Annotated in this window: 50 protein-coding genes and 1 pseudogene (2 of these 51 cut by a window edge); 9 read left to right on the forward strand and 42 right to left on the reverse strand. The window is 61.2% G+C overall.

The window, feature by feature from the left end; all coding sequences use genetic code 11:
• The 12 genes from ACJJU9_RS12320 to ACJJU9_RS12375 form a co-directional block, all read right to left on the reverse strand.
• Positions 1-159, reverse strand: partial view of a MaoC family dehydratase gene (locus ACJJU9_RS12320; protein ID WP_153371980.1) — the start only. Its footprint begins 312 nt before the window's first position; only the first 159 of its 471 coding nucleotides appear in the window; it begins with the start codon at positions 157-159; its stop codon lies beyond the left edge, outside the window.
• Positions 160-169: 10 nt separating this feature from the next.
• Entirely contained in the window at positions 170-955 is a 786-nt protein-coding gene (locus tag ACJJU9_RS12325) for an SDR family oxidoreductase (RefSeq protein ID WP_262125901.1), read from the reverse strand.
• Positions 956-1,073: 118 nt separating this feature from the next.
• A complete protein-coding gene (locus ACJJU9_RS12330; RefSeq protein WP_353231288.1) occupies positions 1,074-1,952 on the reverse strand; it encodes an SDR family oxidoreductase in 879 nt (292 codons plus the stop codon).
• A gap of 56 nt (positions 1,953-2,008) precedes the next feature.
• On the reverse strand, positions 2,009-3,160 hold the full coding sequence (locus tag ACJJU9_RS12335) for an acetyl-CoA C-acetyltransferase (RefSeq protein ID WP_407730898.1): 1,152 nt from the start codon (positions 3,158-3,160) through the stop codon (positions 2,009-2,011).
• A gap of 3 nt (positions 3,161-3,163) precedes the next feature.
• Positions 3,164-4,222: an acyl-CoA dehydrogenase family protein gene (locus ACJJU9_RS12340; protein WP_407730899.1), complete on the reverse strand. Its 1,059-nt coding sequence runs from the start codon at positions 4,220-4,222 to the stop codon at positions 3,164-3,166.
• A gap of 9 nt (positions 4,223-4,231) precedes the next feature.
• Positions 4,232-5,395, reverse strand: a complete 1,164-nt coding sequence (locus ACJJU9_RS12345; protein ID WP_407730900.1) for an acyl-CoA dehydrogenase family protein — start codon at positions 5,393-5,395, stop codon at positions 4,232-4,234.
• Between the two features lie 9 nt (positions 5,396-5,404).
• Positions 5,405-6,157: an enoyl-CoA hydratase family protein gene (locus tag ACJJU9_RS12350; protein ID WP_323370097.1), complete on the reverse strand. Its 753-nt coding sequence runs from the start codon at positions 6,155-6,157 to the stop codon at positions 5,405-5,407.
• Positions 6,154-7,266, reverse strand: a complete 1,113-nt coding sequence (locus ACJJU9_RS12355; protein WP_407730901.1) for an NAD(P)H-dependent flavin oxidoreductase — start codon at positions 7,264-7,266, stop codon at positions 6,154-6,156. The genes ACJJU9_RS12350 and ACJJU9_RS12355 overlap by 4 nt, the downstream gene beginning before the upstream one ends.
• A complete protein-coding gene (locus ACJJU9_RS12360; protein WP_401093522.1) occupies positions 7,263-8,171 on the reverse strand; it encodes an enoyl-CoA hydratase in 909 nt (302 codons plus the stop codon). Before ACJJU9_RS12360 ends, ACJJU9_RS12355 begins: the two co-directional genes overlap by 4 nt.
• Positions 8,172-8,186: 15 nt before the next feature.
• The gene (locus ACJJU9_RS12365) at positions 8,187-8,984 is read right to left on the reverse strand and encodes a CoA-transferase subunit beta (protein WP_407730902.1); all 798 of its coding nucleotides are present in this window, start codon (positions 8,982-8,984) and stop codon (positions 8,187-8,189) included.
• A gap of 12 nt (positions 8,985-8,996) precedes the next feature.
• On the reverse strand, positions 8,997-9,872 hold the full coding sequence (locus tag ACJJU9_RS12370; protein ID WP_262125965.1) for a CoA transferase subunit A: 876 nt from the start codon (positions 9,870-9,872) through the stop codon (positions 8,997-8,999).
• Between the two features lie 12 nt (positions 9,873-9,884).
• Positions 9,885-10,775 (reverse strand): VOC family protein, encoded by an 891-nt coding sequence (locus ACJJU9_RS12375; protein ID WP_407730903.1) that lies wholly within the window; start codon positions 10,773-10,775, stop codon positions 9,885-9,887.
• Positions 10,776-10,995: 220 nt separating this feature from the next.
• On the opposite strand from ACJJU9_RS12375, the gene ACJJU9_RS12380 reads away from it, so the two are divergent.
• Positions 10,996-12,168 (forward strand): acyl-CoA dehydrogenase family protein, encoded by a 1,173-nt coding sequence (locus ACJJU9_RS12380; RefSeq protein ID WP_407730904.1) that lies wholly within the window; start codon positions 10,996-10,998, stop codon positions 12,166-12,168.
• Complete coding sequence (locus ACJJU9_RS12385; RefSeq protein ID WP_407730905.1) at positions 12,165-13,355, forward strand: acyl-CoA dehydrogenase family protein; 1,191 nt, start codon at positions 12,165-12,167, stop codon at positions 13,353-13,355. Before ACJJU9_RS12380 ends, ACJJU9_RS12385 begins: the two co-directional genes overlap by 4 nt.
• 58 nt (positions 13,356-13,413) lie before the next feature.
• Here the strand turns inward: ACJJU9_RS12385 and ACJJU9_RS12390 are convergent, their stop codons facing one another.
• The 3 genes from ACJJU9_RS12390 to ACJJU9_RS12400 are packed head-to-tail and all read right to left on the reverse strand — an operon-like array spanning position 13,414 to position 15,570.
• Entirely contained in the window at positions 13,414-14,049 is a 636-nt protein-coding gene (locus tag ACJJU9_RS12390; protein ID WP_407730906.1) for a nuclear transport factor 2 family protein, read from the reverse strand.
• Positions 14,049-14,822 carry an SDR family NAD(P)-dependent oxidoreductase gene (locus ACJJU9_RS12395; protein ID WP_407730907.1) on the reverse strand — a complete coding sequence of 258 codons (774 nt, stop codon included), beginning with the start codon at positions 14,820-14,822 and terminating at the stop codon, positions 14,049-14,051. The genes ACJJU9_RS12390 and ACJJU9_RS12395 overlap by 1 nt, the downstream gene beginning before the upstream one ends.
• A 13-nt stretch (positions 14,823-14,835) precedes the next feature.
• A complete protein-coding gene (locus tag ACJJU9_RS12400) occupies positions 14,836-15,570 on the reverse strand; it encodes an SDR family NAD(P)-dependent oxidoreductase (RefSeq protein WP_407730908.1) in 735 nt (244 codons plus the stop codon).
• 215 nt (positions 15,571-15,785) lie between these two features.
• On the opposite strand from ACJJU9_RS12400, the gene ACJJU9_RS12405 reads away from it, so the two are divergent.
• Positions 15,786-16,619: an alpha/beta fold hydrolase gene (locus ACJJU9_RS12405; protein WP_407730909.1), complete on the forward strand. Its 834-nt coding sequence runs from the start codon at positions 15,786-15,788 to the stop codon at positions 16,617-16,619.
• Between the two features lie 160 nt (positions 16,620-16,779).
• Here ACJJU9_RS12405 and ACJJU9_RS12410 read toward each other — a convergent pair whose 3' ends face one another.
• The 5 genes from ACJJU9_RS12410 to ACJJU9_RS12430 all read right to left on the reverse strand — a co-directional run bounded on the left by ACJJU9_RS12410 (position 16,780) and on the right by ACJJU9_RS12430 (position 23,690).
• On the reverse strand, positions 16,780-18,012 hold the full coding sequence (locus tag ACJJU9_RS12410; protein WP_407730910.1) for an NADH:flavin oxidoreductase: 1,233 nt from the start codon (positions 18,010-18,012) through the stop codon (positions 16,780-16,782).
• A gap of 73 nt (positions 18,013-18,085) precedes the next feature.
• Complete coding sequence (locus ACJJU9_RS12415) at positions 18,086-19,732, reverse strand: DUF1302 domain-containing protein (protein ID WP_407730911.1); 1,647 nt, start codon at positions 19,730-19,732, stop codon at positions 18,086-18,088.
• Positions 19,733-19,775: 43 nt separating this feature from the next.
• A complete protein-coding gene (locus ACJJU9_RS12420) occupies positions 19,776-21,392 on the reverse strand; it encodes a FadD3 family acyl-CoA ligase (RefSeq protein ID WP_407730912.1) in 1,617 nt (538 codons plus the stop codon).
• 16 nt (positions 21,393-21,408) lie between these two features.
• Entirely contained in the window at positions 21,409-22,428 is a 1,020-nt protein-coding gene (locus ACJJU9_RS12425; protein WP_407730913.1) for a 2Fe-2S iron-sulfur cluster-binding protein, read from the reverse strand.
• A gap of 74 nt (positions 22,429-22,502) precedes the next feature.
• Positions 22,503-23,690, reverse strand: coding sequence for an acyl-CoA dehydrogenase family protein (locus ACJJU9_RS12430; protein ID WP_407730914.1), 1,188 nt, complete (start codon positions 23,688-23,690; stop codon positions 22,503-22,505).
• 207 nt (positions 23,691-23,897) lie between these two features.
• Here ACJJU9_RS12430 and ACJJU9_RS12435 point away from each other — a divergent pair, with 207 nt between their 5' ends.
• The 4 genes from ACJJU9_RS12435 to dmpG all read left to right on the forward strand — a co-directional run bounded on the left by ACJJU9_RS12435 (position 23,898) and on the right by dmpG (position 27,528).
• Positions 23,898-24,671, forward strand: coding sequence for a glucose 1-dehydrogenase (locus tag ACJJU9_RS12435; RefSeq protein ID WP_123749192.1), 774 nt, complete (start codon positions 23,898-23,900; stop codon positions 24,669-24,671).
• A gap of 77 nt (positions 24,672-24,748) precedes the next feature.
• Positions 24,749-25,540: a fumarylacetoacetate hydrolase family protein gene (locus tag ACJJU9_RS12440; RefSeq protein WP_407730915.1), complete on the forward strand. Its 792-nt coding sequence runs from the start codon at positions 24,749-24,751 to the stop codon at positions 25,538-25,540.
• A 31-nt stretch (positions 25,541-25,571) separates the two neighbouring features.
• A complete protein-coding gene (locus ACJJU9_RS12445) occupies positions 25,572-26,498 on the forward strand; it encodes an acetaldehyde dehydrogenase (acetylating) (RefSeq protein WP_407730916.1) in 927 nt (308 codons plus the stop codon).
• Between the two features lie 10 nt (positions 26,499-26,508).
• Positions 26,509-27,528 carry a 4-hydroxy-2-oxovalerate aldolase gene (dmpG, locus tag ACJJU9_RS12450; RefSeq protein ID WP_407730917.1) on the forward strand — a complete coding sequence of 340 codons (1,020 nt, stop codon included), beginning with the start codon at positions 26,509-26,511 and terminating at the stop codon, positions 27,526-27,528.
• A gap of 215 nt (positions 27,529-27,743) precedes the next feature.
• On the opposite strand, the gene ACJJU9_RS12455 is transcribed toward dmpG, so the two are convergent.
• The 11 genes from ACJJU9_RS12455 to ACJJU9_RS12505 form a co-directional block, all read right to left on the reverse strand.
• The gene (locus ACJJU9_RS12455) at positions 27,744-28,577 is read right to left on the reverse strand and encodes an SDR family NAD(P)-dependent oxidoreductase (protein ID WP_407730918.1); all 834 of its coding nucleotides are present in this window, start codon (positions 28,575-28,577) and stop codon (positions 27,744-27,746) included.
• A gap of 11 nt (positions 28,578-28,588) precedes the next feature.
• The gene (locus ACJJU9_RS12460; protein WP_407730919.1) at positions 28,589-29,356 is read right to left on the reverse strand and encodes an SDR family oxidoreductase; all 768 of its coding nucleotides are present in this window, start codon (positions 29,354-29,356) and stop codon (positions 28,589-28,591) included.
• Between the two features lie 87 nt (positions 29,357-29,443).
• Complete coding sequence (locus ACJJU9_RS12465) at positions 29,444-30,679, reverse strand: helix-turn-helix transcriptional regulator (protein WP_407730920.1); 1,236 nt, start codon at positions 30,677-30,679, stop codon at positions 29,444-29,446.
• A 181-nt stretch (positions 30,680-30,860) separates the two neighbouring features.
• Entirely contained in the window at positions 30,861-33,284 is a 2,424-nt protein-coding gene (locus ACJJU9_RS12470) for an efflux RND transporter permease subunit (RefSeq protein ID WP_407730921.1), read from the reverse strand.
• Complete coding sequence (locus ACJJU9_RS12475) at positions 33,281-34,285, reverse strand: WD40/YVTN/BNR-like repeat-containing protein (RefSeq protein WP_407730922.1); 1,005 nt, start codon at positions 34,283-34,285, stop codon at positions 33,281-33,283. The genes ACJJU9_RS12470 and ACJJU9_RS12475 overlap by 4 nt, the downstream gene beginning before the upstream one ends.
• 242 nt (positions 34,286-34,527) lie before the next feature.
• Positions 34,528-35,478, reverse strand: coding sequence for an OB-fold domain-containing protein (locus ACJJU9_RS12480; protein WP_407730923.1), 951 nt, complete (start codon positions 35,476-35,478; stop codon positions 34,528-34,530).
• Between the two features lie 4 nt (positions 35,479-35,482).
• Positions 35,483-36,694, reverse strand: coding sequence for a thiolase family protein (locus ACJJU9_RS12485; RefSeq protein WP_123749202.1), 1,212 nt, complete (start codon positions 36,692-36,694; stop codon positions 35,483-35,485).
• A 92-nt stretch (positions 36,695-36,786) separates the two neighbouring features.
• Complete coding sequence (locus ACJJU9_RS12490; protein WP_323370095.1) at positions 36,787-38,454, reverse strand: DUF1302 family protein; 1,668 nt, start codon at positions 38,452-38,454, stop codon at positions 36,787-36,789.
• 67 nt (positions 38,455-38,521) lie between these two features.
• Positions 38,522-39,607 carry an MBL fold metallo-hydrolase gene (locus ACJJU9_RS12495; RefSeq protein ID WP_407730924.1) on the reverse strand — a complete coding sequence of 362 codons (1,086 nt, stop codon included), beginning with the start codon at positions 39,605-39,607 and terminating at the stop codon, positions 38,522-38,524.
• The gene (locus tag ACJJU9_RS12500) at positions 39,600-41,453 is read right to left on the reverse strand and encodes a long-chain-acyl-CoA synthetase (RefSeq protein WP_407730925.1); all 1,854 of its coding nucleotides are present in this window, start codon (positions 41,451-41,453) and stop codon (positions 39,600-39,602) included. Before ACJJU9_RS12500 ends, ACJJU9_RS12495 begins: the two co-directional genes overlap by 8 nt.
• Positions 41,450-42,535: an alkene reductase gene (locus tag ACJJU9_RS12505; RefSeq protein WP_153372024.1), complete on the reverse strand. Its 1,086-nt coding sequence runs from the start codon at positions 42,533-42,535 to the stop codon at positions 41,450-41,452. Before ACJJU9_RS12505 ends, ACJJU9_RS12500 begins: the two co-directional genes overlap by 4 nt.
• A 277-nt stretch (positions 42,536-42,812) precedes the next feature.
• On the opposite strand from ACJJU9_RS12505, the gene ACJJU9_RS12510 reads away from it, so the two are divergent.
• On the forward strand, positions 42,813-44,141 hold the full coding sequence (locus ACJJU9_RS12510) for an MFS transporter (RefSeq protein WP_185059525.1): 1,329 nt from the start codon (positions 42,813-42,815) through the stop codon (positions 44,139-44,141).
• A gap of 199 nt (positions 44,142-44,340) precedes the next feature.
• Here the strand turns inward: ACJJU9_RS12510 and ACJJU9_RS12515 are convergent, their stop codons facing one another.
• The 10 genes from ACJJU9_RS12515 to ACJJU9_RS12560 all read right to left on the reverse strand — a co-directional run bounded on the left by ACJJU9_RS12515 (position 44,341) and on the right by ACJJU9_RS12560 (position 55,708).
• Complete coding sequence (locus tag ACJJU9_RS12515; protein ID WP_228393691.1) at positions 44,341-45,699, reverse strand: DUF1329 domain-containing protein; 1,359 nt, start codon at positions 45,697-45,699, stop codon at positions 44,341-44,343.
• Between the two features lie 116 nt (positions 45,700-45,815).
• Positions 45,816-47,498: a class I adenylate-forming enzyme family protein gene (locus ACJJU9_RS12520; RefSeq protein WP_407730926.1), complete on the reverse strand. Its 1,683-nt coding sequence runs from the start codon at positions 47,496-47,498 to the stop codon at positions 45,816-45,818.
• Between the two features lie 50 nt (positions 47,499-47,548).
• Positions 47,549-48,691, reverse strand: a complete 1,143-nt coding sequence (locus ACJJU9_RS12525; RefSeq protein ID WP_407730927.1) for an acyl-CoA dehydrogenase family protein — start codon at positions 48,689-48,691, stop codon at positions 47,549-47,551.
• A complete protein-coding gene (locus ACJJU9_RS12530; RefSeq protein ID WP_153355904.1) occupies positions 48,688-49,908 on the reverse strand; it encodes an acyl-CoA dehydrogenase family protein in 1,221 nt (406 codons plus the stop codon). The genes ACJJU9_RS12525 and ACJJU9_RS12530 overlap by 4 nt, the downstream gene beginning before the upstream one ends.
• Positions 49,909-49,973: 65 nt before the next feature.
• A complete protein-coding gene (locus ACJJU9_RS12535; RefSeq protein WP_153437978.1) occupies positions 49,974-51,143 on the reverse strand; it encodes an acyl-CoA dehydrogenase family protein in 1,170 nt (389 codons plus the stop codon).
• A 10-nt stretch (positions 51,144-51,153) separates the two neighbouring features.
• Positions 51,154-52,332: a lipid-transfer protein gene (locus ACJJU9_RS12540; RefSeq protein ID WP_153355899.1), complete on the reverse strand. Its 1,179-nt coding sequence runs from the start codon at positions 52,330-52,332 to the stop codon at positions 51,154-51,156.
• A gap of 17 nt (positions 52,333-52,349) precedes the next feature.
• Positions 52,350-52,769 carry a MaoC family dehydratase gene (locus ACJJU9_RS12545; RefSeq protein ID WP_153355896.1) on the reverse strand — a complete coding sequence of 140 codons (420 nt, stop codon included), beginning with the start codon at positions 52,767-52,769 and terminating at the stop codon, positions 52,350-52,352.
• Entirely contained in the window at positions 52,741-53,874 is a 1,134-nt protein-coding gene (locus ACJJU9_RS12550; protein WP_407730928.1) for an acyl-CoA dehydrogenase family protein, read from the reverse strand. The genes ACJJU9_RS12545 and ACJJU9_RS12550 overlap by 29 nt, the downstream gene beginning before the upstream one ends.
• 8 nt (positions 53,875-53,882) lie before the next feature.
• Positions 53,883-54,866 carry a bifunctional MaoC family dehydratase N-terminal/OB-fold nucleic acid binding domain-containing protein gene (locus tag ACJJU9_RS12555; RefSeq protein WP_407730929.1) on the reverse strand — a complete coding sequence of 328 codons (984 nt, stop codon included), beginning with the start codon at positions 54,864-54,866 and terminating at the stop codon, positions 53,883-53,885.
• A gap of 56 nt (positions 54,867-54,922) precedes the next feature.
• Positions 54,923-55,708, reverse strand: coding sequence for an SDR family oxidoreductase (locus ACJJU9_RS12560; protein WP_153355960.1), 786 nt, complete (start codon positions 55,706-55,708; stop codon positions 54,923-54,925).
• A gap of 139 nt (positions 55,709-55,847) precedes the next feature.
• On the opposite strand from ACJJU9_RS12560, the gene ACJJU9_RS12565 reads away from it, so the two are divergent.
• Positions 55,848-56,633, forward strand: a complete 786-nt coding sequence (locus ACJJU9_RS12565; RefSeq protein ID WP_153355887.1) for an enoyl-CoA hydratase — start codon at positions 55,848-55,850, stop codon at positions 56,631-56,633.
• 590 nt (positions 56,634-57,223) lie between these two features.
• On the opposite strand, the pseudogene ACJJU9_RS12570 reads toward ACJJU9_RS12565, so the two are convergent.
• A pseudogene (locus ACJJU9_RS12570) lies at positions 57,224-57,671 on the reverse strand (FAD-binding protein); it runs 1,211 nt beyond the window's last position.

Genomic DNA, 57,671 nt, shown 5'->3' on the forward strand with positions numbered 1-57,671 from the left:
GGCGGCCCGCACCGGGTCGACATGAATCCATTGGTGGTCACTGGTGGCTTCAGCGAACAGGTCGATGCGCTGCTGGTCAATGGTCAGCCAGTCGCTTTGCCCCAGGTCCAGGCCCTCGGCCGCCAACAGCGCCTGAGCCGAACTGAAAACGTGCGTCATGGGTAAGTCCTCAAGCCTGTTGCGAACTGACGGACAGCACTTCGCCGACCATGTAAGAGGCGTAATCGCTGGCCAAAAACATCATCACGTTGGCCACCTCCCAAACCTCAGCCGCGCGCCCGAACGCTTCGCGTCCTGCCAGGCTGGCCAGCAACTCTTCACTGGAGGCTTTTTTGAGAAAGTCGTGCAAGGCTATTGAGGGCGACACGGCGTTGATACGCACGCCGAATTCGGCAGCTTCCAGAGCGCTGCAGCGGGTCAGCGCCATGACCCCGGCCTTGGCGGCGGCATAATGGGCCTGCTCTTTCTGGGCTCGCCAGCCCAGTACCGAGGCGTTATTGACTATGGCCCCGGCGCCACGCTGCTGCATATGCGGCAACATGGCCCGGGTCATGCGGAACGTTCCGGTCAACGTCACATCCAGCACCCGCTGCCATTCTTCGTCGCTCATCTGCACGACGGTTTTCTGACCGCCGAGGCCGGCGTTGTTGATCAGCACATCGACCCCGCCCAGCGCATCTTCGGCCGCCGCCACCAAGGCCTGGACCTGCGCCTCGACGGTGACATCGCACAGTTGGCCAAAAACCGCCTGTAGCCCGGTCTCGGCCTTCAGCCGCTCGACCGCCTCCTCCAGACGACGCGGGTGCACGTCTGAAATCATCAGCGCCCGGCAACCCTCTTCGGCACTGCGCCGAGCCGCCGAATAACCAATCCCGGCGCCGGCTGCCGCTGTAATCAACACCGACTTGCCGGCCAACAATTGATGACCGGGCACATAAGGGGGGGCTTGCTTCACAGTGTCTACCTCCGAAAATTCGATACCCCGTCTTTGTACGGAGCCGCAGGCACTGCCACATCGTCAAAATGAGGTATCTCAGCGAAACAAAGCCCCTGGCCCACTCGCCATGCAGGTATCAACTGCCCCAGACTTTCTGGGCTTTGGGTGCCTCGGTGAGGATCGCATCGACGGCACCGCCAATTTCGTTCACCGCCCACAACGCGCCTTTGTCACGGGTGACGCCGGTGCGCCAGCCGTCAGCGAGGGATATGCGCCCGCCCTGGCTCTCAAAGACTTGCCCGCTGACATGGGCCGACGCCGGGCTGGCCAGCCACACCACCAGCGGTGCAACGTTTTCTGCGGCCCAGGCATCAAAACTGCCATCTTCAGGTTTTTTCACCACGTCGGGCATGGCGCTTTCGGTCATCGATGTTCGCGCCGCCGGCGCCAGCGCATTGGCTGTCACGCCATAACGCGCGAGTTCCGCCGCTTGCACCAGGGTCAATGACGCGATGCCGCCCTTGGCCGCCGAGTAATTGGACTGCCCCACTGAGCCTTGCAGGCCTGCGCCAGAGCTGGTGTTGATAATCCGCGCATCCACCGGCGTACCGGCCTTGGCCAGGTCGCGCCAGCGCCGTCCGAGGATATTGGCCAGGCAATAGTGGCCCTTGAGATGGACCTGCATCACCCTGTCCCAATCCTCTTCACTGAGGCTGATGAACATGCGGTCACGCAACACACCGGCGTTGTTGATCAGCACATGCACTTCACCAAACGCCGCCATTGCCGCATCGACAATCCGTTGTGCGGTCAACAATGTGGTGATGTCATCGTGGTTGGCGATGGCCTGGCCACCGTTATCGCGAATCTCTTGCGCCACCGCCTGCGCGGCTTCGCTGCGAATATCGTTGACCACCACGTTCGCCCCTTGCGCGGCCAGCGCCAGCGCGTAGGCACGGCCCAACCCGCCGCCAGCCCCGGTGATGATCACGGTGCGGTCTGCACATATAGCCATTTTTTGACTCCTTGACAGGGTAAGCGGCCGCACGCGAATAGGCGGCCGTTGAAACATTACAAACGTTCGATGATGGTGACGTTGGCCTGGCCGCCGCCTTCGCACATGGTTTGCAGGCCATAGCGGCCGCCGCTGCATTCCAGTTCGTTGAGCAGCGTGGTCATCAACCGTGCACCGGTTGCGCCCAAGGGATGCCCCAAGGCAATAGCGCCGCCGTTGACGTTGGTCCGGGCCGGGTCGTAATCCAGCTCCTTAGCCCAGGCCATGACCACCGACGCAAAGGCTTCGTTGATCTCCACCCGGTCGATCTCGGCCATGCTCAGGCCACTTTTGGCCAACGCCCGGCGGGTTGCAGCAATCGGCGCAGTGAGGTGCCAGATCGGGTCATCGCCCAGCACCGTCAAGTGATGAATGCGCGCCCGAGGCGTCAACCCATAGCGCTTGAGCGCGGCCTCTGACACCACCAGCAGCGCCGCCGAGGCATCGCAGGTCTGGCTCGACACCGCGGCGGTAATCGATGGGTACTGCGGGTCCACTGGTTGCAACTCGGCCATTTTCGCCAGGCTGCTGTGACGCGGCGTTTCATCCTGCGTCAAGCCGTGGCAGGCGACGATTTCCCGGTCAAAACGGCCGCTGGCAATGGCCGCAAGGGCGCGTTCGTGGCTGTGCAGGGCAAACGCTTCCATCTGCTCACGACTGATCTGCCAGTGATCGGCAATTCGCTGCGCCGCGTAAAACTGATTGACCGGCTGCTGGCCAAACCGCGCTTGCCAGCCCACGCTGCCGGAAAACGGATCGGCAAACCCCAGCGGCTGGCCCGCGAGCATCGCCGAGGCAATCGGGATCCGGGTCATGGTTTGTACACCGCCCACCGCCACCACATCCTGGGTACCACTCATGACGGCCTGGGCGGCAAAATGCAGCGCCTGTTGTGATGAGCCGCATTGGCGATCCACCGTCGTACCGGGCACCGTCAAGGGCAAACCGGCGGCCAGCCAACTGGTGCGTGCAATATCACCCGCTTGGGCACCAATGGTATCGACGCAACCGAAAATCACGTCGTCGTAGTCCTCGGCGGGGATCGGGTTTCGCTCCACCAGGGCCTTGAGCACATGGGCGCCCAGATCAATGGCATGGATCTCGCTCAGCGCGCCTTTGCGCTTGCCGGTCGGGCTGCGCAACGCATCAACGATATAGGCTTGGGCCATGACTCATTCCTCAAAAGTGTGTCCCGGCCCCAGGCCGGTGGTGTTGGCGAACAGGTAGCCGCTGACCCGGGTTTTATGAAAGCCCCGGTCGCCCCAGTACGCATCCAGCGCCCAGGCGCGCTTCATGAACATCTGCAAATCAACTTCCCAGGTGTACCCCATCGCGCCATGCACCTGGATGCCCTTGCGCGCAGCAATCCAGCTGGCCTCATTGGCCGCCAGCCGCGCTTGAGACACCCAGATACCGGCATTGCTGTCGTTACGGGCCAGGGCGTGGGCGGCGCGGTAAAGCACCGGTTTGGCGTGTTCGATATGGCGGGCGACATCGGCCAGGTGATGCTTGACCGCCTGAAAACTGCCGATTGGCTTGCCGAACTGCTTGCGTTGCGCCACGTAGTCCACCGACAAATCCAGCATGCGCTGGGCCAGCCCCAACAGTTGCCCGGCCACCGACAGCGCGCCGCGATCCAGCATGCGCGCCTGCAAGGCAAGGCCCTGCCCGCCACTGGCGATGCAAGTGGCGGCCGACGGGGTCCAGATCACACCGCCCGGGCGCCGTGAGGCATCGATACTCGAATGGCTCTGCACCTGTACCTCTGAGCGCGGCACCAGGTGAATCTCGTCGCTGCAGCACAGAATCAGCGCGTCGGCCAATTGCGCATCGCTGACCAGCGCATTGATCGGGTGGCTGATCGCCATGCGCAAGCTGCCGTCGGCAATACGCGGCAACAGCTCGGCGCGGGCCGGATGCTGCGCAGGCAGATCGGTCAGCACGCCGCAGGCCACATAGGCGGTGTCGGCCAGTGAATCAGGAATGGCGTAATAGCCCAGCTCCTGGGTCATCAGCGCCCAGGTCACATCGTCCATGCCCAGACCGCCGTCGGCCTCGGGCACAGATAAAGCCGTCAACCCTTGCTCGGCTATCTTGTTGCGCAGATCGCGGGAGCGTCCGACGTCGGTTTCCCAAATTTCCCGGAGCATTTCCGGTGCGGCTTCGGTCATCAGGAAACGACTGATGGCCTCGCGGAACGCCAACTGATCATCGTTAAAAGTGAAGTCCATGGCGGTTCCTTATTTCGGCAAGCCGAGCATGCGTTCGGCAATGATGTTGCGCTGGATCTCGTTGGTTCCGGCATAGATCGGCCCGGACTGGGCAAACAGAAACCCCTCCAGCCAGCCGGCTGCATCACCGGCCTCAGAGCCTTTAGCCGTCAGTTCGCCGCGCATGCCGAGAATGTGCATGGCGGTTTCGTGCATCTTCAGGTCCAGCTCCGACCAGATGATCTTGTTGATGCTCGACTCTGCACCTATCTGCTCGCCCCGGCTCAAGCGCCCCACTGTGTAATAAGCCGACAGCGCATAGGCTTCAGCGCCCATCCAGGTCTCCATTACCGCATCACGCAGGCTTGGGTCGCGGTCGGCACTGGCGCGGTTGGCCTTGTACAGTTCAACCAGTTTTCGCGCGGTGGCCTGAAAGCGTGCCGGGGAGCGCAGCAGCAACCCCCGCTCAAAACCGGCGGTGGCCATTGCCACTTGCCAACCCTGGCCTTCAGCGCCGATGCGGTTACCCACGGGCACGCGCACATTGTCAAAAAACACCTCGGCAAACGCATCCTTGCCGTTGAGTGCCTTGATCGGGCGAATAGTCACTCCCGGTGCATCCAGCGGCACCATGACAAACGACAGGCCGTGATGCCGGGCCGAACCAGCTTCGCTGCGGAACAGGCCAAATAGCCAGTCGGCGTAGATCGCACGGGTCGACCAGGTTTTCTGGCCGTTGATCAGGTAATGATCGCCGTCGAGCACCGCCTTGCTGGTAATTGCCGCCATGTCAGAGCCTGCATTGGGCTCCGACCAGCCTTGCGCCCACATGTCCAGGCTGGCGGCCATGCGTGGCAGGAAGCGCTGCTTCTGTTCGGGGGTACCGAACTCCATCAAGGTTGGCCCCAACAACAACTGGCCGTTCTGGTTGACGCGCATCGGCGCGTCGGCGCCGTAATACTCTTCCTCGAAAATCAGCCACTCGATCAAATCGCAGCCGCGACCGCCCAGTTCGGCCGGCCACATCACCATTGACCAGCGGCTTTCGAACAATTTGGCTTCCCAGCCACGGTGCTGCTCAAAGCCTTCACGGGTGTCATAGCTGGCCAAGGGCTCGGTTGGCAGGTTGGCTGCCAGCCAGGCGCGCACTTCGGCGCGAAAAGCGTTCTGTTTGGGGGTGTAAGTCAGGTCCATGGCGTTACCTCAGAACTTGGCGTCGCGTTTTTCGACGAAGGCCCGACGCGTTTGCGCAGAATCCGGGCTGCTGTAGGCCTGCAGGGTGAAACCCTGCTCCCAGCGGTACTTGTCTTCCAGGTTTCCGTCTTCGATACCGTTCAAGGCTTCCTTGGCGATGCGGATCATGTCGGGGCTCTTCTCGGCAATTCTGGCGGCGATGCCCAAGGCGGTTTCGCGCAGTTGATCCTTACTGACGATGCGCTCGATAAACCCGTATTGCAGGGCCTCGGGGGCGCCGATACTGTCGCCGGTAAAAAACAGGTAACGGACTTTCTGCACCGGGAACAGCCGCTGTAAATGTGCGCCGCCGCCCATGGCGCCACGGTCCACTTCCGGCAAGGCAAAGGTTGCGCACTCTGCGGCAATCACAATGTCTGCAGCACCCGTGATACCAATGCCCCCACCGAGAACAAAACCATGCACCGCGACAATCACCGGCACCGGGTTACGGTGTACGGCCTTGAAGGTCGCGTAGTTGCCGGCATTGACCTCGACGATCCGCTCCGGGTACTTGTCCAGTTCCTTGATATCGACACCGGCACAGAAACCGCGGCCTTGCGCGCGAATCACGATGACCCGCACCTCGGGGTTGGCGCCCAGCGCCTCGATTTGCCGCGCCAGTGCCAGCCATTCCTGGCTGTCCAGCGCATTGACCGGTGGTTTGGCGATCACCAGTTCAGCGATCCCCTGATTGAGTTGGGTAGTAAATGCCTGATTCACAGGGGTTCTCCAATAACGGCTGACGGGATCGTGTAAAGCTGTTGGCTGCGGGCCAGGAGCGCGTCCAGGCATTGCTCGGCCTCGTTGGCAATGCCTTCGATGACCTCACGGCACGACAGCAGCTCGGCGATGGCGGCGGCGACCTGACCGCTGGGTAAAATCCCTTCGTCCGGGGCGCCATCGACCATTGAGCGTTGCAGCAATACCGGTTGATTGGCGGCCATCACCACTTGCGACAACTGCGCCGGGTCTTCACGCAGGGCCCGAACAAACACCGACAGCATGTGCCCCAGGCTCATGCCGGTCTGTTGCTTCCAATGCCAGGCGCTGCTCAGGGCAATGCGCAAGCGGCCAAAGGAACCGGCCCGCTCCAGGTGATTGATAAAGCGGTTTTCGATCATGCGGTGGCGCATACCATCCACCGCCGTGGTCACCCGTACCTGCTGGGGATCATTGACCTTCAGGTAGCGCGCCAGCGTTGCGGCCGGGGTTGGCGATTCGCGGGTCATGAGGAACCGCGTACCCATGGCAATACCGGCCCCGCCTGCGGCCAGTACCGACGCCAGGCCACGCCCGGTGGCATAGCCACCGGCGGCAATGACCGGCACGTTGACCGCCTCCAATACTTGCGGCAACAGAATCGAGCTGGGCACGCCGCCTGTGTGGCCGCCGCCTTCACCGCCCTGCACCGTAATCAGGTCCGCGCCGAGCTCCACAGCTTTGAGCGCGTGCTTTAAAGCCCCCACGGTCGGGATGCACAGCACATGGGCGGCTTTGAAACGGGCGATGGTCTGTTTGTCCGGGCCACGCCCGTAACTGACGGCGCGCAAACGGTATTGAATGGCCAGATCGACACACTGCGCGGCGTTGTCCTGAAACATGTGAAAGTTGAGACCAAAATTGCTACCCCCGGTGGCGTCGATCACCTTGCGGATTTCGCCCTCAAGGGCGTCGGCGGTGATGGTCGCCCCCGCCAGAAAGCCAAAGCCTCCCGCCTGTGTCGTCGCAATCACCAGATTGGCGTCAGCGACCCAGCCCATCGCGGTTTGCACGATCGGGTAACGGCAGTCGAGTGCCTCGGTCAGCGGCGTATGCAGCCAGCGGTTCATTGGCTTTTGTCCTCGGCTTGCTTGTTGGCGCGGGCCATGCCCTTGGCATCGAAGCCCCCCAGCTTGTCACCGGACAGCAGTTCGTTATGCGCGTGGGCAAAGTGGTGCCAGGCAAACACCGCATCCATGGCCGTGCGCTTGCCTTGCAAATCTTCGACGTGGTTGATCGCCTGCTTGGTCAGCGCCAGCCCCATGCGTGGCTGCCTGGCGATGCCAGCGGCCAGGGCGTAGGTCGCCTGCTCCAGCTCTTCACGCGGGACCACGCGGTTGACCATGCCCACCTGCGATGCTCGGGCGGCGCTCATGCGGTCGCCGGTAAACAGAAATTCCTTGGCGATACGCGGGTTCATTTCATAGGGATGAGCAAAATACTCGACCCCCGGAATGCCCATGCGCACCACAGGGTCCTGGAAAAACGCGTCGTCGCTGGCCACGATCAGGTCACACACCCAGGCCAGCATCAGCCCACCGGCGATGCAGGCGCCATGCACCATGGCGATGGTCGGCTTGGGCAACTCTCGCCAGCGCCGGCACATGCCCAGGTACACCTCCTGTTCGCGGGCATACAATTGCTCGCCGCCAGGTTTATTGGTGTGGTCCCACCACAAATGCGCGCGCTCGAAGGGTTTATTGATGTCTCGCCCCGGGGTGCCGATATCGTGCCCCGCAGAGAAGTGTTTGCCGTTGCCGCGCAACACGATGACTTTGACGCTGTCATCGTTCACCGCCTCACGTAACGCCGCATCCAGCGCGTAAGTCATCTGTGAGTTTTGCGCGTTATTAAAACTCGGCCGATTCAGCGTCAGCGTGGCAATACCCTCGGCCACGCTGTACAGCACCGGGGTGTCCGTCTCGTAGACGGCGTTGTCCTCACGGACGATAAATTCACTGTCGCTGCTGTGCATGCTCGCTTCCTTGCCTCAGGCCGTACGAATGCCCGGCGGGTTGCCCTTGATCGCCGCGGCGCGGTAATCGTGGGGATCGAGACGGCGGATCAGCGCCAACTGTTCCGGCGTCGGGTGGACGGTTTCATGCAGCTGCGCTGACTTGAGCAGCGGGAAGCCGGTGTTGTCCTGGACCTGTTCGAAACTCACGCCGGGGTGCAACGAGCGCACCTGCACGGCCCGCTCCGGGCCATCAAAATCAAGCACGCAGAGGTCGCTGACCACACAACAGATATCCATCAGGTCGCGACGCGCGGCTTGCGGCCAGCGATCTGCCTTGAAACCGACACCGGACACCATGTCCACTTCGCCGCTGACAAACACCCGCGTGTTGTGGCTGGCGACAAAAAACGAATTGAGGTGGTTGATGCTGTTGCCGGGTAGGCCGCGCACCCCGAGGATCGCGGTCTTGGGCTTCTGATAATCGCCAATGCAAGACAGGTTGGTCTGCCCCCAACGATCGATCTGGGTCGGCCCGATCATTGCGTGGCGACGCCCGCCCCAGACACATTCAAAAACCCGTTCAAATGACAGGTAACCGGAGTAACGGGGCACGTAGTCGCCACGCGGCCCCAGAGGGATTGGCTCCTCTACCAGGAACGCTTCGCTGTCGGTCATCAACAGTTCGGGGCTGTGAGTGAGTTTGGCCAGGCTTGCGCCCAGGCGCGGAATAACGCCCAGGCCGGAGGCAATCACTTCGCCATTGTCGCGCCAGGCCTCAGAAGCGGCCACAATCATCAGCTCGGCCAGGGTGAAATCGCAGGTTGCAGTCATAGTGGCTACTCCTCAGAACACGGGAAGGGGCAAAGCGCCCATGGAATCAGCACCGCCGTTCTGTGCCTGATAGGCCAACTCACCTGCAGCGACGTAGGTCTTTACGTAATCTTGCCAGCCGTTTTCCGCCTGGCTACTGGCGACATAAGCCTTGAGGTGCTTGATGTCCCAGCCATAATCGGGGCCGCAACTGGTGGGGTGCGCACCCAGCGGGGCATGCACCACACCGGTGACCAGATAACGCTCGAACGTGTTGAAACGCGCCAGATCTGCGCTCAGTTCCAGACGTTCCTCTAAGTGCTCGCACGAGATAAAACACTGGTTTGCGGCGCGAGCGAACAGGTGATCAAAGTACGGGTCCGGACCGATTACCAGGCTGTTGCCCAGCCGGTCGGCAACGTTGACATGCAAGAACGCCACGTCGAGGTTGAGCGCGGGCATCGCCAGCAGCACCTCGCCATCCTCATAGGGGGACTGAACCGTCTTGATGTCCGGGTTCAGACGCGCCACGTCAGTGGCCAAACCACAGCGGGTGGGCAGAAACGGCAGGCGCATGCCGGCCGCACGCAGACCCCACTGGAACATGCCTTCGTCGAGTTCCATCAACTCCAGCTCACCCGCTTCACGGGCCTTGCGGTAGTAGGGTTCAAGCGGGATCGCGTCCAGGGTGACAAAACCGAACACCAGCTTCTTGACCTTGCCCGCCGCGCAGAGCATGCCGACTTCCGGCCCGCCGTAAGCCACCACCGTCAGGTCCTTGACCGGCGAACGAAGAATTTCACGGACAATCGCCATAGGCTTGCGGCGCGGGCCCCAGCCACCGAAACCGATGGTCATGCCATCGCGTAATTGAGCGACCGCATCGGCCGCTGTCAGTTGCTTATTGATCATGACAACTCCTTACTGTTGGCCGACCGAAAAGTCGTGCCCCCAAATGCTCACGCGGGTGAATTCGAAGGCCGAGTGCTCGGCCCAATCGACTTGCAGCCCGCCAAAACCGTATTCCAGGTCGAAACCGGACGGTGTCTTCATGTAAAAACTGGTCATGCGGTCGTTGAGGTGCTGGCCAAGGGTCGCGGACAGATTCACCGCATGGGCCTGGATACGGTCATGGGCGCGCCCGACTTCGGTCATCGAATCGACCTCGACCATGACGTGCACGCAGCCTGACGGCACCGGGTACTCGGCCAGTGCCAGGCTGTGATGGCGGGCATTCTGGCAATGCAAAAAGTGAATACGGATTGCCGGGGCCGCGGGGTCGGGACGGAAGTTGAAAATGTCCGACAGTTCAAACCCCAGCACATCCTTGGCGAAGGCCAGCGTTGCATCAAAATTCGGAGCGGGCAGCACGGTATGGCCCAGGCCCATGTCACCGGTGATAAAACGCGGCACACCTTGGGGCGACACAAACGGCAGGCAGTCAGAGCGGTGCCCCCAACTCAGTTCATGGCAATTGCCCGACGGATCGATGACCTTGATCAGCGCTTGCACCCCGCGCTGATTGACCTCGTCAGCGTTGCCCGCCTGCCACTCGATCCCCGCCGCATTCAGATGCTCGATCGCGGCGAGAAAGGCCGGTTCGCTGGGCAGCTCCCAGCCGGACGCCAGGTAGCGTGGTTCGCTGCCTTCGACAATCAGCATGCGAAAGGGCCGCTCATCCATCTTCACGTACAAACCGCCGCCCGGCGCCGGCAGCACTTGCATGCCCAGCACGTCCTCGGCGTAACGCTGCCAATGGCTGAGATTTTCGATCTGCGAGACGAAATAGCTCAAACCGCGAATGTCGATCATGCCTGGGTCCTCGTTGAGTGAAGGGCTTGCGTGACGAGCATTGTGCTAAGCCCCTCCCGCCCCTTCATCGTCCGTTGAGACTAAGCCCCCGCACGGCCCGAAGAGCGTTACCCCCCGTCCCCAACACCTGCAGGCCTCTAGTCCGTTTTAGTGATTCGTCGCGTGCGGGGGGCACGGCAGACTTCGTGCACCCCTCCGCTATTTACCGAGACCTGTGCCCATGGAGTTTGCTTTTACCGAAGAGCACCTGATGATTCGTGACAGCGCCGGGCGATTTCTCGCCCAGGCCAGCGATTCCCATGCCGTGCGTGCCGCGATGATGCGCCCGGATGGCCACGACCCCGATGTCTGGCAGCGCATCGGCCAGGAGTTGTTCTGGCCTGCGCTGATGGTCCCTGAGCGTTTTGGTGGCATGGGCCTGGGGTTTGTCGAACTGGCCATCCTGATGGAACAAAGCGGCCGCTTTTTGCTTGGCTCGCCGTTGTTCGCTACGGCCTGCCTGGCCACCCCAGCTTTATTACTGGGGCACAACGAGGCGCTGCAGACGCAATGGCTGGAGGCGATTGCCAGCGGCAACACCCGCGCCACTCTGGCTTTTGCCAGTGTTGCCGGGCTGGAAGCTGACAGCGTGCAGGCCGTGGCCGAGCCCCAGGGAGACGGCTGGACAGTTAGCGGCCACTACGCTCAAGTGATCGATGGCGCTTGCGCCGATGTATTGATCATCGCTGCCCGCGCTCCCGGTTCTCATGGGGCACAGGGCATCCGCCTGTTTGCCTTGCCGGGAACTGCACCGGGAGTCATCGCCACTCCTCTGCCGACACTGGACCAAACCCGCCGTCTGGCCCGTATCGACTTGCATCAGGTGCAGGTCAGCGCAGCACAGCAGCTGTGTGGTCCCGATCAAGGGTGGGCGGTGCTGCGCGACACCCTGCTGATTGCTGCCATCGGGCTGGCCGCCGAGCAAACCGGGGGCGCGCAACAGGCGCTGGACCTGACCCTTGCGTACATCGCCGAGCGCCGTCAGTTCAAGCGCACCATCGCCAGTTTTCAGGCGATCAAACACCGCTGCGCCGACATGATGCTGCACGTTGAATGCGCACGCTCGGCGGCCTACTACGCCGCGTGCGTGGCTCAGGAGCGGCTGGCCCCAGACGGGGATGCAAACGTCGCCAAGGAGCTCGAACTGGCCGCCGGGACGGCAAAAATTCATGCCAGCGAGGTGTTCTTTCTCTGCGCCGCCGAGTCCATCCAATTGCATGGCGGCGTCGGCTTTACCTGGGAATACGACCCTCACTTGTACTTCAAACGTGCCCGTGCCAGCGAACAAATGCTCGGCAACCCGGCGCTGCATCGCGAACGTATCGCCGGGCATCTATTAGGAGATTCAGCATGAAAATCGGTTTCAGCCGCGCCGATGAGGCATTCCGGGAAACAGTCGCGCAGTGGATGGCTGAGCACCTGAGCGGTGAATTCTCAACCTTGCGGTTTCGGGGCGGACCGGGAGACGAGCACAGCTTTCCCGAAGAACGCAAAGCCTGGGAGCGTGAACTGGCCAGCGGTGGCTGGATTGGTGTGGGGTGGTCCACCGAACACGGCGGGCGCGGGCTGTCCATCAGCCAGCAGGTGATCTTCCACGAAGAATATGCCCGCGCCGGTGGCCCCGGTCGCATGGGCCATATCGGCGAAGGCCTGGTGGGCCCGACACTCGCCGCATTTGGCACACCAGCCCAACAGCAACGGTTATTACCCGGCATCCTCGATGGCAGCCAGTTCTGGTGCCAGGGCTACTCGGAACCGGGAGCCGGTTCGGACCTGGCCAATGTGCAAACCCGGGCAAAGCTGGATGCCAGCGGCGAGCATTGGCTTATCAGCGGGCAAAAGGTCTGGACGTCGTTGGCCCATGAAGCCGACTGGTGCTTTGTCCTGGCCCGCACCGAGCCCGGCAGCGAGGGGCATCACGGTTTGTCATTTCTGCTGGTACCGATGGCCCAGGCTGGCATTCGCGTGCAACCGATCCAGCAACTGACCGGCACCAGCGAGTTCAACGAAGTCTTTTTCGATCAGGCCGTTACCCAGGCTGACAATCTGATCGGCCGACCAGGTGACGGCTGGAAAATCGCCATGGCGTTGCTGGGGTTCGAACGCGGCGTGTCGACGTTGGGCCAGCAAATGCAGTTCCATAACGAACTCGACGAGATCATCCGCATCGCCCGCAGCAACGGCGCTTCGCGCGACCCGATATTGCGCCAGCGCATCGCTCAGGCCTGGGCCGGGCTCAAGGTATTGCGCTACAACTCCCTGCGCATGCTTTCTGGCCCACAAGGTGGCAGCCTGGGGCGTGAAGCGATGATTTACAAACTGGCCTGGTCAACCTGGCACAGCGATCTGGGCAAGCTGGCCATGGACGTACTGGGTGAGGACGCAGAAATACTCGACGGTGCGCCTTACCAGCTCAGCCGTCTGCAATCGTTGTTCTTATTCACCCGGGCCGACACCCTGTACGGCGGCAGCAACGAAATCCAGCGCAACGTCATCGCCGAACGCGCCCTGTCCATGCCCCGCGAACCCCGGCACGGCTGATCAAGATGATTCACCCGGCATGCTGCCGGGTGAGTCATGTTTGTTCAGGACGAGTTAGCTAACGCACGCGAATTTTCGGCGCGTCGGCGCCACGGCGCAGGGTCTTGAGAAAGCCTTCCAGCGGCGCGGGTTCAGCGATCTGCGGCAACGCGTCTTTATCCGGGCGCTGTGCCCAGAACGCATCCCAGGACGGGAACAGATCATGGAATGTACCGGCGTAAGGCTCGCGGCCCGGCCAGCGCATTTTCAGGCCGCCAATCGGTGGCTTGTTAAGGTCGCTCGCGTACCAGTAGCACGGCAAGCGCCGCCGAAAGCACCAACGCCCATCAATCCGCTCGTAATCGTCCCAGTACAGCATCTGCATGATCACCCACTCAGGGCCGGTCTCATGCTCGTTCTTGGAATAGACCACACCGGTGGCGTGATCGGCATCGCTGAACTCGATGATGTGCTGTCCCAAGTGATGTGAGGTGCCGTGAAACTGATTGCGCATGGTCTCGTCCAGCCACGCCTTGAGGTGCGCGCGCCCGCTTTTATCGCGGCCTACGAGCACGTCCGGGGCAAAGCAGTTGGCCATGGCATCCATGTCGCGCATGTCCAGGGCCAGGGCGTACTTGCCGGCCAGTTGGCGGATCGCGTCCAGCGACTCCAGGCGGTCGATGCGCGCCAGTAATGTGTCTGTGGCCTGGTTCATCAGTCGAGCACCGTGTACAGGTCAGAACCGCGCCCGCCGTCTACCGCCAGGCTGGCGCCCGTCACATACGATGCTTCGTCGCTGGCCAGAAACAGAATCGCGTTGGCCAGCTCCAGCGGCAGGCCGACCCGTTTCATCGGGATGACTTTCTCTGTGTTGCTGCGCGTTTTCGCGTCCCCGAGCATACCGGCGGTGGCCGGAGTGTCGACCACGCCGGGAATAATCACGTTGCAACGGATATTGTGCGGGGCTCCCTCGCTGGCCGCCGCGCGGCTGAAGTTGATCACCGCCGCCTTGGCCGCCGAATAGCCAGCCATCCACGCCGTGCCAAACAGGCCGCAAATAGAGGCGATATTGACGATCGAACCGCCACCCTGGGCTTTCATCAGTTGCATGGCCGTGCGGGTGCCCCAAAAGGTGCCATCTACGGTGGTCGTGAAGTTGGCGTGCCAGTCGGCAGTGGTCATCCCCTCAATCCCGCCCCAGGTGTATGCCATGGCGTTGTTGACCAGGATATCCAGACGGCCATGACGCTGCGCGGTGGCTTGCAGCGCCTCGACATAGGCCTGTTCGTTACTGACATCGGCCACGGCGATATCGGCTTTCCCGCCAAGGGCGTGAATTTTTTCCTGCACGCCTTGCAGCGGCTCGATGCGGCGCCCGCACAGTACCACCGTGGCGCCCTCTTCGGCAAAGCGCAGCGCGGTCGCTTCGCCGATGCCGGAACCGGCGCCAGTGACGAAGGCAATCTTTCCTTGTAGACGAGTGTTCATGCAAACTCCTGGATCAGATAAAAGCCATACCACCGTTCACCGCAATGTTTTGCCCGGTCATGAAACTGGCGTCTTCGCTGGCGAGGAACACCGCGACCTTGGCGATTTCGCTGGTTTCGCACATTCTCCCCAGCGGCACGTTTTTGAGCAGCGCCTGCATGTACTCATCAGGGATCCCGGCCATCATCGGCGTGTTGGTCGGCCCCGGTACCAGGGTGTTGACGCGAATGCCGCTGGGCGCCAGTTCGCGGGTAATCGAGCGGGTCAGGCCCATCACCGCGGCTTTTGAGGCGCAGTAATGGCTTGGGCCGTCGCCGGTCAGCGCGGCCGTGCTGGAAAGATTGATGATCGAGCCCTTGCGACCGCCCTTGAGCATCAGCCTTGCGCCCTCTCGGCAACAGATGAAGGTGCCGCCCAGGTTCACGCCTATTACTCGCGCCCAGCTCTCGTCAGAGGTTTCGAGAAAGCTGTCCAGCCCCCCTACCCCGGCGTTATTGACCAGAATGTCGAGGCCGCCGAAGTGCTGTTCTACCTGGCCCATTGCATCGGCCACGCTGGCGCTGTCAGCCACGTTGCACGCCAGGGCCAGCACCTTGTCGCCCAGGTCTGCGAGGCTTTCGGCCAGCGCTGCCTGGTTCAAATCGACAGCCACTACGCGGGCGCCTTCGTCGACAAACCCGCGCACGATGGCCTGGCCCATGCCCTGCCCGGCGCCGGTCACAAAGGCCACTTTGTTGAGTAACTTCATTCGCAATCTCCGAGTCTGCGAGCTGCTGCCCGTGCAGTAGCGCCGCGCCTTGAATGATTAGCGCCAAGGGCCTGGGCCTACATCGTCCGATGGGACTAGCGCAGCGTGGTCTGAACGGACGATGCCGCCGAGGTCGGGGAGTCCCAGCATGGGCACGTGCGACTCGCGCGCGGTGCGCGACTGCGCTGTCCAATCCGCAGACAATGGAGATCCCCATGAACCAACCCGTAGACCTGCCCTTGCCCGTCGGCCATTACGCAACGCTGCCCAACGGCTTGCGCCTGCACTATCTGGATGAAGGCGCAGGCCCCGTGGTGCTTTGGCTACACGGCAGCGGGCCGGGCGCCAGCGGTTTCAGTAACTTCAAGGGCAACTACCCGCAACTGGTCGCCGCCGGATATCGCAATATCGTCCTCGACCTTCCCGGTTTCGGGCGCTCAGACAAGCCCGAAGACGTTCAGTACAACCTGGAGTTTTTTGTTGAATGCGTGGCCACTTTCCTGGAGTCCATCGGTGTACGCCGTTGCACCTTGCTGGGCAATTCACTGGGCGGGGCGATCGCCCTGGGCCTTGCCCTGCGCCTGCCACAACTGCCGCAAAGCCTGATCCTGCTGGCACCGGGCGGTGTTGAAGAGCGCGAAATCTACTTCAAGATGGAAGGCATCGTGCGTATGGTCTCGCTTTACAATGCCGGGCCCATCGGCATGGACGAAATGCGCAGCATGATGAGCCTGCAACTGTTCGATGCGTCGATACTGCCGCAAAGCCTGCTGCAGGAACGGGTGGCGGTGGCGATCACCCAGCCAAAAAACCTGTTCAGTACGATGATGGTGCCCAACATGGAGGCACGCCTGGCTGAGATCCAATGTCCGATCTTTGGGTTCTGGGGCAGCAACGACCACTTCAACCCCGTCAGCGGCGCCCAGCGCATCATCGACGGCGCGCAGAATGCCCGCTTCATCGTTCTGAACCGGTGTGGGCATTGGGTGCAGGTAGAACACCGCGAACTGTTTAACCGCAGTTGCATCGACTTTCTGCAAAACGGCTAATCCGTTCAGACCAACCCGGCGTCCTGCCGGGTTGGTCCTTGTAGGGGCTGCCGCCCCGCCCAATCGGTTCCCTCTCCTTCGGGAGAGGCGTGGTGAGGGGGCAGTTCAGAGCCCTGGGTTTGATAAGAGCGATCTTTTGCTCCTGAAACGCCAAAAAACGTTAAACCGAAGCAGCAGGTTGTCGGTTGAGCTGCGCATCGCCCGGTTGCCCTAATACGCAGGAGGTTCCGCCCGGGGTATACATCATGGCCACACAGCGATTGCAGGCGGTGCAGATCGAATCACGGCTGGCACCACTGGCCAGCTTGTTCACGTAGTCATTTTCCGCCAGCAGTACCCGGCCCATGGCAACCAGGTCAAAGCCTTCGGTCATGATCTGCTCGATGCTGGCCAGGCTCCTGGCGCCTCCCAAATAGGCCAGAGGCATGTTCACTGCCGCACGGACTTTACGTGCATGTTCCAGCAGATACAGCTCGCGAAATTCCACAGTCGGCTCTTTACGGCGCTGGATGGCCATGGCCAAAGCAATGATTTTGTTTTTCTGCTGCACGCGGTTTTCCTTGGGAAAGGAAGAACCAAACATGGTGGTGATCGACTCGGCGTTCATCCCGGCACTGAGCACCAGCAGGTGCGCGCCCTCGGCTTCCAGCATGCGTGCGATCTGCGCGCCGTCTTCGGCACTGTTACCGGCGCGCACGCCCTCGGTAATGCTGTATTTACAGATGACCGCCATGTCCTGGCCCACTGCATCGAGCACCGCGCGCAGTACCCGTCGCGGGAAACGCAGGCGATTTTCCAGGCTGCCGCCGTATTGGTCGCGGCGTTTGTTGTACAACGGCGAAATGAACTGGCTAAGCAGATAACCGTGGCCCATGTGAATTTCCACGGCATCAAAACCGGCTTGGCGCGCCAGGCGTGCCGCGTGGGCAAAGTCACGGACCACTTGCTGCATGTCGCTTTCATTCATGGCCTGTTTAAGGAACATGCCGCTCATCAAGCCAATTTTGTTAAACCCGCCACTGGCAGACAGCGGGCGTTTGGTCGAGCGTTCGCGAATAAAGGTAAAACAGCCCCCGTGGGTGATCTGCGCACTGGCCAGGCCACCGGCAAGATGCACACCATCGGTCAACGCCTTGAAGTGCGGCAGGCTGGACTCGATGAGGATCAACTGGTTCGGCAAAGTACGGCCATCGCTGCTCACCGCGCAGTAAGCCACGGTGGTCAGTGCCGTGCCGCCATCGGCCAGGGCTGAATGCAGCTTCACCAACTGTTTGGACGGTACCCCCTGGGTACTCATGCCTTCGTTGGTGGCCGCCTTGATAAAGCGATTTTTCAAGGTCAACGGGCCAATCGTGACAGGGCTGAATGGCGATGGGATTGAACGAGGGTTCATGACGGGCCTCTCTTTATTGTTCTCAGGCTACAAAAGATGGCTGCCTCGCCGTGTCGCGACGCAGCCATGCTGGTCAAAAGGCGTATTTGGCATTCAGCGACAGGTAATCGCGGTCGGCCATCAAACGACCTTGGGCAATATCCGGCGAACTCAGGTAGGCCACATAGGTAATGCCGACCTGGAAGTTGCCCAGGTATTTGAAGTCGCCACCTACGGTCAGGCGCTTTTCATCGCGGCCCAAGCCCTGATAAGCGCTGCCGTCGACGTTCTGTGTCCACACGACTTTGGTGTTCAGGTCAACACCGTTGAAAATTGACGGATAGTCCATGTACGCGCCAATACCCAACAGGGTTGAACCCCGGGTCTGGGTCGCCGAGAGGAACTTGTCGAAGGTCCCGTCAACACCCTCCCCGCCGCCGGTGATCGTCAGGCTATCGACGCCGGCGATATGCTGATGCACCACTTCGGCCATGAACGTGGACTGTTGCGCAAGGAAGCTCGGGCCAAGGATGTACGAGGCGTTGAGGTTGCCTTGCCAGATCTGCCCGGTCGTCGGGGCGCCGTTGTTCAGGTACACCGATGCGCCGTCGCGGTAACTCAAGTCACCTGCGTACTGCACCGAGTCACCCACCTTGGAACTGAAGCTGATACCGGTCAGTTTGACGTCTTCGAAGTAACCCAGGCGATAGGTCATCGGGTCGCCGCTATGGCCAATACCCTTGTTCGATGAATATTGGGTGGTGCCGCTAAAGTCGAAGAACAGCGACGCGATGCGCTCGTTGTAGCGGTAGTGGAACAAGCCGATTTCAGTGTTTTCGGTAATCCGATAACGCACACCCAGGCCCCACTGGCCGCTGTTGCTGGGGTCTTTCTCGCCGGCATAGGCGACTGCCGCGCCATTGGGCAAGCTGCTGACCAGGCCGCTTGCCAGCCGATAAAACTCAGCGCCCGGGCCAAAGGTGTCGCTGCCGAAGTAATCCCCGACCGGGTTGAGTTGGGTTTTATCCCATTCGTACTGGTAGTAACCGACCAGGGCCAGGTTTTCATTCAGCGACCACGACGCCGACACCTGGCCTACCGGCAGGTACGAGTCCTTGGCCTCGGTGCCCGGCACGTTGAACTTGGTGGCATCCACCGGGGCCTGGCCCTGGCTGATGTTGGACCAGAACAGGCTTTCGCCCCATGCCACCAAATGCCGGCCAGCCTTGACCGACAAGTACTGGGTTTCACCGACATCGAAGTTGCCGTACACATAAGCATCCAGCAGGCGCGCATTGTTGCCACTGAGTTTACGGGTGCGGTCAGTGAACTCATCGTTGTGCCCGAGCTTGTTCACGGTGTCTGGCGAGTTGTTGGCGTTGCGCTGGTTGTAGACCTCGTCATAAAAGTAACTGCCACGCAACACCGCACCAAGGTTGTCATGCTTGAGTTGCAGCTCGCCAAAAAAGCTCATACGGTTGTTGATCAATGAACCGCGCTTGAAGTTGCGGGTGCCGTCATCGTTGTTCGGGTCGTTGAGGTATTCGTTTGCCTGTTTGGCCGTGCGCATGGAGGCCGTGTAGTTAACCGTCAACGACGAATCCAGTGTGGTGTCTTCCCCCAACTGGAGGGTAGGCGCGGCGTAAGCTGCGGGGCTGCCTATAGTAATGGCGGTCACCAGCAGGTTGCCACCGATAACCCGGTGCCCCCAATGACGTGCAACCGTATTTTGCATGGCCATGCTCTTCTCCTGTTTTTGTTGTTGTTTACGGGTAAGGCGTGCTTTAAGGGCTGACAGGGTCACTGAGCATCGCCCGCAGCTCGTTTTTGGCGACCTTGCTCGACGGGTTAAGCGGCAACGCGCTGAGAAAACACACCCGGCGCGGGACCTTGTAATTAGCCATGTGTTCGCGGCTCCAGGCGATCAATTGCCCTTCGTCGAGTTCTGCGCCTTCGCGCAGCACGACGCAGGCACAACCAACTTCGCCCATGCGCGCATCGGCCAGACCGATCACCGCCACTTGGGCAATTGCCGGGTGGCGGATCAATGCAGCTTCGATTTCTGCCGGATAGCAGTTAAAACCGCCCACGATAAACATGTCTTTCAGGCGGTCAGTGATGATCAGGTTGCCTGCCTCATCCAGACGTCCAACATCGCCGGTGTGCAGCCAGCCATCGGTGTCGATGGCTTCGCGGGTGGCTTCTGGGTTCTGGAAATAGCCCTGCATGACGTGAAAACCCCGCAAGCAGATTTCCCCCGTCTGCCCTGCGTCCAGTGCCTGGTTGTGCGGGTCGCGGATACTCACTTGAGTCCCGGCGATGGGCCGCCCGCTGGTCCCGGCAATGACCTGCGCCGAGTCTTGCGGGTCGCAGATCGTCGCCAGGCCGCCACACTCGGTCAGGCCGTAGGCGGTCGTGACCACGGCAAAACCCAGCTCATTGCGCATGCGTTCGATCAGGCTTGGGGGAATGCTGGCCGAGCCGGTCACGGCAATGCGCAGGCTCGACAGGTCTGTCTGCTTGAGTTGCGGATGGGCCAGCAACGACAGGTAAAGCGTCGGTGCACCGGGCAAAACGCTGATGCGCTCGCGGGCAATGCGCTGGAACACCTGCTCGGGGTCGAACACCGCATGCGGCAGGATGGTTGCCCCGGCAATCAGGCACGTGAGCCACCCGGCCTTATAGCCAAACGCATGGAAAAATGGATTGACGATCAGGTAACGGTCGCCCGGCACCAGGCCAATAATGTTCGCGTACTCCCGGAAGGCCCGCAGGTTTTGCCCATGAGCGCTCATCACCCCTTTCGGTTTGCCGGTGGTGCCGGAGGTAAACAGCAGGTCGCATATCGCATCCGGACCAATTGCCAATGCCCGGCGTCGAGCACTTTGCGCATCAATGATCGCGGCACTGCGCAGAAACTGCGTCACTGTCAGGTCCGCTGGCGACTGAGGGCGGTCGCCCTCCAGCACCACCAGGTGTTCGAGGCTGGCTGGCCGATGGGGCGCGAGCATGTCCGGGTAATCAACCTCGAGAAAACGCTGTTGGATAAACAGCAGGCGGCAGCCGCTGCGCTCCAGCACATCGGCCGCTTCAAGGCCTTTCATGCGGGTATTTATAGGTACCAGCACAGCGCCTGCGCAATGAATGCCCAACGCCGCGAGAATCCAGTCGGTGCTGTTGGGCGCCCAAATGCCGACCCTGTCCCCGACCTGAATGCCCATCGCCATCAAGCCCCGGGTAAAAGCCATGACCCGCTCAGGCAATTGCGCAAAGTCGATGCTTTCGCCGTTTTCCTCGATGGCCGTGCGACCGGCAAACTGTTCAGCGCTGCTAAAAACCAATTGGGCCAGGGTGACAGGCGCGGTATTGCAGGGCGCGGCAAGGTTCAGACTCTGATTCATCGTGGGCTCGTGTTAGTTATTCAGGAAAGCGGATGCGCAATTGCGCGCTGGTGGGGACTGCCTGACAGGCTAGAATCCAGCCTTCGGCCAGCTCGCCCGCATCCAGTGCATCGTTGTGCAACAGTTCGATATCGCCGCTTTCCAGGGTGCACATGCAAGATGCGCAGCCCCCGACACGGCAGGCACTGGGTGGTTTGAGACCGGCGCGTTCCATGGCATTGAGCACGGTTTCGCCACTGTCACAGAGCAACTGGTAATCCTCGCCATCCAGGCGCACAGCCAACTGCGCGGCCACCGCCGCTTCGCTGCTGGCCGCTAACAGCTCGCCCTCACCGGGTAAGGAGACAAACCGCTCAACATGCACATGACGATCAGGCATGCCCAGGCGCTTGAGGGCGTTGACGCTCGCGTCCATAAACAGCCCCGGACCACATATAAAGGCTTGGGCGAGCAGAAACGGCCGCGCCAGTTCGGCCAGTTGCTCAACACTGGGGATGCCTTGAACCGAGTCCAGCCAATGAACGATTTGCAGGCGTTGTGCATAAGCGCTGGCCAGGGCCTTGAGCTCATCCTTGAAAATCACCGAGGCTTCATCGCGGTTGGCATAAATCAGCAGAATGCGTCCCGAACCGGCGAGCAAGGCCGAACGCAGGATCGATAACACCGGTGTCACCCCGCTGCCGCCGCCGAACAACAGCAGGTCGCCGTCGAGGTTGCGAGGCACAAAAACGCCTGCCGGTGGCAGCACGTCAAGGGTCTGACCGACCTGTAATTCACTGCACAACCAGTTCGAGGCGCGACCCTGGTGTACGCGCTTGATCGTCACCCGCAACGGCTCATCCAGCAGCGGCGTGCTCGACAATGAATAACAGCGCGGCAGCCAGCCACCCTCAAAGGGCACACGCAAGGTCAGGAACTGGCCGGGCTTATAAGAAAAAAGTTCGCCCAGATGCGCGGGCACGTCGAACACCACGGAAGACGCATCGGCGGTTTCCTCGATTACACGTGCCACACGCAGGGCCAGATAATTGCTCATAGATCATGTACTCATGACCACCCGCCCCAACGACGGGCAGGTGTAAACCCAAGGTTCATTACGGCGTAACGGCTTCAGACGTAAGGGTCCGGGTTGGGCAGGCCGAGCATCACTGCGCCGTAGCTGCGCCCGTAAGCCATGTAGTTGTTGGCGATATGGCCACGGGCCTGATGCAGATCGCGAAACAGCCGCGCTACCGGGTTGGTGTTGTACAACCCCGAGGCCGCCATGCTGCGCAGCAGGTCGTTGACCCGTTCGGCACAGATATTGGTGACATATGCCGACTGGTAGCGATAAAGCAGGCGCGTCTCGGTGTCCGGGTATTCACCGGCACGGGCCAGGCTCATCAGGTGCTCATAGTTGCGTTCCAGTACCAGACGCAGGCTGTCGACCGTGATCATCGCTTCAGCAATGGCGGTTTGTGCCACCGGGTCATCCGCCGTGCGCGCACCGTGCTTGCCGATGTGCCGGGCGGCGTTGTCGCGAAACTCATTGATGGCGCCTTGCAGCGCGCCAATGGCCGAAGTCGAGACCGCGCGGGAGAACACCTGGGCAAACGGAATGGCGTAGATCGGGTTTTTGTTGACCTCGCGCCCCGGCGTCGCTTCAAGGGTCCAGTCATTGGTGCGTTGCACGCGATGAGCTGGCACAAAAGCATCTTCGACCACAATGTCGTGGCTGCCGGTGCCCCGCAGGCCCAGCACATCCCAGTTGCGTTCGATCTGATAGTCGCTGCGCGGCAGCAGGAAGGTGCCGTGCTCGGCGGCGTATTCGCCATCGGCCGGCAGAATGCCGCCCAGGAATACCCACTGGCAATGCTCGCTGCCACTGGAAAAACCCCAGCGGCCACTGATGCGATAACCACCTTCTACCACCGTGACCTTGGCCGCAGGCATGTACGTCGAGCAGATCAACGCGTTGTGGTCATCGGCCCAGACTTCGCGCTGTGCTTCAACCGGGTAACGGGCCAACTGCCAGGGGTGAACCCCCATCACGCCGTAAACCCAGGCGGTCGACATGCAGCCTTGGGCAAGGATGGTCTGAATTTCAAAAAACGTCCGCGGATCAACTTCGTAGCCACCAAATGCCCGTGGCTGCAAAGCCCGCAGCAAACCGGAGTTTTGCAGTTCGACGATGTTTTCCACCGGCACCTTCAAATCCTGGTCGGCCTGCGCCGTACGCGCCTTGAGAGCAGGCACCAGGCGCTGCGCACATTCAAGCAGATCACACTCGTCCTGGGTCTTTTCACGCATGCTGTGCATCACTCAATTCTCCCGATCTCACTGCGCCACTGCGCGAGGTGTGATGGATCATCGGATTGAGCCGGGCATTGTTCATCGTCAAAGCGGACTAGGGGCTGCAAACCCTCAGCCCGTGCCGACGGGCGCTAGTCCGATAAGACGATGCTGCTTATGGGGGCGACTGCAATAGTGGCGCTATTAACAGTCGACCCCATGGAGCAAGTGGTCATGAGTATTTTGCAGCGTTTCCAGATGCACGGCAGTGTCGCCATCGTCACGGGCAGCGGCCGGGGCATCGGTCGGGCGATTGCCCTGGCGTTTGCCGAGGCCGGCGCCGATGTGGTGTGTACGGCACGTTCGCTGGCCGAGGTTGAGGCTGTCGCCGACGAAGTCCGTGGCCTTGGTCGGCGCGCCCTGGCGTTGACCTGTGACGTCAATGACAGCGAGCAACGCCAGGCGCTGGTGCGCCACAGCGTCGAACACATGGGCCGTATCACCCACTTGGTAAATAACGTGGGCGGCGGCGGCCCCAACGACCCCTTGGGCATGACGCCTGAAGCGTTTGCCCAGGTGCTGAATTTCAACGTTGCCACCACCTATGCGTTCTGCCAGTTGTGTGTGCCGCTGATGCGCGAAGCCGGTGGCGGCAACATTCTTAATATCAGCTCGGTAGCGGCGCGTTATGCGCAGCGCCATTTCAGTGCCTATGGCACGGCCAAGGCCGCGCTCAGCCACTTGACCCGCCTGCTGGCCCAGGACTTCGCTCCGCACATCCGGGTCAACGCAGTGGCGCCCGGCCCGACCCTGACCGAAGCACTCAGCGGCGTGATGCCCAGCGCCATGCGTGAGGTCATGGAAGCCAACACCCCGCTCAAATGCCTGGGCACCCCTCAGGATATCGCCGCCGCTGCGCTGTACCTGGCCAGCCCTGCCTCGGCCTGGGTAACCGGCAAGATCATTGATGTCGATGGCGGCGCCGACTCCACCGTCTGGCCAGGTTAAACACCCTTCAAGGCCAGCCCTGAAGCGCTGGGCCGGCCTTTTCTCTCCCGCTTTGCAATCCATCCGGAGTCCTCACCATGGACACAGACTTGATCAAAGCGCTCGGTGACGAACTGTTCAACGCCCTGCGCAACCGCCAGACACTGGCCCCGCTGACCCGCCGTTATCCGCAGATCACCCTAGAGCAGGCCTACCAGATTTCCCTGCAATTTCTAAAACGCCGTGAAGCCCTGGGAGAAAGGGTCATTGGCAAAAAAATCGGTGTCACCAGCCTCGCTGTCCAGCAAATGCTCGATGTTCACCAACCGGACTTCGGCTTTCTCACAGACGCGATGCAGGTTGCCGATGGCAGCGATGTCAGCCTGGCCCGCTACAACCTGATCCAGCCACGTGCTGAAGGCGAGATTGCCTTTATTCTCGGTGAAGACCTGCACGGGCCGGGCATCAGCCGCGAAGACGTGCTGGCCGCCAGCCAGTGGGTCGTGCCCTGTTTTGAAATAGTCGATTCGCGCATCCACGACTGGCAGATCCGCATCCAGGACACCGTGGCCGACAACGCCTCCTGCGGTGTATTTGCCCTTGGGCCGCAACGCATCGACCCGCGCTCGCTGGACCTGGCCGCCGTGCACATGCAACTGCTGAAAAACCACAACCCGGCAGGCTCAGGCCTGGGCTCGGCGGTACAGGGCCACCCTTGTGCGGCTGTCGCCTGGCTGGCCAATACCCTGGGCGAACTGGGCATCCCGTTCCGCCGGGGCGAAATCATTCTCTCCGGGGCACTGGCACCGCTGGTACCGGTGGTCGCCGGTGACCATATCAGCCTGTCCATGAGCGGGCTTGGCGACATCAGCCTGCGTTTTGTCCTTTGACGCCCCCTTCCCTCCCCAAGAGCCAAAAAACATGAGAAGCAAAATCAAATGTGCGCTGATCGGGCCGGGCAACATCGGCACCGACCTGCTTTACAAACTCATGCGCAGCGATGTGCTGGAACCGGTATGGATGGTCGGTATCGACAGAGCATCCGAAGGGTTGCTGCGCGCGCGCGAACTGGGCCTGAAAACCACCGCCGAGGGGGTTGACGGCTTGTTGCCTTACGTTCTGGAAGACAACATCCAGATCGCCTTCGATGCCACTTCGGCCTACGTGCATGCGCAGAACTCGCAAAAGCTCAACGCCCTGGGTGTGTTGATGATCGACCTGACGCCGGCGGCAATCGGTCCGTATTGCGTGCCCCCGGTCAACCTTAAGGCTCAATTGGGCCTGGGCATCATGAACGTCAACATGGTCACGTGCGGCGGTCAGGCGACCATTCCGCTGGTTGCGGCGGTGTCCAGCGTGCAGCCGGTGGACTACGCCGAAATCATTGCCACGGCGGCGTCCAAATCAGTCGGCCCCGGCACCCGGAAAAACATCGACGAGTTCACCCGCACCACTTCAAGTGCCGTCGAAAAAGTCGGCGGGGCAAAAAAAGGCAAGGCAATCATCATCATTAACCCGGCCGAGCCGCCGTTGATCATGCGTGACACCGTGCATTGCCTGACCGCTACAGAGCCCGACCAGGAAGCCATTACCGCTGCCATCGAGGCCATGATTGAGCAAGTGCAGCGCTATGTGCCCGGCTACAAACTGGTCAACGGCCCGGTATTCGATGGGAATCGGGTGTCGATTTTCATGGAGGTCGAGGGCCTCGGTGACTACCTGCCCAAGTACGCCGGTAACCTCGACATCATGACCGCTGCTGCAGCGCGCACTGCCGAAATGTTTGCCGAAGAAATCCTCAAGGGCGAACTCGTGTTGCCCGTCATCGCTCAAACCGCCCACGCTTAAGGAGCCGACCATGGATCTTCGCGGCAAAAGCATCACCGTTCATGACATGTGCCTGCGTGACGGCATGCATCCCAAGCGGCACCAGATCAGCCTGCAGCAGATGAAAGACATCGCCTGTGGTCTCGATGCCGCGGGTGTGCCACTGATCGAAGTCACCCACGGCGACGGCCTGGGCGGCAGCTCGGTGAACTACGGCTTCCCGGCCCACACGGACGAGCAATACCTGTCTGCCGTCATCCCTCTGATGAAAAAAGCCAAGGTATCGGCCTTGCTGCTACCGGGCATCGGAACCGTCGACCACCTGAAAATGGCCCATGAACTGGGGGTCAATACCATTCGGGTTGCCACCCACTGCACAGAGGCTGATGTCAGCGAACAGCACATTTCCCACGCGCGCGGGCTGGGCATGGACACCGTCGGTTTTCTGATGATGGCCCACATGAACAGCCCGCAAGGTTTGGTCCAGCAAGGCCTGCTAATGGAAAGCTACGGCGCCAATTGCATCTACCTGACCGACTCGGCGGGTTACCTGTTGCCCCATGAGGTGAGCGCGCGTGTGGCCGCGATGCGGGCGGCACTGAAACCGGGCACCGAGATCGGTTTTCACGGCCATCACAACCTGTCGATGGGCGTATCCAACTCGATTGCCGCCATTGCCGCTGGCGCCAACCGTATTGACGCCGCTTGCGCGGGCCTCGGTGCCGGTGCGGGCAACACGCCCATGGAAGTGCTGGTTGCTGTGTGCGACCGGATGGGCATCGACACAGGCGTTAGCGTGTTTGGTATTCAGGACGTGGCCGAAGACCTGGTCGTGCCGATCATGGACTTCCCGATCCGCAGTGACCGTGACGCCCTGACCATGGGTTACGCCGGGGTATATGGCTCATTCCTGCTGTTTGCCAAGCGCGCCGAGAAAAAATACGGCGTATCCGCTCGGGAAATTCTCGTAGAAATGGGCCGTCGTGGCATGGTCGGTGGCCAGGAAGACATGATCGAAGACACCGCCATGACCCTCGCTCGCAACAGATAACCGTTCTACGCCGCCGCGCTGTCGCGCAGCAAACAGGACAGCGAGAATCTTCAGCATCCCCCAATCGGTTCCCTCTCCTTCGGGAGAGGGCTAGGGTGAGGGGGCTTTTGAGCTGAGTACATAAGACGTGCGTTCGGCCAGCGTGGTTTAACGGAGCTTTTTGGATCTAAAGCCAGATCGCGAGACAAGCTCGCTCCTACACGCTGGTGTTAGTTTTATCGCCAGTCAGCGACGATGTTGTGTTCTAGCGCGAAGGGTTGCGCCGCTATGGTTCGGCGTTGGAACGCCGGGGCTTGTTCCGCGGTGGCCAGCCACAACATGACAGCTGCCGGAACCTGCGGCGGTGCGCTGCCGGCGCGCAGGGCTATCAGGCCTTTGTCGCCGATGGTGGCTTTGAGCGCTTCGGTGGTGACGACCCCAGGGTTAAGCGTGTAGGCGCACACGCCAGCCGCGCCCAGTTCGGTGCTCAACACCCCGGACAACCGCGACACCGCCGCCTTGCCCGCACCGTAGGCATAGCCCCAGCCGCCCTTGGCTGCTGCCACGGGCGGGTCGCTCTCTCCGGCACCAGAGGTGACATTGATCACCACCCCGCCACCACGTGCCACCATGTGTTCGGTCACGGCCCGGGTCAACAGGAACGGCGTCAGAATATAGCCCTGGAACATCCGCTCCAGCGTCTGCGCTTGCAGGTCCATGAAGCCGGCGTTGAGGTCGCTGCCCTGGTAGATCGCGTTATTGATCAACACATCGATACGCCCGTACTCAGCCATCACTGCGTCGCAGGCAACGAGGGCCGAGTCACTGTCGAGCAGGTCCATCGGCACCACGAGTACCCGGCAGCCCAGCTCACGCAGCGTGTGCGCGGTGCCATTAAGGCTGCCTGTCAGCGGTGCTCCGTCGGCGTCGTGCAACGCGTGCTCATGCCGTTCACCCTCGTTGAGCGTGCGGGCGCTGATTGCTACGTCAAACCCGGCGCGGGCAAATGCCAGCGCCGCCTCACGGCCAATACCCCGGCTGGCGCCAGTGATGAATGCCACCTTATTCATGCTCAATCCTTTTAAAAGCGTGCGGGGCGAACCATGGCGTCCATGCCGCCATCAACAAACACCACGCTGCCATGAACAAACGATGCCTGGGGCGATTGCAGGAACGCCACCACGGCGGCGATTTCAACCGGGCGACCGGAACGGCCCAGCGGCGCAACAAAATCGCGGGTTGCCTGACCAAACCGGGCATCGTTCAGGGATGCCTGGTGTAACGGTGTTTCTACCGCGCCCGGTGCAACCACGTTAAGTCGCAACCCCTGCTTGCCCCAGCTCACCGCCAGGCTGCGGGCATGATGGCTGATGGCGTATTTGGAGGCGGCATAGGCTACGTGAGATTGCCCGCTGTCGTTGGCCAACGCCAAGGCCCCGGCTTCATCGCCGCCGAGCATGGCATCAATCATCGGCTGGTCCGCCGGGCCTGAATGAGTCGCCGCCACTGAGCCGATCACCAGCGCCGCGCCCTGATGCCCGCGGCTCAATGCGCCTTGCAGGCCTTCGAGCAACTGGCTGACGCCAAAATAGTTGACCGCCAGGATAAGGCCGCAGGTGGGCGCCGTAACCCCTACCCCGGCACAGCAGATCAGCCCGTCGAGGGCACCGCCGCTGAGTTCGAGTACCTGTGTGATGGCGGCGTCACGCCCCTGTGGCGTCGATAGATCGGCGTTTACATCCGCGTTGCTGCGATCGATCCCGATCACCTGGTGCCCTGCAGCACGCATGGCCGCGCTGACGGCGGCACCGATTCCCGAGGCGCTTCCTGTAATAGCAGTTATAGGCATGTGTATTCTCCGTAATGATCCAGGCAGTATCGGCACGCGCATCCCGCCCCGGCATCGTCTGAGCAGACTAAAAAACTCGAGCCTGACTCAGGCGTGGTTGTAGATCGGTGCAGACAGTCGGGGCGGTGGGACTTTGATTTTTTCCGCGACTTTCATGGTCGGCTTGGGTTTACCCAGCGCGACCACGCTGTTGAGCATGATGCGCACCAGTTCGGTCTGACGCCGCACACCGGTCTTGGAGAAGATCGAGCGCAAATGCGCGCGTGCCGTGTTACGGCGAATATTCAAGGCTTCGGCGGCCTCCTCCAGTGACAACCCGTTGGCCAGTTCCATCGCCAGGGCGGTTTCTGCACGGGTGAGGTTGAACAACTGCTTAGTCACCACTTCGCTGGCCAGGGACTTGCTCGACGCATCGCGAATGTACACCAGCGCCGCCGGTTGGCCTTTTTCCTCGGCCCAATCCAGGGATGGAATCGATTCGACCACCACCCCCAGATTGACCAGCCCCGAAGGCCGGGTCACAGACATAGCTTCGGCGCTTTTTGGGGCATCCGGGTCAAACGCACTGCGAATCAGCTGTTGCAGCACCCGGTTGTCACTTGGATAAGTGGCTTCGAGGCGGCCGCCCACCAGCTTCAGGCCATCAGAACGGGCGAGGATCTCATCGGCCACCGGGTTGCTCTGCAACACGCTGCCACTCTCGTCCAGCACCAGCGTCGCGACCGACAAGCGGCTGATGGCCTGGGAGTACAGGTCGCTCAACGATTCGCTGCGATCAATAAGGTTGTGCAACTGCGACGCACGGCGCAGATGCGGCAGAAAGCTGGCGCACAACGCCCGTTCATTGGCCGAAAAGTTGGGTTTGTGCTTGGGCCGTGTCACACGAAAACGCAGTTTGCCGCCATCCGGGGTGGAAATGTCGGCGCCCATCAGGTGGTATACGTCATGGGGCCCGCAGAACATCTTGAAGTAGACGTTTTGCTCCCACTCGGTGGACGACATGATGTCGTCCACGGTGAACACATGGTCCAGCGGCTGGTTTGCGAACGGTGTGCTGGTTTGCGGGTAGGTCATGTAGCAGACATCACCGGCGCCCTCAATGTCCCCCGCGAGAATCATCACCCCGGTATCGGTTTGTTCGGGCACACGCAGGATCAGGGTGGCGAAGTTGGCATCGTAGAGTTTGAGAAAGCTTTTAAGGGCGCGGGCCATCAGTTTCGGGTCCAGTGCGCCTTCATAGATTTCGCCCACCAATTCGTTGTAACGCGCCAGTTCCAGACCAAGACTCACCAGACCTTCATGGGTCAAGACGCTACTTTGCATAGTCTTCTCCTCGCTCGGGTAAGGACACATTCCTTCCCTTATTATTTTTATAATTTCGGCTTGGGAGAGCTCTGGGCTCCCCCTTTGAACGCTGCTTGCAGCGTGGCCTCATGCGGCGCGACCGGGATCAGTGTCACGATCGCTTATTGACTCCACAATAGGTCCGGCACCTTTATTTTTGTTACTGAATATCACGCGATGCCGGGCTGTTTTTCAGGCGAAACTGGCCCTGTGCCATGGCCGGTTGCCTCACTCGCTGACGCACCAGCGGGCGCCCGAGATTGAACCAGGCCGCCAGTGCTGGCAGAAGAAAAATCGCCCCCAGCACGTTGACCAGGAACATGAACGACAACAGCACGCCCATGTCCGCCTGAAACTTCAGCGGGGCAAATGCCCAGGTACAGACACCAATCGACATGGTTACGGCGGTAAACACTGCTGCCGTACCGCGTTGACACATCGCCTCGTAGAAAGCCTCGCGCAGGTTCGCCCCCCGAAGCATTTCGTGCTGGATACGCTCGTAGAGGTAAATCCCGTAGTCGACACCGACGCCCACACCCAGCGCCATTACGGGCAGGGTCGCGACTTTCAGGCCGATGCCGAGCATCGTCATCAGGGCATTACAGAGGATCGCTACGATCGCCAGCGGCACCAGAATGCACAGCACTGCACGAATCGACAGGAAGGTCAGCCAGCAAAACAGCGCCACCGAGCCGAACAGTGCCCCGAGCATGATCACTTCGGCATGCTTGACCGCCTCGTTGGAGGCCGCCATGACACCGACGTTGCCACCGGCGAGGAGGAACTCGACCTGCGGCGAACTGACCTCGGCGATGATGCGCCTGGCTTGCTCGATGGCATGGCTGACGGTGCTGCCTTCATGGTCGGCCAAAAACACCAGGATCTGCATCTGCTGGCAGCCGTCGGTGACCAGCCCGTCATCCGGCATGTAGGCCCGTGCCCCCTGACTCAAACCCCGTGAAGACCCAGGTATTGCGGCCCAGCGCGGGTTGCCTTCGTTGTTACCGGCAATCACCCGCTTGCCCATGTCCACTACGCTCTGGATCGACTGCACGCCCGGAACGGTGCGCATGCGAAAATCAAATGCCTCAACCGCGCGCATCACGGTGGGTGACAGGCAACCTTCCTCGACCCCTTTGACCTGGACAAACACCGACATCACATCCAGCCCGATCGAGTAGCTGCTGATGATCTTGGCATTGTCCTGGTTGTAGCGAGAATCGACGCGCAGTTCCGGTGCACCGGCGCCAATGTCGCCCACCGCCAGATCGCGGGCTTTATAGGCACCGGCCAGCAACAGCAGCAGGCTGATAGCAAATACCCCGAGCGCCGGGCCAGGTTCGGCCAGCGCTGACAGTCGCCACCACAGGCGGTGTTTGCCCGCGGGCTGCGCTTGGGCCCGACGCAACAAGGCGGGTTCAAGACGCAGGTAAGAAATGATGATTGGCAACATCAATTTGTTGGTGATGATCATCAGCATCACACCGATACAGGCCGTCACCCCCAGCTCGTGAACGATGGGAATATCGATCAGCATGATCACTGCAAACCCCAAGGCGTTCATCAACAAGGCCAAAGAGCCGGGGATGAATATCTTGCAGAACGCCGAGCGCGCGGCGTCTTTTGCAGAATGGCCTGCCAGCACTTCCTGCTTCCAGGCGTTGGTCATCTGCACCGCATGGGACACGCCAATGGAGAAGATCAGAAAGGGCACCAGAATCGACATCGGGTCGATGCCCAGGCCCAGCAGCGGCAATAAGCCCAGCAACCAGACCACCGGAAGCAACGCCACCACCAGCGCCACCACGGTCAGACGCAGCGAGCGGGAATACACCCAAAGCAATAAACCGGTGATGACAAAGGCAACGATAAAGAAGCCGATCACCGTGTTGAGCCCCTCAACCACATCCCCCACCAGCTTGGCGAACCCGACAATATTGATTTCGATATCGGGGCTGTTGTACTGGTTGCGAATGTCCTCCAGGCGCTTGGCGATCTCCACATAAGACACCGGTTTACCAGTCTTGGGGTCGATATCCTGCAAGTCTGCACGGACCATGGCCGATTTCAGGTCGTTGGCCACCAGCCGCCCGACCTGACCCGAGGCCGCCGTGTTGCTGCGCACCTGCGCCAGGTCTTCGGGGGTGCCGCTGAAACGCGGTGGCACCACCACGTCACCGAAAAAACCTTCCTCGGTGATTTCGATATAGCGCACATTGGCGGTGAACAGCGATGTCACGCTGGGGCGGCTGACCCCGGAGATGAAAAACACGTCGTCAGTGACTTTACTCAGCGTCTCCAGGTACTCGGGGTTATAAATATCACCCTCACCTTTCCAGCGCACATTGACCAGAAAGCGGTTGGCCCCTGTGAAGTAATTGCTGAACTTGAGGAAGTTGATCATGTACGGGTGGCTCACCGGGATCTGTTTGTTGAACCCCGGGTCCAGTTGCGTATGGGTGGCGCTGTAGCCCAGGCCCACTGTCACCAGCACAAACAGCGCCAACAGCTGTTTGCGCCAGGCCATCAGGTAGTCTGCGCACGTTTCGACGCAACGCGTCACCCAGTGTTTGCCTTGATTCATTGCATGACTCCCTTGGACTCGCTGGCCTGAGGGGTCACCAGGGCAGCGACGCTGCCGGCAGAACCCTGCAATACCCCACGCTCGCCACCCACCAGCAGGCGCGAGCCAATCAACGTTGCCGAAGTCAACGTGCCCAGCCCGGCCAGACGCCCCACGCCGACCAGTTCTCCCTGTTCATTGAGTCGCACAACGGAACTGCCCGCGCCGACAATCACCAGCCCGGTGTGATCGGGCAGCACGGCATGGCCATACAGGGGCAACTGGTTACCGGTTTTGATCTGCGTCCAGTTGTTGCCAAAATCGTGAGTGACGAAGACATGCCCGCGCATGCCATAAGCCACCCAGTTATCGGCACTCAGGCGCACGATGCCGAACAACGAACCGTTGTAAAAAGGCGTCAAGCTGCGCCAGTGCCGACCCGCGTCATCGGTGCGCAAGACCAGCCCTTGCTCACCCACCAACATGCGCCGTCCATCGTTGCCACCGGCCATGCTGTTCAAATGGGCCTTGTCGATATCCAGCGCCTTTGGCGCCCAGGTCTTGCCGCCATCAAGGGATTGATAGAACTTGCCGAAACTGCCAAACGTCATGACGCTGTCACCGCCAGCAGTCCACACCCCCAGCAGCGGTTCACCCAACTCGCTGTCGTAGCGCACTTCCTGCCAGGTGCTGCCGGCATCGTCGGAGCGCAGGATCCAGCTGTCATGCCCGACAGCCAGCAACCGTTTGGCGTCCAGCGCGACGACAGCGGTCAAGGTGGCGTTGCGTTGAGTGCTGACACTGGCCTGCTGCCAACTGACGCCCTGATCATCGCTGAGCAAAATGCTGCCGCGCTCGCCCACTGCGACCACTCGCGAGCCCAGATTAAGCAAGCCGTTGATCTGCACCCGATCCGGCCGCGTGGCCAAAGGTTCTGCTTGCGCAGGGGATTTGGGCGAGAAGGTGTAGCCAATGGTCAACGCGACCATCAGGCAAACCGCGTAACCGATCAGAGAACGCATACACAACGCTCCTGTTCCAGGCACACGTGCATAGGGCAAGTCATAGGGCCAATCCTCTTGTTCTTATCAGGTGCGAGGGCAGCAGAAGCACGCCAGACCTGCGCGGCTTCCTAAGTGATACTCCGTGCAAGCCCTGGCCGTTACATCGTCCAAATGGCTTATGTCGCCGGGCTGCTGAGCCAGGCTGGCGGCGAAAAGTGTGTGTATTGATTTCGCCGCCAGATCTGGCGCCTGCAGAGGGGTCAAGCGATGTAGAGAATGACCAAGTCATTGATGACGGATGGGCGGTCCTGGCCTACCACATGGGTATTGAGCTCCAGGGTCAATTGGGTGCCACGGGGCAGCCGCTCAACTTTTTTCACCCGGGCCCGGGAGTGGATGCGTGAGCCTGCAGGTACGGGCGCCGGGAAGCGCAGACGGTCGGAGCCGTAGTTGATCTGGGTGCTAAAACCGCTGATCTCAAAACCCAGCGCCAGTTTCATTCGCGATTGTAAAACCTGCACCAGCGCGCCATGGGCGATGGTGCCGCCGAACGGGCTTTGCAGTCGCGCCCGCTCAGGGTCGGTGTGGATCCAGTAATCGTCGCCCGACAACTGGGCAAAGGCATCGATCAGTGCCTGGTCGACGACGACTACGTTGCTCCAGTCGCTGTACTGCTCGCTGACCAACGCCTGCAAAGCCGGTTCATCGTTCAGGTCGATCTGCCGGGCCAGTGGCTGTTCGCACGCTACAGGCTGCGGAACGCGAGCCTGTTCTGGCAGCGATTCCAGTGGCGCGACGGCCTTGTCAACGCCGGTGAAGCGCAGCAGGCGGTTACCTTTGCCATCCACTTGGGCAAAGACAGGCTGCAACGCCATGCCGATTTTGATTTCGCTTTCATCAAGACCGACCAGGTTGGTGTTGATGCGCACCCCTTGCGCCAATTCAACCACCGCCAGTTTTTGCGGCATTTCATCGATAAAGTCGGGCAAGGTGGCGATACGCGTCACGGTATAGCTGTACAGCGTTGCAGCGCCATCGACTTCATGCCAGGTCAGGTCATGCTCCAGGCAGACCGGGCAATGCCGACGCGGGTAAAAGTTCCAGTGTGTACATGCGTTGCATTGCTGGATCAGCAGGCGACGCGCCTTGAGCCCTTCCCAAAATGGCATGGATATCTGCGTGGGGACCGGCATGGGTTTGTTATTAGACATGTGCTTATGCTCCCTGAAGTATCAATGCGCCCTGCTCGCTCATCACGCCGCCGGTACCGGACACGTACACGTTGTCGCAGCGCCCCAGTTGGCGTTCTCCGGCCGTGCCGGCGATTTGCGTAACGGCCTCGATCACCTGGCTCATGCCGCCCGCCGAAGCTGACTGGCCGAAGCTCAGTTGCCCGCCGTGGGTGTTCATCGGGAAGTCACCACGCCAGGTCAGGTCATGTTCACGGACAAACGCCATGCCTTCACCCTTGCCGCAAAAACCGGCATCTTCCAGGGTCAGCAAGGTGGTGATGGTGTAGCAGTCATAGATTTGCGCGGCGTCGATGTCCGCAGGCTTAAGCCCGGCCATGCCAAAGGCGCGCCGAGAAGCCGGGCCAATCGGCGTGTTGAGCATGTCTTCAGCATAAGACGGCGACTTGAACGCCAGGTGCTCACCAAACCCGGTAATAAAGGCTGGTCGCTTGCGCGAGCGTGCCGCGACTTCCTTGTTGGTGATGATCATGGCTGCGCCCCCGGCCACCGGCATCACAATCTCCAGAACGTGCAGCGGGTCGGCGACCATCTTGCTAGCCAGCACTTGTTCGATGGTCAAGGGCTGGCCGTAAAACATTGCCTGCGGGTTGGCCAGAGCGTTGGTGCGCTGGTCGACGGCAATCTTGGCCATCGCGCGCTGGTCATAGTCGTATTGCGCGGCATAACGCTGGGCAATCATCGCGTAGCCAGTGTTCTGGCCCATGTGCCCATAAGGCAGGTCGAACTCGGCTTCAGGTGCGCCAAAGGCCGTGCTGTGCCCACCGAAGCGCATGGAGCGCGCCATCCAGGACGGGTCCTCATCCGGGCCAAATGGCGCCATGCGTGCAGGGATGACGCACAGCACCGCCTGGCACAGGCCCAACTCGATCGCCGCCGCAGCGCGCCAGACCATGCCCACCGAGGTGCAACCGCCCAGGTCCACTACTTCAGCGAAGTTCAAACGCAGGCCCAGGTATTCGGCGGCCATGGCCGGAACAAATACCGAGGCTTCGTGAAAGTGCGGGCCGTTGATTACCAGCCCGTCGAGGTCCGAAGCCTTGAGCCCGGCATCGCGTAACGCCTGAGCTGCGAGGTCGGCAACCTGCTCAAGGTGAAACATCTTGGGCGCCGTCGCGTATTTTTCCGGTTTGTATTGTGCAGTGCCAACAATGGCTGCATGCCCTTTGAGCCCCATGACGCCTCCCTGCCGAAGCACAGGCTTCGGCCGTTTTAAAGTGATGGTGATTGCCCGGCGCCGTGGTTAAAGGCCCGGACATGAGCTAGTGATCAGAAGGTGTATTTCATTGAGAACGTGGCGTAGTCACGGTCGGCAAACGGACGCTTGATCGGGTCCGGCTCACCCAGGTAAGCGATGTATTTCAAACCGACTTCCAGGTTGCCCAGGTACTTGAACGTGGAGCCCACGCTCAGGCGCCGGTCGCCAGCGACACCGGAGATGCTCCCGGCCATGGGCGTAGAGCCACTGAACACGTTGGAAAAGCTCAAGGGAACGTCCAGGTCCCAGCCCTGGAAAACCCCCGGATAACTGAATGACGCGCCCACGGTGTAGGCACTGGAGGCTTTGGTACGCCAGCCAGCGCTGGTGTTGTAGGTGTAGTCATTGGACGGCCCGACCAGCGCCCCCACTGTCGGTAACAGGTTCACCCCCAGCAGGTTCGGCGCTGCCGAGGTGGATTCGACGCTATCAACCTGCACGCGAATGACCTCGGCGGTCAGCGTGGTCTGGCTGGCCCAGGGGCGATCGCCAAGGATGCGCATGGCAGACAACTGCATTTGCTGGCCTTTGCCCTTGGCCGGTACTGCGCCCAGAGCGGTATTGACCATGACCGGCGCGCCATCGCGGTACGACCATTCAGCCCCGACCTGGGTTTCGCCGATTTTGGTAGAGGCGCTGATACCGGTCAGTTTGATGTCTTCGAAGTACTTGACCCGATAGCCGTTGATCGTAAACGCGTTAAGGCCACCGCCGACTGGCAGGGCGTCATAACCGAGCAAGGCGGTGGCCGGGTTCTTGTCGTGGTAATTGACGTGAAACAGCGACAGCTCGACTGCCTGCACTGGCCGGTAACGCACTTGCACACCCCATTGGCCGCCATCACGCGGCTCGTCGGTGCCCCGGTAAGCGACCTTCTGGCCGTTGGCGTAAATGAACTCGCGGCCTGGACCGATCACATCGCTGCTCGACAGGTAGCTCCCCACGGGTGGCAGTTCGGTGCCCTTCCACTCGTACTGCACATAGGCGCCAAAGGTCACTTGCGGGTTGAGGCGAAATGAACCGGAGACCTGGCCCACCGGCAGCAGTACTTCCTTGACTTCAACCCCCGGCTGGGCGGCCTTAACTGCGTCTGACGGGTTTTGCACGCCGTTGACGCCGGGGTAGTACAAACTTTCGCCCCAGGACTCGATGTGTCGCCCGGCCTTGAGGTCGAGCATGGTGTCATTGTCAAAACGCCAGCCGCCAAACACATAGGCATCCAGCAGGCGTGTACGACCGCCGCTGTAATAACGGGTGTCACTGGTGAACTCATCGTTGCTGCCGTACTTGTTTACCGTGTCGGGCGAGTTGTTATCGTTGCCACGGTGGTAAACGTCGTCATAAAACGTGCTGCCACGCACCACGGCACCGTAGTTGTCCTTGCGCAATATCAGTTCGCCCAGCGCACCCACGCGGTTTGTGGTCAGGCTGCCCCGGTCGAAGTTGCGGTTGGCATCGTCGGCGTTGATGGTCATCAGGCGGCTGCTTTGCTTGCCGGTCCGCACCCCGATGCCATAGCTGGTGGTCACCGACCAGTCCATGGTCATGCCGTTATCGAACTCGATCGTGTCACCGGCCCAGGCGGGTGTTGACGCCAGGGCCAGCGCCGCTGTCAAACCGCTGACCTGCAACGCGCCTGAAGCCATGACCGTAGAGTTATTTTTATTTTTCTTGATCACACTGACTCTCCTGAAGGGCAACCGGCTGGTCGCCTGGAATGTTCAACACTGCTGGCGTGCCCTTCGCTCAAAACACTTTGAGTGAAGTTGCCGGGCACGCGCCCTTTACTGCGCACCGGTAGCGATAGCGCCCCCGGTCCACATCCCGTTCCAGCGATCCATTGGCCACCAAGTAATTGGCATGGGCCAAGGTCTCGCCAAGCGCCATCAGTTCGTCGAAACGCCCCGACAGTCTGGGAAACAACGCAGACATCAGCTCGAGCGCGGTGCGCGGCTCGTCACAGTTGGCCAGCATCAACGCCAGTTGCCCTTGGTGATGGGCGTCGAGTTGATCCAGGCGGTGATGCAAATTGAAAAACGGCCGCTCGTGGGCAGGCAGCACCAGCACGGTGTCCGGCAGACTGCGCAGGTGGGTAATCGAGTCGAGCCAGTCAAGCAGCGGGTTGGCCAGCGGTTCGGTGGCATGCACGCCGACCGTCGAGGTGATGCGCGGCAGCACCTGGTCGCCGGAAATCAGCAGGCCGTCTTCAGCGGCATACAGGCAGGCGTGCTCTGGCGAGTGGCCTTTGCCTGTCACGACCTGCCAGGTGCGACCGCCGATCTCCAGGCAGCTGCCTTCACGCAGGCGCCGAAAATGGTTCAACGGCACGGGCAGAAAGTGCGCGTTGCTCATCACCGTAAACAACTCGGCGCTGTGCTCGTCGCTCACACCGGCCTTGCGGTAGAAATCGAGAAAGTCCCACCCGGGCGGTTGATCTGCCGGGAACCTGACGTGCAACGCCTGAAACTCGCTGGCCGTCATGTACACCGGGCACTGGAAACGCTCGCTGAGCCAGGCGGCAACCCCGGCATGGTCGGAGTGAAAGTGAGTGCAGACCACTGCAAGCACGGGCAGGCCCGCGCACACCTCATCCAGCACCCGGCCCCAGACCTCGCGGGTTTGTTCGGTGTTCATGCCGGTGTCGACCACGACCCAACCGTGGGTATCGCGCAGCAGATACAGGTTGATGTGATCGAGGCGAAACGGCAGAGGCATGCGCAGCCACCACACGCCCGGCGCCACTTCGCGAACCTGCCCGGATTCGGGTGCCTGCACCCAGGGATAACGCAGCCCGGCGCGCAGCTCATGACCGTTGTGATCCAGATCAGCCATGGTCGGCCACCGCGAATGCCGCGAGCCCTGCCCGCTCCAGGGCGCGCAGCGAATACGGCACATACGTACGAGCCGATTCGTCGCGGATATACAGCGGGTCGCTGCAACGTGCCGGGCAATAGCCCTGACGTTGCAGGTCAACCTTGCGCAGCTTGAAACTCGCGGTCAAATCGGCCGACCGGGTGACACGGACAAACACCGGGGCCGCATACCGGGGTAAACGGGCCTCGGTCAGGTGATACAACGCTTGCGGGTCAAAGTCGCAACCTGGCTGCATCAACACAGCCGCCATCCCTGCCCGGCCCTCGTGCCCCGACACCTGCACGCCGTACACGTTAATCAGCTCAAGGCCGGCAAGGTCGCTCAGTGCGTCGGCCACTTCGGCGGTTGACACGTTCTCGCTTTTCCAGCGATAGGTGTCGCCAATGCGGTCGACGAAGTAGCAGTAGCCGTCAGCGTCCTGGCGCAATAAATCACCGGAACTCCAGTAAGCGTCCCCTTCGCGGAACACATTGCGGCGGATTTTGCTCTCAGTCGCCTCGGCCGAGGTGTAGCCCTCAAAGCGCCCGCCACCAATTTCGGGGTGATCGACGATAAAGCCCATGGCTTCACCGGCTTCACCTACCTCACAAATCTGGTAAAAGCCGTTTTCATCGCGCGGGTGGCAGTCGTTTTCAATGTCGTAACGCACCAGCCGAACATTGGTTTTGTTCCAGTCCGGCACACGGCCGCAGGAACCAAAATAGTTGTCAACGTTGATGATCGCGGCGTTGGCTTCAGTGGCTCCCCAGCCTTCGAACACCTGGATCGGGCCAAATCGCTCCAGCCAGCGTTGCCAGGAATCGGGCGACAGCCCGGCGCCGAGCATGCAGCGCAAACTGTGCTGGCGTTCGCCTTCGCGCACAGGCTGGTTAAGCAGGTAGCGGCAGATTTCCCCGATGTACTGGAAGATGCTGATGCGATGACTCGCCACATCGCTCCAGAACTCACGCACGCTGAACTTGCGCCGGATCACAATGGCAGCACCGGCGCGCAGCGCGGTTGACGTCACCGAAGTGGCGGCAGCGCCGTGGTACAGCGGCAGACAGCAATAAAACACGTCGTCGCGGGTTGCGTGCAGGGTGACTTCCATCACATCCCCCGATGACAACCAGCGCATATGGCTGTAGCGCGCTGCCTTGGGCAAACCAGTGGTGCCCGAGGTGAAAATCAACAGGGTCGGCGTCTGCGCATCAATGTGCGCGCGAATATCGCGCGGGAACAGTGTGCGCGGGGCGTTCTCGATGCGCGAATCAAAATGCCCGTCTACTCCTTTATGCAGCGGCCCCGACCAAGGGGTTTCAGGGTCGTGGATCAACCAGCAAGGCACGTCCGGCAAACCCTCGGTGGCCTGCATATTGGCCAGGCACTCTTCGCCAACCACCAGAGCTTTGGCCTCGGTGGTCTGCAGCGCATGCAGCAGCGGTTTGCCGCTGACCTGGGTGTTGACAAAGGCCACCACCACACCGAGTTTGACCAGGCCAAACCACGTGCAGAAAAACGCCGGGCGATTCTCCATGATCAACGCGCACACGTCGCCAGCGCGCAGGCCATTGGCGTAAAAGGTGTGGGCCATCTGATTGGCCCGTGCGTCGACTTCGCGATAACTCAGGCGCTGCTCGCGGTAGATCAGGAACGGTCGTTCGCCCTGCTCTTGCGCCTGCTGCTCAAGGCGGTCGGCCAGGGTGTAAAGGTCACGGGGCTTGATCAACCCGGCAGCGGCAGAACGCAGATCCAGCAGCGCCTGGGTCTGCTCCCGTGGCACCGGGCAGGTTGGTATCACACCGGACAGGGTATTCAGGCTCATTGCACCACCTCCTGCGCAACGGCTTGCCAAGTGGGGTAATCCGTATAGCCCGCCTTGCCCGGTGTATACAGCGTCTTGCGATCAAAACGACTCAGCGCCCGGCCGTGCCGGAGGCGTTCAACAAGGTCCGGGTTGGCAATAAAGTGACGGCCAAACGACACGGCAGCCCCCTCGCCCGACGCGAGAGCGGCATTGGCCGAGGGGCCGTCGAAACTGTCATTGAGAATCAGTGCATGAGGGCTGTGCTGACGCGCCAGTTCAAAGGCATCCAGCCCTTGCAGCGGCGAACGCATGATATGCAGGTAAGCCAGCGACAGCGGCGCGACCGCAGCACACAAGGCCGCAGCGGTGTGTGCAGGCTCCAGATCGTCAATGTCGTTGTACGGGTTGCCGGGGCACAGGCGAAAACCGACACGGCCCGCACCAATGGCCCCAGCCATGGCCTCGATCACTTCCTTGGCAAACCGCACACGGGCCGTAGCGTCCCCGCCGTAGGCATCGTTGCGCCGGTTACTGCCGGTGGCCATAAATTGCATCGGCAGATAACCGCTGGTGCAGTGCAGCTCAACACCGTCAAAGCCTGCTTGACGCGCATTCAAGGCCGCCTGGCGGTAGTGCTCGATGACCTCTTGAATACCTTGCTCGGTCAGTTCTTGAGGCTCGTCAGTGTCTACCAGACCGTGGCTGTCGCTGAACACCTGAGTGTTTGCGCGCAATGCCGAAGGCGCCACCGTGGCTGCGCCTGCAGGTTTATTGTGCTGGCTGGCCGCGCGGCCAACGTGCATCAGTTGCAGCACAATGCGTCCGCCCTCGGCATGCACCGCCTCGGTCACCCGCTGCCAACCGGCCATCTGCTCGGCACTGTAGATTGCGGGCGTCCGGCAATAGCCCAGGCCGCTGGCTGAAGGTGCAGTGCCTTCGGCGATGATCAACCCGGCACCGGCGCGCTGACGGTAATACTCGACCATCTCGCTGCCAGGGATCGCATCTGCCAGGGCTCGACTGCGGGTCATCGGCGCCATGACAATTCGGTTGGCCAGCTTCAGCTCGCCCAGGGTGACCGGCTCGAACAAGACGCTCATTTCAATTCCTCAGCTTCTTATTGTTTTCAGGCTGCCCGCAGGCTTGCCACAGCGTGGGCAAGTGCTGACCTGCCAGCGAATATGAGCTGAATGATTAATCGTCAACGCCAGACAAACATCGTCCGACAAGACTAGGTGGGAGATCTGTGCGGCCTGACCGATCAAACGGGACTGCACTCGACCAAAGATGGCAAGAACATGGTCTGAACAGACGATGAGAAAATCCCGTGACAGACTGAGCATCACGCACACCCTAATAAAACCGGGAGCACCCGCAGTGAACCATTCCCCCCCCGTGACCTGGCGAACGCACTACGCACTGTTTGTGCTCGCCACGATTTATGTCTTCAACTACATCGACCGCCAGTTAATGGCGATTCTGATTGAGCCGGTGAAGCTCGAGTTCGGCATTTCGGATACCCAGATCGGCCTGTTGTCAGGGGTGACCTTCGCGGTGTTTTACACCGTGTTCGGTTTTCCCTTGGGGCGCCTCTCCGACCGTGTCGGACGCAAGCCGGTGATCGCCTTCAGCTGCATGGCCTGGAGCTTGATGACCATGCTTTGCGGCATGGCCGGCAACTTCCTGACGTTGGTGCTCGCGCGCATTGGCGTGGCGGTGGGCGAAGCCGGCGGTACAGCGCCCTCAGTGGCCATGGTGTCGGATTTATACCCGCCCGAGCGCCGATCCACCGCCCTGGCCTGCCTGATGCTGGGTTCAAGCCTGGGCGCCATTGTCGGTCTGGGCCTGGGCGGCTGGGTCGCCCAGCACCACGGCTGGCGGTACGCCTTTATCTTGATTGGCGCGCCCGGAATCTTGCTCGGCCTGGTGCTGCTGTTGACGGTGCGTACCCCCAAGCGAGTTGTGCCGTTAAGCAGTACGGCGCTGCAAACGGAAGGCTGGATGCAGACCCTCGTCGAGCTGTTTCGCATGCCGTCTTTCCTCTGGCTGGTCCTTACCGGCGGCGCAGCGGCGATTGCCGGATATGCCGTCGGCACCTGGAGCCCGAGCTTCCTGATCCGCTCCCACGGCCTCAACATGCAACAGGCCGGGTTTCTGGTGGGCGTAGTCGGCGGTGGCGGCGCAACCATTGGCACACTGGTCTGCGGCGTGCTCACCGATCGCCTGGCGCGACGTGATGCGGGCTGGCAAATAGGCGTACCGCTGCTGGGCACACTGATCAGCATCCCCTTCGTCCTCGCCTACTTTCTATGGCCGCAAGGCACGGCGTTTTACGTTGGTAGTACGGCAGTGCCACAGGCCTTTTTGTTCTACAGTGTTTTCGCGTTTTTTGGCGTGTGGTGGGCGACTCCCTGCCTGAGCGCCATCACCCATTTGTTCCCGGCAACCCGACTGGCGCAGGCGACTGCGATTTTTGTGATGGCCATGACCCTGCTTGGCGTCGGCGTCGGGCCCTTGTTTGTCGGCATGCTCAGTGACTTTTTTGTGCCGAGCCTGGGCAATGAATCCTTGCGTTATGCGCTGGCCTGCTCAGTGTCGATGCTGGTGTTGGCCAGCGTCTTTCTGATCCTTGCTTTGCCGCGCTACCGCCAACACATGCAACACCCTGCCCGCCTGGCCACACCCTTGCGGGCTGTCACGGCCTGATCTTTATCCCGCACCACCAAGCCGCTGCAACCTCACTGGTTGCAGCGGCTTTTTCATGCCAGCACCAGCACCTCAGGTGACGTTGCCCCCCTTCCCTTGTGAACTCTGACTTACCTGCACCACGAAGGCAGCGCGAACCCATTGGCCGGACAAAAAAAAGCCCCGGCGGTTGCCGGGGCTTTTGCTTCAGGGCTTGGTTTTAGCGACCGGAAGCGCGTGCTGCATCGGCGGTGTACTGGTCAGGGGTGTATTTACCCTCATTGAGAATCGGACCTTTTTTCGATTCGTTGGTCATGCCGTAGCCGGTGTACTGACCGGAGTTAAGGTCCATGAAAAACTGCGACCCGGCCTGCCAGCCGCTCATGTCAGGGTGGTAGTAGTAATTGACCATGGCGTGTTTCCACAGCTGCCCACGGGCGTCGTAGTTGTCGGCCAGGACCGAGTTCCAGGTGTCTTCGTCAATAAACAGCACGCGTTTGCCATACACGTGACGAAAGCCCTCTTTCAAGTCAGCTTGCAGGACCCAGACGCGCCGCAGCTCATAGCGCATGACGTCAGGATTTGGGTGGTTGGGCGTGAGGATGTCGGCATATTTGAGGGTGCCGGCGTTGGCTTTAAAAGCGTTGGCCGGGGTGTAGATTTCACGTTTGCCGATGAGTTTCCAGGTGTAGCGTTCCGGGGAGCCGTTGTACAAGCGATCTTCGTCGACGGTCATGGTGCCGTTGGTGCCAATCATCGGCTGGTCGTAGCCGTAACCCGGCAATTGCCTGACGCGTCGGGTCGAGGGGCTGTAGGTCCAGGCCTGACGCGCGTCGGTGGCAAAGTTGTAAGGCTCGTGGGCGATGTTCAGGGTGCCGTTGTCACGCGCGGGTTTCAGGGTCATGTTGTTACTGAGCGACTGGATCTTGCCGTCTGTGCTGGGGTCGACGACCGGCGAGTTGGCGGGTGACAGGTTGCGCGCCAGAGCACGGCCCCAGCCGATGCTGCCGTTGGGCAGGACCGAAGCCAGGTCGCTGGTTTTTTCTTCAGTCCAGGCCCGTGCCGGCAGTTGGTGGTTCCACAGCAGTTCCATGCCGTTCTTGGGAATCGGGAACGGCACCTGGCCCAGCCCGGTGAAACCTGCGCCGTCATTGACCAGCTTGGCGTGCAAGGCGTTGTCCATCGCGCGTCGGCAAACGTAATCGGGGTAACGGAAATCCCGATGGCCGGGGTAAATGTTCATTTTGTAGGTGGTGGGGTACTTCTTCAGAAGCGCCTTTTGGCCTTCGGTCAAATGCGCTTCGTACTGGCTCATGTTCTGCGCCGTGATGACCGCAATCGGTTTTTCGGCGGCATAAGGGTCAACCGGATGGTCGCCCGAGAATTTCACATGCTGCCAGCCCGGCACCTCTCCCAGATACTTGCCGGTGTAGGGCGGGATGGTGCCTTCGGCGTTACCGGCCTGTTCGGCGCCGACGCAGGTCAGCTCCTTGCCCAGTTTGGCAGCTTCCTGGGCTGAGACCTCGGCGCTGGCATACGTCGACAACCCGCACTGGGCTGTGACTGCGACCGCAAGCATGAGACCTGTTCTTGTTATTGTCATGTTGTGCCTCCTTCGCTGATAAGGCTTTTGGGTATGGCCCCATTGTTAGTGTTCTGCCGGCCGCAACATCGTCCGGAAAGACTAAAAAAGGGCTATGCATCGAGGTTTTCTTGCATGTGCGACTTGAGCACCTTGCCGGTGGCATTGCGCGGCAACGGCTCAAGCAGGCGATACACCCGTGCAGGCACTTTGTAAGCCGCCAGGCGCTCGGCGATGAACGCGCACACTTGCGGCTCCTGGGGCAGCGACGAGGCCTGACCATGCACGGCCAGCCCCACCACTTCGCCCAGCAACGGGTCGGCAATGGCAAACGCCGCCGCCTCAAGAACGCCGGGCATATCGAGGATGCAAGTTTCGATTTCCGCCGCTGAGATCTTCTCGCCGCCACGGTTGATCAATTCCTTGACCCGGCCGGTGATAGTCAAAAAACCTTCATCGTCGAGGTAACCGATATCCCCGGTATCGAGCCACCCGTCACGCAGGCAGTGAGAGGTGGCTTCGGGCAGGTTCCAGTAAGCGCTCATCAGCGTCGGTGAGCGCAGCCAGATCAGCCCGCGTGCACCTGCTGATTGCGCTTGGTGCGGGTCGTCGCCAATACGGATATCCACGATGGGCAAGGCCCAACCGGCCGATGCGGGCTTGTACACAAACGGATCACCGCCAATCGCCGCGCCGATACCGTTGCTTTCGGTCAGGCCATAACCGGCGCCGCCGATGACCTCGGGCTTGAGCCTGAGCATGTTATCCAGCACCCCGGCGGACGATGCTCCGCCGCCCAGGCCCAGCCCGAACAGACTGGCAGTGTGTTCACTGGCAAAGCGCGGAGACGCCAGCAGTTGCTGCATCATCACCGGCGCCCCGTTGAACTGCGTACAGCGCTCGTCGCGAATCAAGTCCAGCGCGTGCTCAACATCCCATTTGTACATCAGCAGGAGCCTGCGCCCGCCGCGCAGCGCCGAGAGAAACTGCGCATGCAGGCCGCTGACGTGAAACATCGGCACCGCAGCTAGAATCGTCGGCGAGTAACCGCTGTTGATCACTACACCGATGCGTTCAGGCGAACTCATGGCGCAGAACGCCCCCTGGAAATCCAGGGCATAAAGTGCCTGGCTAATAGCCCGGTGGCTGGACACCACACCCTTGGCCCGGCTGGTGGTGCCGGAGGTATAGAGGATCAGGGCCGCTTGCTCTGGCTCGATGGGCCGGGCCGGAAACGGCGCAGCCGGGGCGCTGATCAGGTCTTCGAAACGCAGGCAGTATTCGGGCAACACGCCCTCACGGGCGCCCACGACGATGGTCGCCCGTTGTTCACGGCGCAGGTCTTCAGCCAAGGTGTTGAAGCGCGCTTCGTCACACAACAGCAAACGTGAACCGCTGTCCTGTAACCCATGCTGCAGCTCGTCGCGCAGGCCCCAGCTATTGAGCGGCACACACACACCGCCACACTGCTGGATCGCGGCAAAGGCCACCAGCCAGGCGGGCTGGTTGCGCATGGCGATTGCCACGCGTTCACCGGGTTGCAGGTCAAACTGCGCCACCATTTGTTCTGCGAGGCGATCAACCTGGGCGAAAAATTGGTTGAACGTCAGGCGTTGCGCCTGCCAAATCAGGAACTCACGGTCGCCATGGACCCGCCCGGCGTCAATCACCTGCAACAGATTGCGCGGCGCATGGCGAAAATAGCGTGGCGCGCCGTCGTCCGGGGTCACTACTTCAAACGGCGCACCGGGGGCGATCAATTGCCGCCACGCGGTTTGCCAGCGTTCTATGCTCATCGATGTATTCTCCAAAACATATGTCCCACAGCGTTGGCACCCGTTCGCGGCTAGGTGTTGCTTGCGTAGCGTTGGCAATGGAAGTCGCGATCACCGAGGCAACTTTGGGCGACGCGGACGCGTTTGAGGTACAGGCCGACGTCCAGCTCATCGGTGACGCCAATGCCGCCGTGCATCTGCACGGCTTCGTTGGCAACCTTGATGGCGGTGTCACCGGCTTTCCATTTCGCCAGGCTCACCAATCGGGCGCGGGTGCGCGTATCCAGGCTGTCGTCATCCAGACTCGCCAGTGCGGCCATCAAGGCGCTGCGGCTCAGTGCCAGGTCGATGTACATCTGGGCGGCGCGGTGTTGCAGGACTTGAAAAGTGCCAATCCGGGTGTCGAACTGCACACGGGTCTTGAGGTATTCCAGGGTGGTGTCGAACAATTGCCCGGCCATCCCTAGCAACTCTGCGGCCAGGCACACGCGACCACGATCGAGTGCGCTGTCGAGGGCGTGCCAGCCCTCGCCCTCATTGCCCAGCAGCGCTCCATGGCTGACCTGCACCTGGTCCATTTGCAGGCGTGCGCTATTGCGTGAGTCGATCATCGGCAAGGCGCTGACGGTCAAACCCGGCGCATCGGCCGGCACCAGAAACAGGCTGATGCCCGAACTATCGCCCGGCTGCCCGGCTGTACGCGCAGCCACCACATAGGCGTCTGCCCCCAAACCATCAACCACCCAGAACTTCTCGCCCTGCAAGCGATAACCCTGCTCGTTTGGTAACGCTTGCACGGCGATACGCTGCGGTTCGTGCCGCGAGTGTTCCTCCAACGCCAGGGCCAGGCGCTGTTTACCGCCAATCAGCGCGTGCAACCAGCGTGTTTGCTGCGCCGTGTTACCGGCCAGATGCACCAGCGAGCCGGCCAGTACCACGCTGGACAACAGCGGCATGGCTGACAGGTTGCGGCCCATGGCTTCGAAGAGTGGGCCCAGCCCCTTGCAACCAAATTCCAGGCCGCCAAACGCCTCGGGGAATGGCACCGCGCTCCAGCCCAACGCCACCGCGTCGCTCCACAGCTGGGCTGAAAAACCCAGGGCCGACGCTTCATCGCGCAGACGCCGCTGGGCACTGACGGGGCTGCAATCAGCCAGAAAATCCCGGGCACTGTCGGCCAGCAAACGCTGTTCATCGCTGTAACGCAGGCTCATTGCGTGGCTCCTTGTCTGGCGTCGGTTTTTTTAGCGTCGGGCAAGCCCAGCACGCGTTTGGCAATGACATTCAACTGGATCTCCGAAGCGCCGCCGGAGATGGTCAAGGCGTAGCTGTTCAACCACGAACGGGTGACCGCCAGTTGTTGTTCGCTATAACGGCTGTTTTCCCATCCCAGGGCGTGCCCGCCCATGGCGTCGAGCAGCACTTCGAACTTGTCGCGTTCCTGTTCGGTGTGGACGAGCTTCATGATCGACATCAGGCCACTGATGTCTTCGCCTGCCCGCGCCTCCTCGCCCATACGCTGGACGGTCAGGTTGTAGGCGTGCTCGCTCATCGCACAGGCGCTGGCCCGTGCGTGCAAGGCATGCTCGCTCTGGCTCTGCGGCGCCGGGACGTACTCGCGCAGCAAGGCCAGCAGGTCGACGTGGGATGGCAGGCTGAATTCGCCGAATTTCGACATGGCCTTGCGTTCGTGCTGCAACAGGTACTTGGCCAGGTTCCAGCCACCGTTCAACGGCCCGATCAATTGGCTCTTGGGCACTTTCACAGCATCGAAGAACACTTGGCAGAACGCCGATTTGCCGCTGATCAAGTCGATCGGTTGCGGCTTGACGCCCGGGCTGCGCATGTCCAGCACGATCAGGCTGATACCTTCATGCTTGGGCGCGCTGAAATCAGTGCGCACCAAGGCATACATCCAGTCGGATTTGTCACCGTAGGAGGTCCAGATTTTGCTGCCGTCGACGACAAAATGATCACCGGCATCACGCGCGGCCATTTTCAGGTTGGCCAGGTCAGAACCGGCGTTCGGCTCGGAAAAGCCCTGACACCAGCGCACTTCCCCACGGGCAATGGGCGGCAGCAGGTCACGTTTTTGTTGCTCACTGCCGTAGGCCAACAACACCGGGCCGAGCATCCAGATGCCCAGGTTAATCTGCGGCGGCCGGCATTTGAGTCGGCGCATCTCACTTTCGAGCACGGCCACTTGCTCATCACTTAACCCGGCACCGCCATATTCCTCGGGCCACTCCGGGCAGAACCAGCGCTTGTCGCGCATGCGTTCGAACCACAGGCGTGCGTCTTCACAGGGAAACTGCGGGTGCTGGCTGCCCCACACCACATCGCCTTCTGCCATGCCTGTACGCATCGACGGCGGGCAGTTGGCTTCCAGCCAGGCACGGGTCTGCGCCCGAAATTGCTCGATAGTGCTCATGAATGTCCCCTTCGACCCGCTCCGGTAAGGGGCGGGTACGGTTTTTTGTTTTGAATGGACGAACGTCAGCGTTGGGTGCGCGGCATGCCGAGGCCAAACTGGGCGATCAGCTCGCGCTGGATTTCATTGGTGCCACCCCCAAAGGTCAGGGTCACCGAACCCCGCAGCTCGAACTCCAGCTCTCCGTGCAGCATCGTCGCCGCCGAGCCGCTGCGCATCGAGCCATTGGCGCCAACGATGGCCGCCAGCTTGCGCAAGATGTCGATGGCGGACTCCGAGCCAAATACCTTGGTGGTCGAACTCAGCGCCACGTCCATGCGGTCGCGTTCCAGGTCTGCGGCAATGCGCATATTGATCAGGCGCATGGCTTCCAGACGCGCATAACATTCGGCCAGTGAACTGCGCACCCAGGCTTTATCCATCGCCCGATGCCCCTGCTCATCACGCGCTCGCGCCCACAGGTAAACCCTGCGAAACAGCGCCACGACTTTGTCCGACCAGGTGCCCAGGCCCAGACGCTCGTGGTTCAGTTGCGAGGTGATCAGCTTCCAGCCACCGTGCAACTCACCCACCAGCATGTCGTTGGGCACCCGGACGTTGTCGTAGTAGGTCGCGGTGGTGGGAATACTGGTGGTGGGAATCAACGTGTGCGAAAACCCCGGCGTCGTGGTGTCGACAATCAATAACGAAATGCCTTTGTGCCGCGCCTGGCTTGGGTCTGTACGCGCTGCCAGCCAGACAAAGTCGGCAGATTCAGCGCCCGAGGTCCAGAGTTTATTGCCATTGACCACAAACCCTTCGGCGTCCTGACGGGCGCTGGTCTTAAGTACGGCCAGGTCGCTGCCAGCCTCGGGTTCGGAATAGCCGATGGCGAACATGATCTCGCCAGCGGCGATACCCGGCAGAAAGCGTTCCTTTTGCCATTCACTGCCGTGCGCCATCAGGGCCGGACCTACGGTGCTGATCGTCACAAAGGGCAGCGGCGCCCCGGCGATATTCGCCTCTTCGAAGAAGATCAACTGCTCGGTTGCGGCGTAACCCTGGCCGCCGTGGGCTTTGGGCCAGCCGACTGCGAGCCAGCCGTCGCGACCCATTTGGCGGATGGTCTGGCGGTACAACTCACCGCCTTCCTTGCCGCGCAACTGGTCACGCATGTGCGGGGTCATCAGGGCCTGGAAATAGTCCCGCACCTTGTGGCGCAGGGCATGTTGTTCGGGTGTGAGGTCAACGAACATGTGCTGCTCCTTAGGCTGCGCCGAGAATCAGGCCGCTGGTAGGCACGCCGGTACCGGCGGTGACCAGCACGTTCTGCACATCCGCCACCTGGTTGGCAGCCGTACCGCGCACCTGGCGCACGGCTTCAGCTATACCGTTCATGCCGTGGATATAGGCCTCGCCCAGTTGCCCGCCATGGGTATTGATCGGCAGTTTGCCGCCACGGGCATGGTGCCCGGCGCGGATAAATTCCTTGGCTTCGCCGCGTTTGGCAAAACCGAATTCTTCCAGTTGTGGCAAAACAAACGGTGTGAAGTGGTCGTAGATCACGGCGGTCTGAAATGACTCCGGGCCAAGGCCCGACTGGCGATACAGTTCGCGGGCAACCACGCCCATTTCCGGCAGCCCGGTAATGTCCTCGCGATAAAACGAGGTCATGCTCTGCTGGCCCTGGCTGATGCCCTGGGCGCCAGCCTTGATGCTCACCGGCTTCTGGCGCAGGTCACGGGCGCGCTCGGCCGAGGTGATGACCATTGCCACCGCGCCATCGGATTCCTGGCAGCAATCAAGCAGGTGCAGCGGCTCGCAGATCCAGCGCGAAGCCTGGTGCTCTTCGAGGGTGATCGGCTTGCCATGGAAAAACGCCTGGGGGTTGCTCGCGGCAAAATCCCGCGCAGCTACGGCGATTCGCCCGAAGTCTTCACTGGTCGCTCCGTAGGTGTGCATGTAGCGCTGGGCAAACATTCCGACCCAGGCGGCCGGGGTGTGGAACCCGTGGGGCATGTACCAGCCATAGTTGACGTTGTCGAAAGTCGGCGCCGCGGCGAAACCATAGTTGCCCGTGCCGAAGCGATACCACGAGCGCTCGTTCATGGCCCGATACACCACCACAACCTTGGCCATGCCGGTGGCCACGGCCATTGCCGCGTGCATCACCGGCCCGCAGGCTGCGCCGCCGCCATGGGGCACCTGGGAGAAGAACTTGACGTCCTTGCAGCCCAGCAGCCGGGCAATTTCATATTCCGGCACTTTGTCTACCGAGTAGGAGCTAAACCCTTCAACCTCGCCAGGATCGATCCCGGCATCCTCAAGCGCGCTCAAGGTAGCCTCCAGGGCCAGGCGCAATTCGGTGCGTCCGGAGTTTTTGGAAAATTCGGTCGCGCCGAGGCCGACGATGGCAGCGCGCCCGGAAATCGATGAGTCAATCATCTGCGTTTCTCCGGCTGTCAGGGCAGAACCAACGAGACCGTGCCGGTCACGTGGTTACCCATGGAATTTTTGCCGCTCAAGGTGACGTCCACCGAACGGGTGTGGGCATCAACAGCGCTGACGCTGCCGCTGAAGGTCATGCAGTCGCCGGGGTAGTTCGGCGCGCCGAGCTTGATTTTCAGCGCAGTGAACTGCGCCAGCGGTCCGGCCCACTGTTCGATGAACCGCTGCACCAGGCCGTTGGTGGTGAGGATGTTCATAAACACATGCGGCGAGCCCAGGGCACGGGCTGCCTCCGCGTCGTGATGACCGGGGAAATAGTCACGGGTGGCAATTGCCCCGCCGTTAATCAGGGTCACCGTGATCGGCACGGCCAGCTCCGGCAGCGCTTCGCCGGGGCGCACGTCGTCAAAGCGCTTGGTGTTCTTCGAGGTCATATTTCCATCCCAGCTTGTCGTTATCGTTGAGCCAGTCACCCAGGCGTTCCAGGTTGGCCGCCGAGCCGCCAAAGGCCAGGCAGAGGCCGCGGCTCCAATAGAGAAAACGGTGGATCGGGTACGTCAGGTCGACACCTATGCCGCCATGCACGTGTTGCGCGACATGGCCGATACTGTGCCCGGCTTCACAGGCCAACCAGGCCGTAGCCAGTGCTTCAGAAGGGGCCGGCAACCCGGCATCGATGCGGTACACCAGTTGCCACAGCGCCGTGCGCAAGGCTTCAACAGCGATGTGCGTGTCGGCCATGCTCATCTGCACCGCCTGAAAGCTGCCGATGCTGCGCTCGAACTGCCGACGCTCGCTGACATAGGCCACGGTGCGGCGGATCTGCTCTTCGCTGACCCCCAGTTGCAGTGCCGCCAAGGCAGCCACGCTGCGCAGTTCCAGCCAGGCCACGGCCTCGGCAGGCAACAGGGCACCGGCCTCGACCGTCAAGCCGTGGATATGCAAGTCGGCGACCGACTCACCGTGGGTCAGTACCGCCGGGACTTTCTGGATTTCAGCAGCCGACAGGTCGAGCAACAGCAGGCGCGGTTGCTTTTCGACCTCGACCAGCACCAGGGCCGCGCTGGCCTGAGCCCCGAGGGACAAGGCGGCGACCCGGCCATTGATTGACCAGCCTGCGCCGGTGGCTTGCCCGTGCAACTCGATCCCCAGCGCGTGGTTCAAGCCATCTATCGACAGGCTCAGCAGCGCCTCACCGCTGGCCGCCTTGTCGACCCAGGCCCCGCACAGGCTGGCGGCGAACTGCGCAAGCGTCGCGGCGGCCAGTTGATGCCGCCATAACGGCACCTGAGCCAGCGCCTTGCCCTGGGCCTGCAATACCACCATCAACTCGGTCATGCCCAAGCCGCTGCCACCGTGTTCTTCTGGGATGGCCAGTGCGTGCAGCCCGGTTTCGATGCTCAGCGCCCATAACGGCGCCATTATCGGTTCCCCGCTGTCGTCCCATTGACGCATGTAATCGTCATGGCAATGGTCGACAAACAGGCTGTCGGCCATTTGCGCAATCGCGCGCTGCTCTTCGCTCAATTCAAAATCCATGCTGGCTCCTATGCCTCTACCGGCCGGAACAACGGCAGGGTCAGTTGCTCATCGAACGTCTGGAGTTCAACCTGCAAGTGCTGGCCGATCTGCAGTTGTTCGCGTTCAATCCCGACCAGGCCGGCGATCAGACGCACGCCTTCCGCCAGCTCGATCAGACCGATGGGGTTGGGGTAATCGAACGGCGGCACTTCGGGGTAGTGCATCACCACAAACGAATACAGAGTGGCGCGACCACTGGCCTGCACGCTGTCCCAGTCGAAGCTGTGACACTCGATGCACACCGGTGCAGGGGGATGGCGCAAGGTCTGGCACGCGGTGCAGCGCTGGATCAGCAACTGGCCTTTTTCGCAGCCCTCCCAGAAGAACCGCGTATCGTCGCTGATGCCGGGTAACGGGCGCTTGATCGTGGGTGAGGCAACCTCGGCCTTGGCCGGTGCCTGGACATTGGCCGGGCGGAACTTGAAGACCCGAAACAACAGTACGCCAACGGCTTCGTCGCCGCTGCTGTGTTTTGCTCCCGGCCCCTCAACGAAATGGCTCATGACCAGGGTGACGAAAAAGCCGACACCCAATGCGGTGGTTTTTTCGTCGCTGATTGAATCCAGCCGGGTGGTGTAGTAAAGCTTTTCACCCAGGCGAACCGGCCGTCGAAAGCTCAACTCGGAGTTCACCGCCACGGTCGAGGCATACCCGTACGCTTCCATTTCCTTGAGCACTTCGTAAGGGTTTTCATCCGTGGAGCCCGGCGGATAGTTGTTGGCGTGCAGGCCTTCCATGGTCCACACCTGCAGCATCGCAGGCGGAGCAATCAACCCTTCATGTTGAGTGCCCAAGGCAAAACCCGCGTCGGTATAAAGCGGGTTGTCAACGCCCATGACTTCGCACCACTGGCGAATCATCGGCGCATTCACCTCGTCCCAGGCATACACGCGGCCGTACTGGCGCCCCACCAGGGCACGCACATTGGATAGCAATTGTGGATCAGCCAAAGTCGTCTCCTTCACATTGAAGGCGGCGACCAGACCCGGCCACCGCCATGGATCGATCAGGTCGGCAGTGCCTGCGCGGCCCCTAAAAATGCCGGGCGCTCACCGCCACCATGCAACAACAGGTTGCAACCACTGGCGTAACTGGCCAGCGGGGACGCGAGGTACAGGCAGGCGTTGGCGATGTCGTCGGGCGCGCCCATACGGGCTGCCGGGATACCGGCAGCGACCGCCGCGATACCGGTATCGGAGCCGTAATGCAGGTGCGCCTGTTCGGTCAGCACCAGCCCGGGGCTGACCGTAACGACGCGCACTTTAGGCCCCCACTCCACCGCCAGCGATTGCACCAGGGCCAGTACTCCGGCCTTGGCTGCGCCATAGGCAGCGGTACCTGGTGAGGCACGCAAGGCGCTGATGCTGCCAATAAAGACAATGCAACCGCCCTGCGTTTGTGCCTGCATCAAGCGATTGGCGTGCTGAGCGACATTGAGGGGCGCGATCAGGTTCAGGCCAATGATGCTGTCGTGAAAACGTGGCGAAGCCGTCGCTGCCTCGGCGGCTGGGCTGCCACCGGCATTGTTGACGACCACGTCGAGGCGGCCGAAGTCGCGCTCGATGGCAGAAAACAGGCGTTGCAGGGAATCAGGGTCACGCACATCGGCGGCGATGAAAGTGGCCTGCCGGGCGCCGAATGCCGGCATCTGTTCTGGCTCACGCCGGGCGCACACAATCACCCTCGCGTTGGCTGCCAGAAATCCCGAGACAATACCCGCGCCGATCCCTTTGGTCCCCCCGGTGACCAGTACCACCTTGCCGCTGTAATCAAGACCCGAATGCAGCTCCATCATGTGCTCCTTCTCTGCTGACAAGGTTCACTCTAGGGCCGAAAACCTGGCCAAACTACGTCTGAACGGACGATGAAAATCTGGCCTTGAGAACAGGACACTGGCACTCATTTACGTTGTCTGGTTTTCGAGGATGCACATGTCCGACTTGCCCGCTGCACCGGTTTTACTTGAACACCCGCTGCCCGGCGTGGCCCTGCTGCGGCTTAACCGCCCCCATGCGACTAATGCCTTGAGCCTGGAATTGCAGGCGCTGTTGTCGCAGTACTTCAGTGAGTTGGCGCTTGATCCCGAGGTGCGCTGCATCGTGCTGACCGGCGGTGACAAGGTGTTCGCCGCCGGGGGCGACATCAATAGCATGGCCGAGGTCGGTGCCATCGATATCTATAAACGTCACACCGAGAGAGTCTGGGGGCCGATCCAGCACTGCCCTAAACCTGTGATTGCAGCCGTCTGCGGTTATGCCTATGGCGGCGGTTGTGAGCTGGCGATGCACGCCGATTTGATCGTCGCCGGGCGCAGTGCGCGGTTTTGCCAGCCAGAGATCCGCATCGGCATCATGCCCGGCATCGGCGGGACCCAGCGCCTGGTGCGTGCGGTGGGCAAGGTCAAGGCCATGCGCATGGCGCTGACCGGGCAACCCATCAGCGCCGAAGACGCCTGGGTTGCCGGGCTGGTCAGTGATCTGGTGGAGGATGACCAGGTGCAGGCGCACGCGCTGGAACTGGCACGGGTAATTGCAAGCATGCCGGCATTGGCTGCTGAACAGATCAAGGAGGTTATCCTTGCCGGCATGGACGCACCACTGGAAGCCGGCCTGGCCCTGGAACGCAAAGCCAACGCCCTGCTCTTCGCCTCACGGGACCAGAAAGAAGGCATGCAAGCCTTTATCGAAAAACGCCCGGCACAGTTTGAAGGTCATTGACTGATACGACGCCGCGCTGTCGCGCAGCAAACAGGCCACTGTAGTCGCTGACGAGTTACGAAAAACCATGCACCTCGGGATTCTTGGGTACATATCCATTGCTGCGACAACGGCCACTTAGGGTTCCGGCCTTACGCCGCGTCACTTTGAAAGCGCAAAGTAACCAAACGCTTTTTGCCCCAACCCCTCTGCGCAACACCTGCGTTCGGCCAGCGTGGTTTAACGGAGCCTCTTAGATCAAGATCACAAGCCAGATCAAGATCAAAAGATCGCGAGCAAGCTCGCTCCTACAGGGCCTTTAGAATCAATCATTTATTTTGTGTTTGATAAGAGGGGCCGCCCCGTCTACGACGCCACGCTGTCGCGCAGCAAACAGAACAGCGAGTATCTTCAGTATCCCCCAATCGGTTCCCTCTCCTTCGGGAGAGGGCTAGGGTGAGGGGGGGCTCTTAGATAAAGATCAAAAGATCGCGAGCAAGCTCGCTCCTATAGGGCCTTTAGATTCAATCACTTATTTTGTGTTTGATAGGAGCTGCCGAAGGCTGCGATCTTGTACCCATCAACATCAAAACATCGCAGCCTTCAGCAACTCAGCAAACATCGCCAGCAGCGGCTCCCGCACGGCGGCCGGAAAACACACAGTCGGCCAGTGACAAACCGCTGATGTATAAGTGTGAAGGGATGCCCAGGGCACTACGCCCGGCGGCGTACAGGCCTTCGATTGGCTGGCCCTGCCCGCCCAGCACCGCGCCGCTGCGTTCATCAACACGCAAGCCACCCAGGGTCAGGGCTCCCAGCGGAAAGAGCGGGTTATTCACCGAGATATCGCACGCATAAAAAGGCCCTTGTTCGAGCACTTGTCGCCCGCCCGCGGACTTGCCGAACGGTTCCGGGCCCTAACCACGGGCGGCGGCATTGGCAGCCAGCACCGAAGCGCTCAGTGCAGCAGGGTCCATGCCGGTGGTGGCGGCCAGTTCACCCAGGCTTTTGCCCTTGCGCACCTTCAACAGCATCAGCGCCAACGCCGGAAAGCTCTGA

The sequence above is a fragment of the Pseudomonas helleri genome (assembly GCF_045830615.1).
Classification (GTDB): Bacteria; Pseudomonadota; Gammaproteobacteria; order Pseudomonadales; family Pseudomonadaceae; genus Aquipseudomonas; species Aquipseudomonas helleri.

Coding starts and splice junctions, on each gene's coding strand:
- ACJJU9_RS12460 (WP_407730919.1), bottom strand. CDS start 29,356: ATGCCTATAACTGCTATTACAGGAAGCGCCTCGGGAATCGGTGCCGCC.
- ACJJU9_RS12335 (WP_407730898.1), bottom strand. CDS start 3,160: ATGGCCCAAGCCTATATCGTTGATGCGTTGCGCAGCCCGACCGGCAAG.
- ACJJU9_RS12550 (WP_407730928.1), bottom strand. CDS start 53,874: ATGGATTTTGAATTGAGCGAAGAGCAGCGCGCGATTGCGCAAATGGCC.
- ACJJU9_RS12400 (WP_407730908.1), bottom strand. CDS start 15,570: ATGAAGTTACTCAACAAAGTGGCCTTTGTGACCGGCGCCGGGCAGGGC.
- ACJJU9_RS12545 (WP_153355896.1), bottom strand. CDS start 52,769: ATGACCTCGAAGAACACCAAGCGCTTTGACGACGTGCGCCCCGGCGAA.
- ACJJU9_RS12420 (WP_407730912.1), bottom strand. CDS start 21,392: ATGAATCAGAGTCTGAACCTTGCCGCGCCCTGCAATACCGCGCCTGTC.
- ACJJU9_RS12465 (WP_407730920.1), bottom strand. CDS start 30,679: ATGCAAAGTAGCGTCTTGACCCATGAAGGTCTGGTGAGTCTTGGTCTG.
- ACJJU9_RS12385 (WP_407730905.1), top strand. CDS start 12,165: ATGAAAATCGGTTTCAGCCGCGCCGATGAGGCATTCCGGGAAACAGTC.
- ACJJU9_RS12430 (WP_407730914.1), bottom strand. CDS start 23,690: ATGCACAGCATGCGTGAAAAGACCCAGGACGAGTGTGATCTGCTTGAA.
- ACJJU9_RS12360 (WP_401093522.1), bottom strand. CDS start 8,171: ATGCACAGCAGCGACAGTGAATTTATCGTCCGTGAGGACAACGCCGTC.
- ACJJU9_RS12565 (WP_153355887.1), top strand. CDS start 55,848: ATGTCCGACTTGCCCGCTGCACCGGTTTTACTTGAACACCCGCTGCCC.
- ACJJU9_RS12345 (WP_407730900.1), bottom strand. CDS start 5,395: ATGGACCTGACTTACACCCCCAAACAGAACGCTTTTCGCGCCGAAGTG.
- ACJJU9_RS12525 (WP_407730927.1), bottom strand. CDS start 48,691: ATGAGCCTGCGTTACAGCGATGAACAGCGTTTGCTGGCCGACAGTGCC.
- ACJJU9_RS12365 (WP_407730902.1), bottom strand. CDS start 8,984: ATGACTGCAACCTGCGATTTCACCCTGGCCGAGCTGATGATTGTGGCC.
- ACJJU9_RS12520 (WP_407730926.1), bottom strand. CDS start 47,498: ATGAGCATAGAACGCTGGCAAACCGCGTGGCGGCAATTGATCGCCCCC.
- ACJJU9_RS12425 (WP_407730913.1), bottom strand. CDS start 22,428: ATGAGCAATTATCTGGCCCTGCGTGTGGCACGTGTAATCGAGGAAACC.
- ACJJU9_RS12330 (WP_353231288.1), bottom strand. CDS start 1,952: ATGGCTATATGTGCAGACCGCACCGTGATCATCACCGGGGCTGGCGGC.
- ACJJU9_RS12405 (WP_407730909.1), top strand. CDS start 15,786: ATGAACCAACCCGTAGACCTGCCCTTGCCCGTCGGCCATTACGCAACG.
- ACJJU9_RS12340 (WP_407730899.1), bottom strand. CDS start 4,222: ATGGACTTCACTTTTAACGATGATCAGTTGGCGTTCCGCGAGGCCATC.
- ACJJU9_RS12485 (WP_123749202.1), bottom strand. CDS start 36,694: ATGGGGCTCAAAGGGCATGCAGCCATTGTTGGCACTGCACAATACAAA.
- ACJJU9_RS12560 (WP_153355960.1), bottom strand. CDS start 55,708: ATGGAGCTGCATTCGGGTCTTGATTACAGCGGCAAGGTGGTACTGGTC.
- ACJJU9_RS12475 (WP_407730922.1), bottom strand. CDS start 34,285: ATGCGTTCTCTGATCGGTTACGCGGTTTGCCTGATGGTCGCGTTGACC.
- ACJJU9_RS12410 (WP_407730910.1), bottom strand. CDS start 18,012: ATGAACCCTCGTTCAATCCCATCGCCATTCAGCCCTGTCACGATTGGC.
- ACJJU9_RS12380 (WP_407730904.1), top strand. CDS start 10,996: ATGGAGTTTGCTTTTACCGAAGAGCACCTGATGATTCGTGACAGCGCC.
- ACJJU9_RS12535 (WP_153437978.1), bottom strand. CDS start 51,143: ATGTTCGTTGACCTCACACCCGAACAACATGCCCTGCGCCACAAGGTG.
- ACJJU9_RS12530 (WP_153355904.1), bottom strand. CDS start 49,908: ATGAGCACTATCGAGCAATTTCGGGCGCAGACCCGTGCCTGGCTGGAA.
- ACJJU9_RS12395 (WP_407730907.1), bottom strand. CDS start 14,822: ATGAACACTCGTCTACAAGGAAAGATTGCCTTCGTCACTGGCGCCGGT.
- ACJJU9_RS12495 (WP_407730924.1), bottom strand. CDS start 39,607: ATGGCTGATCTGGATCACAACGGTCATGAGCTGCGCGCCGGGCTGCGT.
- ACJJU9_RS12440 (WP_407730915.1), top strand. CDS start 24,749: ATGGACACAGACTTGATCAAAGCGCTCGGTGACGAACTGTTCAACGCC.
- ACJJU9_RS12415 (WP_407730911.1), bottom strand. CDS start 19,732: ATGGCCATGCAAAATACGGTTGCACGTCATTGGGGGCACCGGGTTATC.
- ACJJU9_RS12390 (WP_407730906.1), bottom strand. CDS start 14,049: ATGAACCAGGCCACAGACACATTACTGGCGCGCATCGACCGCCTGGAG.
- ACJJU9_RS12445 (WP_407730916.1), top strand. CDS start 25,572: ATGAGAAGCAAAATCAAATGTGCGCTGATCGGGCCGGGCAACATCGGC.
- ACJJU9_RS12455 (WP_407730918.1), bottom strand. CDS start 28,577: ATGAATAAGGTGGCATTCATCACTGGCGCCAGCCGGGGTATTGGCCGT.
- ACJJU9_RS12435 (WP_123749192.1), top strand. CDS start 23,898: ATGAGTATTTTGCAGCGTTTCCAGATGCACGGCAGTGTCGCCATCGTC.
- ACJJU9_RS12375 (WP_407730903.1), bottom strand. CDS start 10,775: ATGATCGACATTCGCGGTTTGAGCTATTTCGTCTCGCAGATCGAAAAT.
- dmpG (WP_407730917.1), top strand. CDS start 26,509: ATGGATCTTCGCGGCAAAAGCATCACCGTTCATGACATGTGCCTGCGT.
- ACJJU9_RS12480 (WP_407730923.1), bottom strand. CDS start 35,478: ATGTCTAATAACAAACCCATGCCGGTCCCCACGCAGATATCCATGCCA.
- ACJJU9_RS12355 (WP_407730901.1), bottom strand. CDS start 7,266: ATGAACCGCTGGCTGCATACGCCGCTGACCGAGGCACTCGACTGCCGT.
- ACJJU9_RS12470 (WP_407730921.1), bottom strand. CDS start 33,284: ATGAATCAAGGCAAACACTGGGTGACGCGTTGCGTCGAAACGTGCGCA.
- ACJJU9_RS12505 (WP_153372024.1), bottom strand. CDS start 42,535: ATGAGCGTCTTGTTCGAGCCGGTCACCCTGGGCGAGCTGAAGCTGGCC.
- ACJJU9_RS12500 (WP_407730925.1), bottom strand. CDS start 41,453: ATGAGCCTGAATACCCTGTCCGGTGTGATACCAACCTGCCCGGTGCCA.
- ACJJU9_RS12540 (WP_153355899.1), bottom strand. CDS start 52,332: ATGATTGACTCATCGATTTCCGGGCGCGCTGCCATCGTCGGCCTCGGC.
- ACJJU9_RS12515 (WP_228393691.1), bottom strand. CDS start 45,699: ATGCTTGCGGTCGCAGTCACAGCCCAGTGCGGGTTGTCGACGTATGCC.